Origin of the sequence: Massilia sp. AB1, from assembly GCF_018119385.1 — a bacterium.
In the GTDB taxonomy this organism is placed as follows: Bacteria; Pseudomonadota; Gammaproteobacteria; order Burkholderiales; family Burkholderiaceae_D; genus Telluria.
Map to the genome: position 1 here is coordinate 113,507 of NZ_JAGKSG010000007.1, position 49,800 is coordinate 163,306.

Consider the following 49,800-nt stretch of genomic DNA (forward strand, 5'->3'; position numbering starts at 1 on the left):
GACTGGGGCCAGGCGCGCCTGCACGGCATGATCGCCAACCGTCCGGACTGGACCCTGTCGCGTCAGCGCCAGTGGGGCGTGCCGATGGCCTTCTTCATCCACAAGGAGACCGGCGAGCTGCACCCGCGCACCCCGGAGCTGCTGGAGCAGGTCGCCCAGCTGATCGAGAAGGAAGGCATCGACGCCTGGCAGAAGCTCGACCCGGCCACCCTGCTGGGCGCGGACGCGGCCAGCTACGAGAAGAACAAGGACACCCTGGACGTGTGGTTCGACTCCGGTTCGACCCACCAGACCGTGCTGCGCGGCTCGCACAAGGAGCAGTCAAGCTTCCCGGCCGACCTTTACCTGGAAGGCTCGGACCAGCACCGCGGCTGGTTCCACTCCTCGCTGCTGACCTCCTCGATGCTCAACGGCCGCCCGCCGTACAAGGCGCTGCTGACCCACGGCTTCACCGTCGACGAGCAGGGCAAGAAGATGTCCAAGTCGCTCGGCAATACGCTGGCGCCGCAGAAGATCTCGGATACCCTGGGCGCCGACATCCTGCGCCTGTGGGTGGCCTCGACCGACTACACCGGCGAGCTGTCGATCGGCGAAGAAATCCTCAAGCGCGTGACCGAGTCCTACCGCCGCATCCGCAACACCCTGCGCTTCCTGCTGGCGAATACCTCGGACTTCAATCCGGCCAAGGACAGCGTCCCGGTCGCCGAGCTGCTGGAAATCGACCGCTATGCGATCGCCGCGATGGCCCAGCTGCAGCAGGAGGTCGCCGCCAGCTTCGAGCGCTACGAGTTCCACCCGGTGGTCGCCCGCCTGCAGAACTACTGCTCGGAAGACCTGGGCGGCTTCTACCTCGACATCCTCAAGGACCGCCTGTACACCACCGGCGTGAACTCGCACGCGCGCCGCTCGGCCCAGACCGCGCTGTGGCACATCGCGCACAGCCTGCTGCGCCTGATGGCGCCGATCCTGTCCTTCACCGCCGAGGAAGCCTGGGCCGTGTTCGCGGGCGAGAAGGCCTTCGCGGAGAGCGACGAGACCATCTTCACCCAGACCCTGTGGACCTTCCCGGCGCTGCCGGACGGCGAGGCGCTGCTGGCCAAGTACGCCCTGCTGCGCGAAGTGCGCGCCAGCGTCACCAAGCAGCTGGAAGAGGTGCGCGCTTCCGGCGCCATCGGTTCCTCGCTGCAGGCCGAGCTGGCGATCAAGGCTGCGGGCGAGAAGTACCAGGCGCTCGCGAGCCTGGACGACGACCTGAAGTTCGTGTTCATCACTTCGCAGGCGACCGTCACTGAAGCCGCCAACGAAGCCGAGGAAAGCGTGACCGTGACCCCGTCGGAAGCGGAAAAGTGCGAGCGCTGCTGGCACTACCGCCGCGACGTCGGCCACGACCACGCGCACGCCGGCCTGTGCGGCCGCTGCGTGAGCAACCTGTTCGGCAGCGGCGAAGCCCGCCGCTTCGCCTAAGCCCCTCTTGGGTACTACCGCCATGCCGGATGAGCCGGCATGGCGGCATCCGACACCTCTACCATGGCAACCAAAAAGAAAACCGCAGTGTCCGGCGTCATGAAAGCCGCTCCCCAATCCAGCAGCGGCATGCTGCCCTGGCTGGGCCTCGCCCTGATCCTGGTGCTGCTCGACCAGGTCGTCAAGATCACCGTCGAGCGCAGCTTCCACTATGGCGAGACGCTGCCCGTCACCAGCTTCTTCAACCTGATCAAGGTCTACAACCCGGGCGCGGCCTTCAGCTTCCTGGGCGACGCCGGCGGCTGGCAGCGCTACCTGTTCACCGGCATCGCGGTGGTCGCGGTCGGCTACATCCTGTATCTGCTCAAGCGCCATCCCGGCCAGCGCCTGTTCTGCTTCGCCCTGGCCCTGATCATGGGCGGCGCGATCGGCAACGTGATCGACCGCCTGGCCTATGGCCACGTGATCGACTTCCTCGACTTCTACTGGAAGGGCCTGGGCCACTTCCCGGCCTTTAACATCGCCGACATCGGCATCTCCGTGGGCGCCTTCCTGTTCATCCTGGATGAGCTGCGCCGCGTGAACAAGTCCTGATTTTAGGAGCATGAACATGGACCTGAAGGGCAAGAAGATCGTCCTCGGCCTGACCGGCGGCGTCGCCTGCTACAAATCGGCGGAACTGTGCCGCGCCCTGGTCAAGCGGGGCGCCAGCGTGCAGGTCGTGATGACCGAGGCCGCGCTGCACTTCATCGGCGCGGTGACCATGCAGGCCCTGTCCGGGCACACGGTCTACACCGACCAGTGGGACCCGCGCGTGGCCAACAACATGGCCCACATCGACCTGACCCGCGGCGCCGACGCGGTCCTGATCTCGCCCTGCTCGGCCGATTTCATCCGCAAGCTGGCGCACGGCGCCTGCGACGACCTGCTCTCGACCCTGTGCGTGGCGCGCCCGCGCCATGTGCCGCTGCTGGTGGCCCCGGCGATGAACGTCGAGATGTGGGAGAACCCGGCCACCATGCGCAACGTGGCGCAGCTGCGCGAAGACGGCATCCACATCCTGGGCCCGGCCGCCGGTTCCCAGGCCTGCGGCGAGACCGGCTACGGCCGCATGCTCGAACCCGAAGAGCTGGTGGACGAGCTGATCGCCTCCTTCCAGCACAAGGTGCTGCTTGGTCGCCGCGTCCTGATCACGGCCGGCCCTACGTTTGAACCGATCGACCCGGTGCGCGGCATCACCAATCTCTCGTCCGGGAAGATGGGCTATGCGGTGGCGCGCGCGGCGCATGAAGCGGGCGCCGAGGTGACCCTGGTGTCCGGCCCCACCTCCCTGCCCACGCCGCACGGCGTGCGCCGCATCGACGTGCTCACCGCCCAGCAGATGCACGACGCCGTCATGGCCGGCATCGAGGGCCAGCACGTCTTCGTCGGCGTGGCCGCGGTAGCCGACTGGCGCGTGGCCAATGCCAGCGACCAGAAGCTGAAAAAACAGGAAGGCGGCGGCGCGCCCCAGCTGGAATTCGTGCAGAACGCAGACATCCTGGCCTCGGTGGCCTCCACCACCAGCCTGTCCGGCTGGCCGTATTGCGTCGGCTTTGCGGCGGAATCGGAAAACCTGATGGAATTTGGCGCCGCCAAGCGCGAGCGCAAAGGCATTCCGCTTCTGGTGGGTAATATTGGCCCTCAGACCTTCGGCCAGGACGACAACACCATCATCCTGTTCGACGAGAGCGGCCACACCGTGCTGCCGCGCGCGGACAAGCTCACGCTCGCGCGCCAGCTCGTGTCCGAGATCGCCAAGCGGCTCGAACGGCGCTCCCTCCTGACCTAAGCACAAGAACACATGAAGAACATCGACCTCAAGATCCTCGACCCGCGCATGAAGGATTTCCTGCCGGCCTACGGCACGCCCGGCAGCGCGGGCCTGGACCTGCGCGCCTGCGTGGACGCCCCCCTCACCATCGAGCCGGGACAGACCGTGCTGGTGCCCACCGGCCTGGCGATCCACATCGGCGATCCGGGCTATGCGGCCATGATCCTGCCGCGTAGTGGACTCGGCCATAAGAACGGCATCGTTCTCGGCAATCTGGTAGGCTTAATCGACTCCGACTACCAGGGCCAGCTGATGGTCTCGACCTGGAACCGCAGCCAGGCCGTGTTTACGCTGCAGCCGATGGATCGTCTCGCGCAGCTCATCGTGGTGCCTGTCCTGCAGGTGGGCTTCAACGTGGTGGAGGAGTTCGCATCGAGCGAACGGGGCGCCGGAGGGTTCGGCAGCACCGGCAAACAATAACAACATGTAAGGAGGACCATGACCCGCATCCATCGCCTGCCAACGCACTTCCGTCCGCTAGCGCTGGTCGTCGCCACCGCCGCACTCCTGTCGGCCTGCTCCACGCCCGGGCCGACCGTGCCGGGCGCCCAGCCAGGCATCTTCGCCGGCCCCCAGCCGGCCAGGTCCGAGCTGAGCCCCCAGGTCGCCGCGGCGGCCGACACCCTCGACAAGATGGCCACCCTGCAGGACCGCCTGTACCGGGTCGCGGCTCCCCTCCTGATCGACAACGCGGAACTGTGCACCAAGCACGCCCGCAACCTGCTGGGCTTTACCGCCCAGAACCGCTACGACTACGCCGGCATCTATGGCGAGGCCGCCCACGTGGCCTTCGGCATGGGCGAGCGTCTCCAGGTCATCAACGTCCTGGCCGGCAGCGGCGCCGCCAAGGCCGGGCTGCGCAAGGGTGACGAACTGCTGGCCGCCGGCGGCAAGCCCTTGCCGGAAGGTCCCGAAGCGCGCGCGCAGGCCGGCGCCGTGTTCCGGCCGATCGTGACCAAGCAGGCAACCCTGCCGTTGACGATCGCCCGTGGCGGCAACACCCGCGATCTCAGCATCCCGGTCACCCGTGCCTGCGCCTTCGGCATCGAACTGGGCAACGCGGACAACGTCAACGCCTACGCGGACGGCCAGCGCGTGATGGTCACGCGCGGCATGATGAACTTCACCCAGAACGACGACGAACTGGCCTACGTGGTGGCGCGCTCCATGGCGCACAACATGCTGGGCCACGCGGCCACGCAACGCAACGCGGCGACCATCAGCAGCATCATCGACAACCTGATCCGCGTGACGCCGGATACCTCGATGCTGATCGGCAGCGCGGGCATCAAGGCCATGCCGGCCGAAAGCGATGCGGCGGCGGACCGGCTGGCCATGTACCTGCTGGCGCGGGCGGATTACCGGGTCGAAGGTGTGTCCGGGTTCTGGAAGCGGCTGGCGGGGACGTATCCGGCGACGGTGCTCAATGGCTATACGGCCAACCATCCGGGCATGGCGGCGCGGATCGCTGCGGTTGAGCGGGCGCTGGCGGAGGTCAGGTCGAAGAAGTCGGGCAATAAGCCGCTGGTGCCCTGAGGCGGTAACGCTGTTCTACTAAACTTGGGTCCCGGCCTGCGCCGGGACGACGTGCGTAAGTGCGTGTCCGAAATCGCTCTTTCTGATTTCAACGTTCACTTACCAACGTCGTCCCGGCGCAGGCCGGGACCCAAGTTCCTATGCACGCCGCATTCCTTTCCCCCGCCAACACGCCCCCCGCTTTTTTTGTATTATTCTTCATCAACCTTTTCACGCCGCACCCCGGCCGCGCGCACATGGACAGTATCGACCTCGAAGTGCTGAAGACTTCCGCCGCCTGGCTCGCCGCCGGCCGCCGCTGCCAGCTGGTCACGGTGATCAAGACCTGGGGCTCCAGTCCGCGCCCGATCGGCGCCACGCTCGGCATCTGCGAAGACGGCCAGGTGGTCGGCTCGGTCTCGGGCGGCTGCATCGAGGACGACCTGATCGCCAAGGTGCGCGGCAACGGCATCGAATTTACCCGTCCGGAAATCGTCAGCTACGGCATCAGCGCCGACGAAGCCCACCGCTTCGGCCTGCCCTGCGGCGGCACCATCGAACTCGCCATCGAGCCGCTGTCGCGCGACAGCCGCATCGACGAACTGCTCGAGCGCCTCGGCCAGGGCGAACTGGTCGAGCGCAGCATCGACCTCCAAACCGGCGCGGTCAGCCTGCGCCGCGCGGAAGCCTCCGCCATCCAGCGCGTCGAGGGCGATGTGCTGCACACCATCCACGGTCCGCGCTGGCGCCTGTACATCATCGGCGCCGGCCCGCTGTCGCGCTTCCTGGCCCAGGTGGCGGCCGGCATGGACTACCGCGTCACCGTGTGCGACCCGCGCGAGGAATACCACAGCGGCTGGAACCTGCCCGGCGTGGAACTGGTCCACGTGATGCCGGACGACCTGGTAATCGAGGCGAAGCTGGACGCGCGCAGCGCCGTGGTCGCGCTGACCCACGACCCCAAGCTGGACGACCTGGCGCTGATGGAAGCGCTCAAGTCGGAGGCCTTCTATGTCGGCGCCATCGGCTCGCGCCTGAACAACAGCAAGCGGCGCGAACGCCTCAAGCTGTTCGACGTGACCGAGGACCAGCTGGCCAGGCTGCACGGCCCGATCGGCCTCTACATCGGCAGCAAGACGCCGGCCGAGATCGCGATCTCGATCATGGCCGAACTCACCGCCGTGAAGAACGGCGTTCCCGCGGAGATGCTGGTGCCGCATGCGGCGGCCATCGAAACGGCGTCCACCGAGGTCTGCGCACGCGCCGCCTGAATTCGAAAGCAATGTAAAAGCAAAAAACGGATGGCGCGTCCCGGGCGGCGCCGCCACCATCACCTGTTCTCCCGTACTTCGAGCATCAACATCATGAACACTGCAAACATGCTGCGCCTGGTCGCGCTGGCCGCCATCTGGGGCGGCTCCTTCCTCTTCATGCGCATCGCCGCGCCGGTACTCGGTCCCGCCGTGCTGATCGAATACCGGGTCGCCTTCGCCGCCCTGTTCCTGGCGGGTGTCGCCTGGGTGCTGCGCAAGCGCGCCTCGACCGCGCCGCTCAATCTGCGTGAGCACTGGAAGCACTACCTGATCCTGGGCCTGTTCAATTCCGCCCTGCCCTTCGTGCTGTTCGCCTTCGCAGCCCGCACCCTGTCGGCATCGGTGCTGTCGGTGCTGAACGCCACCGCGCCGATGTGGGGCGCGCTGGTGGCCTTCGTGTGGGCGCGCCAGCCGGTCAGCGGACGGGCGGCGCTGGGCCTGGTGCTGGGCACCATCGGCGTGGCCCTGCTGGTCGGCTTCGACCACGTGTCCGACCTGCCCGGCGCCGGCCTGGCCGTGGGCGCGGCCCTGATCGCGGCGCTCAGCTACAGCATCGCCAGCCAGTACGCCAAGTCGGCCAAGGCCGTGCCGCCCTTCGCCAATGCCCATGGCTCGATGTGGGCGGCCGCGCTCCTGGTGCTGCCGGTGATTCCGCTCTTCCCTTCGCCCGGCGAACCGACCGTCGGCATCATGGCCGCCGTGCTCGCGCTCGGCGTGCTGTGCAGCGGCATCGCCTACATCATCTACTTCAAGCTGATCGAGGAAGTCGGCACCACCTCGGCCCTCACCGTGACCTTCCTGAACCCGGTCTTCGGCATCCTGTGGGGCGCGATCTTCCTGCATGAAGTGGTGGGCTGGCACACGCTGGCCGGTTCGGCCATCGTCCTGCTGGGCACGGCGCTGGTGACCGGCTTCACGCCCTCCTTCCTGCGCGCACCCGCAGCCGCGCAAGGGAAATGATGGGCGAATTGAACATCCCCCTGCCCGCGGGCTACCGCGTGCAGGACGTGCTGGCCTTCCACAGCCGCGATGCGGAAGGCGTGGCCGAGCAGATCACCGAACAAGGCCTGCGCAAAGGCATCCTGCTCGGCGGCGTGCCGGTGCTGATCGACATCGCCTTCCCTACGAATGCCAAGGACGCTACCAACGCGGCGAAAAAGGCCAAGACCACGAAGGCCGTGGAAGGCATGGCCCTGTGCCGCGTCGTTCCGGACGGCGAGCTCACAGCGGCCCAACAGCAGGCAGTAGAAGACGCCCTGCTCAACATGCTGGGGCTGCGCATCGACCCGGCCGCCTTCGCAGACTTCGCGCGCGCCGATCCGGTGCTCGGCCCCATCCTGGCGCGCCAGCCGGGGCTGCGCATCGTGCAGTCCGCCACCGTGTTCGAGGCCCTGACCTGGGCCATCATTGGCCAGCAGATCAACCTGAGCTTTGCCATCTCGCTGCGCCGCAGCCTGATCCAGGTCGCCGGCCGCCCGCATTCCAGCGGCCTGTGGTGCTACCCGGAAGCGTCCGACGTCGCCCGCCTGCAGCTCGACGAGCTCACCAGCCGCAAGTTTTCGCGCGCGAAAGCCGAGACCGTCCTGCGCCTGGCCCAGCTGGTGGACGAAGGCAAGCTGTCCCTGGCGCGCGACCGCGACCCCATGGAGGTCAGCCGCGAACTGCTGGCCGTCAAGGGCATCGGCCCCTGGACCGTCAACTACGCCTTGCTGCGCGGCTATGGCTACCCCGACTGCTCGCTGCACGGCGACGTGGCGGTGCGCACAGCCTTCCACCAGCTGATGGGAGGCGAAGCACGGCCGGACATCGCCGAAGCCGAACGCCTGCTGGAGCGCTACAAGCCGCACCGGACCATGGCCGCCGCCTACCTGTGGGCCAGCCTCAGCGACCAGGCCGGCTGAGCCCAGGCGGACTTAATTCCAGCGCGGCAGGCCTTCGAACTGCTGCGCTCCTTCTCCCGAAAACCGGATCAGTTCCGCCAGCGGCACGGTGGCCAGGTTGTCGCGGCCGTAGTGCCCGCCGAGCGCGCTGGGAATCTTGAGGCAGTACTTGCGCCCGTCCGGGAGCGGCCCCAGCGCCGCCTCGGCCAGGCACACGACTTCCGGCATATACCAATCGTTGAGAAAATCCTGGTTGTACGAGAGCGCGTCGAAATCGGCCCTGCTGCTGGCCACCGGTTCGCAGCACAGGTCTTGCGGGCGCAGTCGCCAGTAGTGGTCGTCCTCGTCGCGGATGATGAGGTTACCGAACGCATTGGCCCCGAGGACTTCGACGGCCTTCAGGCCGACCCAGCCCCAGGAATCGTTGATATCGTCGACATGGATCATGGTTGCCCCTTGCATGCTCGCCCCTTGCAGTACGGCCGGCATGCGCCAGCCTTTGCCGGTTGGACCAGGGGGATGCGGGAAGATTGCAGGCGAACGCGGCAGGATTGACCTGGATCGAGGAAGATACGCGCCGAAATGGAAAAAGCCGCCGATTCTTGCGAACCGGCGGCTTTTCGAATTCTGGTTGCGGGGACAGGATTTGAACCTGTGACCTTCGGGTTATGAGCCCGACGAGCTGCCAGACTGCTCCACCCCGCGTCTGATGGTTCGTATTATACGCAGCTTCTACCTTTTAGGCAAACTCAATCCAGCCGCGATGTGCGATTGCAGCAGCTTATGACTCATGCATAAGCGCCGCAGCCCGCTTTCCAGGCCCTTGCCGGACCACATGAGCACTGCAATCAGTGTAAAGTAAAGGGCAATACCAATTCGTCGATGACCTATGAAATTCTGCTCCGAGTGCGCCCATCCTGTCGCGCTGGCCATTCCTGAAGGCGACAACCGGCCGCGCTACGTCTGCACGCACTGCCACACGATCCATTATCACAATCCCAAGCTGGTCATCGGCTCCATTCCCGTCTGGGAACAGGACGGCAAGCTGCAAGTGCTGCTGTGCCGCCGCGCCATCGAGCCGCGCTACGGCTACTGGACCTTGCCGGCCGGCTTCATGGAAAACGAAGAGACCACTGAGCAGGCCGCCGTGCGCGAAACCGAAGAGGAAGCCGGCGCCAACGTCGAGCTCGGCAACCTGTTCACCCTGCTGAACGTGGCCCACGTGCACCAGGTGCACCTGTTCTACCTGGCGCGCCTGCGCGACCTCGATTTCGCGCCGGGTATCGAAAGCCTGGAAGTCAAACTGTTCACGGAAGCCGAGATCCCCTGGGACGAGCTGGCCTTCCCCACCATCCGCAGCACCCTGGAACTCTTCTTTGCCGACCGGATCAAAGTGCGCGAGGGCGGCAGCTATGGATTCCACAGCCGGGATATCGTGCGCCCCATGCTCGCGCCGCGCGGGCCCGACTGACCCGGCGAGGCCCGCATGATCCCCTGGCTCGAGAGCGATACGCCTTTTCCCGACGTGTCCGAGGCATTGACCGTGGACGCGCCCGGCCTGCTCGCGGCCGGCGCCGACCTCTCGCCCCAGCGCCTGCTGCTTGCGTACCAGAACGGGATTTTCCCCTGGTTTTCGGAAGGCCAGCCCATCCTGTGGTGGAGCACCGATCCGCGCATGGTGCTGCTCACCGAGCAGTTCAAGGTCAGCGACAGCCTGAAAAAGACCCTGCGCAAGGTCGAGCGCAGCCGCGTCGAGGGCGGGCCTTGGGACGTGCGCTTCGACACCGCCTTCGAAGAGGTGATGCGCGCCTGCGCGGCTCCGCGGCGCGACGGACCCGGAACCTGGATTTCGGAAGACATCATCGACGGCTACACTGGCCTGCACCAGATGGGCTATGCCCACTCGGCCGAGGTCTGGCTGGACGGCGAGCTGGTCGGCGGCGCGTATGGCGTGTGCATCGGCCGCATGTTCTATGGCGAATCGATGTTCGCACGCGTCTCGGATGCGTCCAAGGTGGCGCTCGCCTACCTGGTGTCCTTCCTGCGCGGGCATGGCGTGCGCATGATCGACTGCCAGCAGGAGACCGGCCACCTGGCGTCGCTGGGCGCTGCGCCGATCCCGCGCAGCCGCTTCCTCGAGCATCTGCGCGCTGCGATCCGCGAACCGGCCATCACGCAATGGAAGGTGGCGGCACCGTTGACTGGCTAACACTGTGCGCAGCGCGATTTCGCTAAAATAGGTTTCACCACGTCGTCTCGAGAGCTTTTTGCATGACGCACCTAAATGACCTGCCCTTCGCAACGCTGCAGTTCTATACCACGGCGCCCTATCCGTGCAGCTATCTCGATTCCCGCCAGGCCAGGTCGCAGGTGGCGACGCCCTCGCACCTCATCAATGCCGACGTGTATTCCGAGCTGGTGAAGAACGGTTTCCGCCGCAGCGGCATCTTCACCTACCGTCCCTATTGCGACGGCTGCCAGGCCTGCATCCCGGTGCGTGTCAAGTGCGAGGACTTCACGCCCAACCGCACCCAGCGCCGCGCGTGGAAGCGCCACGGCGAGCTGGTCGCGATGGTGGCCAACCTGGCTTTCTCGGACGAGCACTACGCGCTCTACCTGCGCTACCAGACCACGCGCCACGTCGGCGGCGGCATGGACCAGGACAGCCGCGACCAGTACGCCCAGTTCCTGCTGCAGAGCCGGGTCAACACGCGCCTGGTCGAGTTCCGCGAGCCGGACGGCACCCTGCGCATGGTCTCGATCATCGACGTGCTGTCGGACGGCCTGTCCTCGGTGTACACCTTCTTCGATCCGGACGTCGAAGGCGCCTCTTACGGCACTTACAACGTGATGTGGCAGGTGAACCAGGCGCGCGAGCTCGGCCTGGGCTATGTCTACCTGGGCTACTGGATCGAACAAAGCCCGAAGATGGCCTACAAGATCAATTTCCGCCCGCTGGAAGCGCGCGTCAACGGCGTCTGGAGCGTCTTGGAGCGCTGACAACGCCCGGCGATCCTCTACGGGTCGCCGCACGGTAGAATGGCGGGGATTATCACACTGAGCACCCCATGTCCGACAAACTCCTGTACGCCCTTGCCCGTCCCGTGCTGTTCTCGCTCGATCCCGAGGCGGCCCACAACCTGACCCTGCCGGCCCTGCGCCGCGCCGCCGAACTCGGCCTGACCAGCGTGGTCAAGAAACCCCAGCCCGACCCGCGCACCGTCATGGGCATCACCTTCCCCAACCCGGTCGGCCTGGCCGCCGGCCTGGACAAGGATGGCGCCTACATCGACGGCCTGGCCGCGCTCGGCTTCGGCTCGATCGAGATCGGCACCGTGACGCCGCGCGGCCAGATGGGCAACCCGAAGCCGCGCATGTTCCGCCTGCCGAAGGCGCGCGGCATCATCAACCGCATGGGCTTCAACAACGGCGGCGTGGACGCCTTCGTGGCCAACGTGCAGGCTTCGCGCTTCTACCAGGAGCGCCAGGGCGTGCTGGGCCTGAACATCGGCAAGAACGCCGACACCCCGATCGAGCGCGCCGCCGAGGATTACCTGCACTGCCTGCGCCGCGTCTATCCCTACGCGAGCTATGTGACGGTCAATATCTCCTCGCCCAACACCAAGAACCTGCGCCAGCTGCAGGGTGCGTCGGAACTGGACGCCCTGCTCTCCCAGCTCAAGCAGGAGCAGTCGCGCCTGGCCGACGAGTACGGCCATTACGTGCCGGTGGCGCTGAAGATCGCGCCGGACGTGGACGGCGACCAGATCCGCGACATCGCCGGCGCCCTGCTGCGCCACAAGATCGACGGCGTGATCGCCACCAACACCACGCTCAACCGCCGCGATGTGGAAGGCATGAAGCATGCGAACGAAGCCGGCGGCCTGTCGGGCGCGCCGGTGTTCGAGCAGTCGAACATCGTGATCCGCGCGCTCAAGGCCGAGCTGGGCGAGGAAGTGCCGATCATCGGCGTGGGCGGCATCATGCGCGGCCAGGATGCGCGCGCCAAGATCGCTGCCGGCGCCAAGCTGGTGCAGCTGTACAGCGGCCTGATCTACGCGGGCCCGGCGCTGGTGCGCGAGTGCGCCGACGCGCTGCGCACATAACAGGAGCGTGAACATGGAACGCAGGCAGCTGGGCCGCACGGATTTGATGGTGTCGACGGTCTGCCTCGGCACCATGACCTTCGGCGAGCAGAACAGCGAAGCGGACGCGCACGGCCAGCTCGATCTCGCACTGGAGCGCGGCGTCAACTTCATCGACACCGCCGAGATGTACCCGGTGATGCCGAACGCGGCCACGCAAGGCTCGACCGAGCGCTTCATCGGCACCTGGCTCAAGAAGAGCGGCCGGCGCCCGGACGTGGTGCTGGCCACCAAGGTGGCCGGGCCGAATCCGCACGCGCCCTGGATTCGCGGGCCGCAGCACAACCTCGGCCGGACCGACATCCGCGCGGCGGTCGAGGACAGCCTGCGGCGTTTGCAGACCGACTATATCGACCTGTACCAGCTGCACTGGCCGAGCCGGAACCTGCCGGTTTTCGGGGCGAACCAGTTCAACCCGGAGGCCGAGCGCGCGGCGGTGCCGATCGAAGAGAGCCTGATGGCGCTGGGGGAGCTGATCGACGAGGGCAAGATCCGCCACATCGGCGTGTCGAACGAGAGCGCCTGGGGCGTGTGCGAGTTCGTCAAGCTTTCGGAGATGAAGGGCCTGCCGAGGATCGCGACGATCCAGAATCTGTACAATCTGACGGCGCGGGCCTTCGAGACCAGTTTGCTGGATGAAGCGTGCTTCCGCAGCGATGTCAGTTTGCTGGCGTATAGCCCGCTGGCGTTCGGGCAGCTGACGGCCAAGTACCTGGACGATCCCAAGGCGCAGGGGCGGCTGAATATTTTTCCGAAGAGCTGGAGTCCGCGTTACCTGCGGCCGGCGGTGCTGGCGGCGTGCGCGGAGTATGCGAAGCTGGCGCGGGAGAATGGATTGAGCCCGGCTCAGATGGCGCTGGCGTGGTGTTATTCGCGGTGGTTCGTGGGGTCGACCATTATTGGGGCGACGTCGCTGGCGCAGCTGGAGGAGAACATCGGGGCGGTGGAGGTGAAGCTGTCAGCGGATGTGGTTGCAGCGATCGATGAGATTCATGCGCGGTTCACCAATCCTGGGCAGTGATCGGCGCTAACGCTGTTCACGCAAAACTTGGGTTCCGGCCTTCGCCGGAACGACGTGCTGAGGGCGGTGGTGCATTAAAAGATAACCACTAACCTAAAGACCGTCGTTCCGGCGAAGGCCGGAACCCAAGTTTCTTCGAGCAGCCACGAGCTCAACTCACTCCGCCGCCTGCAACGCCTTCTCGATATCCGCCCGCGTATACCCCTGAGCAAACCGCTCGATGAAGTGATACGCATACGCCCTCAGGTAAGACCCGCGCCGCACCGCCAGCCTGGTCACATTCTGCGCAAACAGGTGCGACGACTCGATCGCCCTCAGCCCCTTGTCGCGCCCATGGTCGAAGGCCATCGACGCGACTATCCCGACGCCCAGCCCCAGCGACACATACTGCTTGATGACGTCCGAATCCATCGCGGTAAGGACGATATCCGGCGCCAGCCCCGCTTCGACGAAGGCCGCATCGATATGGCTGCGGCCCGTGAAGCCGACGTCATAGGTAATGAGCGGATACTCCGCCAGGTCCTCGAGCCGCAGCGGGTGCGAAGTCGCGAAGATCGGATGCCCCTCCGGCGCCACCACCAGGTGGCTCCAGCGGTAGCACGGAAAGGACACCAGGTCCGGAAACGCCGACAAGCCCTCGGTCGCGATGCCGATGTCGGCCTTGCCCGACAAGACCCACTCCGCGATATGCTCCGGTGCGCTCTGCTGCAGGGCGATGCGCACGCCCGGGAAGGCCGAGCGGAAGGACTGCACCACCTGCGGCAGTGCATAGCGCGCCTGGGTGTGGGTCACGGCCACGGTCAAGGTGCCGCTGTCCTGGGCCGCATACTCGCGGCTGGCCTGCTGCAGGTTTTCCGCTTCCACCAGCAGCTTCTCGACGATACGCAGGATGCCCTTGCCCGGCGGCGTCAGGCCCGTCAAACGCTTGCCGTTGCGCTCGAAAATCTCGACGCCCAGTTCTTCTTCCAGTTCGCGGATCTGGCGCGACACGCCCGGCTGTGAAGTGAACAGCGCATTCGCCACCTCGGTCAGGTTGAAGTCGCGGCGCGCCGCTTCGCGTACGGAACGCAGCTGCTGGAAATTCATATGCCTTCCCCCTGGTCCACGAACACTTCGATGCGGCGCGGACGCACGACCAGGGTCTCGCCCTCTTTCAATCCGAGACTGGCGAAGCGCTCGTTCGGCAGCACGGCTTCGATCAGCTGCGCATTGTCGGCGCGCTCCAGGTCGAGCTGGGCCAGCGGGCCGATCGCATGGGCGCGGCGCAGCTTGGCCACCACGCCTTCGGCGCCCGGCGTATAGCGTTCCACATCCAGGTCGTGCGGACGCACGTAGCCGATACCGGCGCCGTCGCGCACGCCGGCGAACTGCGGCGCATTGAAGGTGACGTCGCCCGACGCCAGCACGCCTTCGTGCACGCGGCCGTGGAACAGGTTGACGTTGCCCAGGAAGCCGTACACGAACGGCGAAGCCGGCTTGTTATACACATCGCCAGGCGCGCCCTGCTGCTCCACGCGGCCCTTGTTCATCAGGACCACCTGGTCGGCCACTTCCAGCGCTTCTTCCTGGTCGTGGGTCACGAAGATCGAGGTCACGTGCAGGTCGTCGTGCAGGCGGCGCAGCCAGCGGCGCAGTTCCTTGCGCACCTTGGCGTCCAGCGCACCGAAGGGTTCGTCCAGCAGCAGCACGCGCGGCTCGACGGCCAGGGCGCGGGCCAGCGCGATGCGCTGGCGCTGGCCGCCGGACAGCTGCGGCGGATAGCGGTCGGCGATCCAGTCCAGCTGCACCAGCTCCAGCAGCTGTTTCACTTTTTCGCGGATCTGCTGCTCGCTCGGACGCTCCTTGCGCGGCTTGACGCGCAGGCCGAAAGCGACGTTCTCGAACACGGTCATGTGCTTGAACAGCGCGTAGTGCTGGAACACGAAGCCGACCTGGCGCTCGCGCACGTGGTGGTGCGAGGCATCCTGGCCGTCGAGCAGCACGCTGCCCGAATCCGGATGCTCGAGGCCCGCGATCACGCGCAGCAGTGTCGTCTTGCCGCAGCCGGAAGGGCCCAGGAGCGCGGTCAGTTCGCCGTCCGGGAACTTGAGCGAGACATCGTCCAGCGCGGTGAACTGGCCGAATTGCTTGTGGATGTGTTGGACTTCGATAGTCATGCTGCGTGCTCCGTATTGCGTTCGTCGGCGGCGGCCTTCTTGACCTGGTGCAGGCGCCATTCGATAAAGCTCTTCACCGCCAGGGTCACCAGCGCCAGGAGCGCCAGCAGCGATGCGATCGCGAACGCGGCCGTGAAGTTGTATTCGTTGTAGAGGATCTCGACCTGCAGGGGCATGGTGTTGGTCTCGCCGCGGATGTGGCCCGACACCACCGACACCGCGCCGAACTCGCCCATGGCACGGGCGTTACACAGGATCACGCCGTACAGCAGGCCCCATTTGATGTTCGGCAGCGTGACCTTGACGAAGGTCTGCCAGCCCGAAGCGCCCAGCACCAGCGCGGCCTCTTCTTCCTCGGTGCCCTGCTGCTGCATCAGCGGAATCAGCTCGCGCGCCACGAAGGGGAAGGTGATGAACACCGTCGCCAGCACGATGCCCGGCACCGCGAACAGGATCTTGATGTCGTGCTCGGCCAGCCAATCGCCGAACCAGCCCTGGGCGCCGAACAGCAGCACGTAGATCAGGCCCGCGATCACCGGCGACACCGAGAACGGCAGGTCGATCAGGGTCAGCAGGATGCTCTTGCCGCGGAACTCGAACTTGGCGATGGCCCAGGCCGCGGCGACGCCGAACACCAGGTTGAGCGGCACCGAGATGCCGGCCGCGATCAGGGTCAGCTTGATGGCCGACAGCGCATCCGGGTCCTTGATCGATTCGACATAGGTTTCCCAGCCGCGCTTGAGCGCTTCGGTAAACACCGCGATCAGCGGCACGAACAGGAACAGGGTTAGGAAGGCCAGCGCGACCGCGATCAGGGTGTAGCGCACCCAGTTCGGTTCGAACACATTGGTGGCCGGGCGCCTGGCCGGCACGGGCTTGGAAGGCGCGGACGCCACGTTGTCGAGGACTGCGCTCATTTCTTGCCCGCCCGTTTGCGTGTCCAGGCCTGCAGCAGATTAATCGTCAGCAGCAGGATGAAGGAGATGATCAGCATGACGACTGCAATGGCGGTAGCGCCCGCGTAGTCGTACTGCTCCAGCTTGGTGATGATGAACAGCGGCGTGATCTCGGACACCATAGGCAGGTTGCCCGCGATGAAGATCACCGAGCCGTATTCGCCGGTGGCGCGGGCGAAAGCCAGCGCGAAACCGGTCAGCAGCGCCGGCACGATGGTAGGCAGCACCACGCGGATGAAGGTCTGCAGCGGCGAAGCGCCCAGGCTGGCGGCGGCTTCCTCGAGCTCGCGCTCGGCCTCTTCCAGCACCGGCTGCACGGTGCGCACCACGAACGGCAGGCCGATGAAGGTCAGGGCCAGCACCACGCCCAGCGGCGTGAAGGCGACCTTGATGCCCAGGCTGGCCAGGTACTGGCCGATCCAGCCGTTATGCGAATACAGGGCCGTGAGCGTGATGCCGGCCACCGCGGTCGGCAGCGCGAACGGCAGGTCGACCAGGGCGTCGATGAAGCGCTTGCCGGGGAACTGGTAGCGCACCAGCACCCAGGCGACGATGCCGCCGAAGATGACGTTGATGAAGGCGGCGATCAGCGAGGCGCCAAAGCTCAGGCGGTAGGACGCCATCACACGCTCGGAGGTCACGGCGGCCCAGAACGCGTCCCAGGTCATCGTGAAGGTCTTGAGGAAGACCGCCGACAGCGGGATCAGGACGATCAGCGCCAGGTAAAAGATGGTGAAGCCGAGCGAGATGCCGAAGCCGGGGATGACCCGGCCTGGGGAGCGTCTGGCGCTCTTGCTCACACCGATGCTCGGCTGTGCTAGGAAAGTCATGGAAGCCCTTATTACAAATTCTTCTAACGGGCCACAATAATCTCACCTGAGTCTCATAAAGCAAACGAAACTTTCCTCATTTGCATAGACACTTTCCCTATTTGGCCTGGCTCAAAGGACCAGCTTCGCCGCTACGCCGGTCAAGGTGGTGGCAAGCAGCGCGCGCAGGAAACGCTCCGGTACGGCACGCGATGCCATCGCGCCGAGGGTGATGCCGGGCACCGAACCCACCAGCAGGGTCAGCAGCAGCATCCAGTCGATCGAACCCAGCCACCAGTGGCCGACGGCCGCGATGGCCGTGAGCGGGACCGCATAAGCAATGTCGGTTCCCGCCACTTCGGCAGGGGTCAGTTTTGGATACAGGAAGACCAGCAGGGTGGCGCCGATCGCGCCCGCGCCGATGGACGATACGGTGACAAGCACGCCCAGCACGGCGCCGCAGAAGATGGTGGCGGCGGCGAGCGCCTTGCCCTGCAGTTGGCGCTCCGGGTGCGCGTTGATCCAGGCCAGCAGCTTGCCGCGGAACAGCAGCGCGATCACGGTCAGCAGCACGGAACCGGCGATCGAATAGCGGATTACCAGGCCGATTTCCTTGTCCAGCGCGCCGAATTCGCGCAGCGCAAGCGTGGCCAGCACGGCCGCAGGCAGCGCGCCCAGGCAGAGGCGGCCGACGATGGGCCACTGGACGGTGCGGTTGAAACGGTGGGTGATGGTGCCGGCGCCCTTGGTGATGGACGCGAAGGCCAGGTCGGTGCCGACCGCGACCGAAGGCGAGACGCCGAACAGCAGGGTCAGGAGCGGGGTCATGAGCGAACCGCCCCCTACCCCGGTCATTCCGACCAGCAGCCCAACTGCGAAACCCGCCACTATGTAAGTCATCGACATGCTTTGCTCCCAATGTAGCACACAGGGTAAAGCTGCTCGGCAGTTAAACAAACAACAGCTTCCTTATTTGCTTATGCAGAGATATTCGTACGGATGAGCATGGCGCGTTGCCATTTTGCAACGCAAAGACGTTGAAGAACGGCCTCCCCGCCATTGGCGCCGCGAACATAAAGACGTCGTCCCCGCCAAGGGGGCCGCCGAGGCCGGGGACGACGGTCTTTCGGCTAGCTCAACGCCATCAGGCGCGTGGTCAGCCGTTAGGGAATCGCGCCGATTACTTGTTCGGCTGCGGAGTCAGGCGCAGGTAGGGACGCGGCGCCTCGAAGCCCTTCGGATACTTCTGCTTGATGACTTCCGGATCCTGCACGGTCAGCGGGATGATGACCGGGTCGCCATCCTTCCAGTTGCCCGGGGTGGCCACGGTGTAGCCGTCGGTCAGCTGCAGGGCGTCGATCACGCGCAGCACTTCGTCGAAGTTGCGGCCGGTGCTCATCGGGTAGGTGATGGTCAGGCGGATCTTCTTGTTCGGGTCGATCACGAACAGCGAACGCACGGTGGCGGTGGCCGATTGCTGCGGGTGGATCATGTCGTACAGCTCGGACACCTTCTTGTCGGCGTCGGCGACGATCGGGAAGCCCACCACGGTCTTCTGGGTCTCTTCGATGTCCTTGATCCACTCCTTGTGCTGCTCGGCCGGGTCGACCGACAGGGCGATCGCCTTGACATTGCGTTTGTCGAATTCCGGCTTGAGCTTGGCGGTCAGGCCCAGCTCGGTGGTGCAGACCGGGGTGAAGTCCGCCGGGTGCGAAAACAGCACCACCCAGGAGTCGCCCGCCCACTCGTGGAAGCGGATCTTGCCGATGCTGGAGTCCTGCTCGAAGTCCGGGGCGGTATCGCCGAGGCGTAAGGTCATATCAATCTCCTAGTTTGAACACACGGGTCAGAAAAAGCGGTTGTACAGCACGACGGCCCAGGTCGCCGTGGCCAGCAGCAGCGTCAGGGCGACCGCGGCGCTGCCCATGTCCTTGGCCACTTTCGACAGCGGATGGCGCTCGAGCGAGATGCGGTCGACCACGGCTTCGATGGCCGAGTTGATCAGTTCGACGACCAGCACCACGATCAGCACGCCGATCAGCACCAGCTTCTGGAAGCCGGACACCGGCAGCGCCAGCGCAATGGCGACGGCGATGGCGATGACCACGATCTCCTGGCGGAACGCCGCCTCGCTGCGCCAGGCCCAGGCGAAGCCATCCCAGGTGTTGCGGCAGGCGGCGAGGATGCGGCTGAGGCCGCGTTTGGTCTTGAATTCGCTGATCGGGTGTTCCATCGTTCTTGAAATTAAGTCATGCAGGAATGCCATTATGCCGCCCGGCGCGCGGAATGTGTAAAAACCGACGACACACACTAGCCCATGTGTTTGCATGTGCTTTTCACATCATGGTATAAAGAAGCTACCCATACTGCACTGCACCAACCACATCATGAAAATGGAAAGTCCAGAACCAGCCAAGACGTCGATCCAGGTCATCGAACGCATGATGGCCTTGCTCGACGCGTTGGCCAGCTATTCGGACCCGGTGAGCCTGAAGGAATTGTCCAAGGTCTCGGGCCTGCACCCATCCACAGCACACCGCATCCTGAACGACATGGTCGTGACGCGCTTCGTCGACCGCGTGGAACCGGGCACCTACCGCCTCGGCATGCGGCTGCTCGAACTGGGGAACGTGGTCAAGAGCCGCCTGTCGGTGCGCGAAGCGGCGCTCGACTCGATGCGCGCCCTGCACCGCAAGACCCAGCAGACCGTGAATCTGTCGGTGCGCCAGGGCGACGAGATCGTCTACATCGACCGCGCGTTCTCGGAACGTTCGGGCATGCAGGTGGTGCGCGCCATTGGCGGGCGCGGCCCGCTGCACCTGACCTCGACGGGCAAGCTGTTCCTGTCGGTGGACGACGTCAAGGCGATCCGCGCCTACGCCACCCGCACCGGGCTGGCTGGGCACACGAAGAATTCGATCACGGAGCTGTCGCGCCTGGAGCGCGAGCTGAGCCTGGTGCGCTCGCGCGGCTATGCGCGCGACAACGAGGAGCTCGAGATGGGGGTGCGCTGCATGGCGGCCGGCATCCACGACGACAGCGGCAAGCTGGTGGCCGGGCTGTCGATCTCTGCGCCGGCGGACCGCCTGCAGGAAGACTGGCTGGAAGACCTGGTGCAGACGGCGGCGAGCATTTCGTCCACCCTGGGGTACCGGCCGACGCCGGCAGTCTGAGGCATGTGCGGGCTTGGCGGCAGCGCCGCCAGCCCAAGGATCAATTCGGCGGCAACTCGGCCGGCGCGGCCGCCGTGGTCACCGTCGGCGCGGGGGGCGTGCCGCCCAGCCCGGCCGGCGTCACCGTCTCCAGCCAGCGCCGCATGCGTCCCGCGTCCGCGGTGCGCGACATCTTCCCTTTCGAATCCAGGAACACCATGATCACATTGCGTCCCTGGATCATGGCCTGCATCACCAGGCAGCGCCCTGCTTCGTTGATGAAGCCGGTCTTCTGGATGCCGATGTTCCAGTCCGGCAGCGCCACCAGGTAGTTGGTGTTCGCGTAGCGCATCGGCCGTCCGCTGGCCTTGACCACGGAATCCTTGGTGGTCGAATACTCGCGCAGCAGCGGTTCCTGGTGCGCGTTGGCCACCAGCTTGGCCAGGTCGCGCGCGCTCGAGACGTTGCGGCTCGACAGCCCGCTCGCATCCACGTAATGGGTGTCGTTCATGCCCAGCTCGCGCGCCTTGGCGTTCATGGCCTCGACGAAGGCCTCGATCCCGCCCGGATAATTGCGGCCCAGCGCGGACGCGGCGCGGTTCTCGGAACTCATCAGCGCAATGTGCAGCAGTTCGCGGCGCGTCATGCGCGCGCCCACCGGCAGGCGCGAGCTGCTGTACTTGTGGCGGTCGACGTCTGCGTCGGTAATGCGCAGCACTTCGTCCAGGTCCTGGTTGGCCTTGACGACGACCAGCCCGGTCATGAGCTTGGTGATTGAGGCGATCGGCAGCGCCACGTTGGCGTTCTTCTCGAACAGCACTTCCGAGCTGTTCTGGTCGAGTACGAAAGCCACGTTGGAACGCAGGGCCAGCGGATCGGGAGTGCGGCTCAGGCCGGCGATGTCGCCGAGGCTGCGCGAAGCGTAGGAGGGCGCGGCGCGGCGCACGCTCTGGTAAGTCACCACGCGCTTGCCGCGCACCATGGCGACGCGGCGCACCATGCGCTGGCGGTTGTCGGCGGCGATGGTCTTGGCCAGGTCCTGGCGCTTCTTGGAGCGCACAGCCTTGCGTGCGGCCTTCCGCTTCTGCTTTTTCTTGACGGTCTGGGTCTTCTCGGCACCGGCGCCGGCTCCAGCGCCCGCACTGGCAGCCTGCGCCGGCGGGAGGGCGAGCAGCAGGGAGACAATGGCAGCGAAAGCAATTTTATACATCTGGAAGCCCTTCGGTGCGAACGGATGAGGTACGAAGCAAAGTGTAGCCGAACAACGTGTGATCGCAAGAAGAATTCACATTCCGTGCGGCAACAATTCACAAAAACAACAAAACGCTGCGCCAACGAAGCCCTTACGTATCAATGAGATATCGAACGCAAGCTCTTTATTCCATGAAGCGGGTGAAGCCGGCGATCGGTTCCCTGTCGGTCACCAGGCTGTTTTCGATCCGTGCCGGATCGGCCCAGCCGAGCGCCATGCCGCACACCACCATTTCATTGTCCGGCAATCCGAGCTGCGCTGCAATCACCCGATGATATTGCGTAAAAGCAGCTTGCGGGCAGGTATCGAGGCCGCGGGCGCGTGCGGCGACCATGATGTTCTGGAGGAACATGCCGTAGTCCAGCCAGGAACCCTGCTCCATGATGCGGTCGATGGTGAAGATGAAGCCCACCGGCGCGTCGAAGAACGCATAGTTGCGCGCATGCTGGGCCGCCATGCCGGCCTTGTTGTCGCGCGTCAGGCCGAGCAGGCTGTACAGGTCCCAGCCGACCTTGCGGCGCCGGTCGATGTAGGGAGAGACCCATTCGCGTGGATAGTAGGCGTATTCCTCGGTGTGCTCGCGCGCCTGCTGGGGATCGGCGTTGACCGCCAGGATCGCATCGGACAGCTGTTTCCTCGCCTCCCCGGTCAGCACATAGACCTTCCACGGCTGGGTGTTGGTGCCGGACGGCGCGCGCGCCGCCACGTCCAGGATGCGCTCGATATCCTCGCGTGCGACCGGCTTGTCGAGGAAGGCGCGGATCGAACGGCGCGAGGTGATGGCGGCATCGACGGCTTCTTGGCTGGGGCTGGAAATCATGCAGTCTCCATAGGTTTGGATGTTGGTTTTTTGACGACGAAAGCGACGCCCGTGACGGCGAGCACCATGCCGGCCAGGCCGAGCAGGGTGAAGGATTCGCCGAACAGCAGCCAGGCCATCAGGGCCGTGGTGGGCGGAGTCAGGTAGAGCAAGCTGGTGACTTCGGTGGCGGCGCTGCGGCTGATCAGGGTAAACAACAGGAAGATCGCGCCGATCGACAGCGCGAACACCGACCACAGCCAGGCGACGACGAAATCGCGGGTCCAGGCGATGCTGGAGAAGGCCGGGTCGAGTCCTTCCAGCCAGACCGCCAGCGGCAGCAGTACCGCGACGGTGGCTCCGAACTGGATCACGGTGCCGGTGCGCAGGTCGAAGCGCGGACACCAGCGCCGCTGGTACATGGTCCCGGCCGTGATCGACAGCAGTGCGAACACGCACAAGGCGATGCCGGCGGCGGACAGCCCGGCCGCGCTCATCTTGGCGTAGACCACCAGCGCCACGCCGCCCAGGCCGAGCAGCAGGCCCAGCCACTGCAGCGGACGCACGCGCTCGCCGATCAGGGGCGCCGCGGCCGCGGTCAGGATCGGCTGCATGCCGACGATCAGGGCGGTCAGCCCGGCCGGCATGCCCAGCTTGATCGCCGCCCACACACCGCCCAAATAGCCGGCCTGCAGCAAGATGCCGGCCACGGCCACGTGCAGCATCTGGCCACGCGGCCATGGCGCGCGGAACAGCAGCACGACCGGCAGCAGCACGGCCAGCACGCCGAGGCAGCGCACGATGAGGAAGGTCAGCGGCGGCGCATACGGCAGGCCGAGCTTGGCGACGATGAAGCCGGTGCTCCACAGGAACACGAAAAACAGGGGAATCGGGGAAAGCCAGGAAGTGCTGGGAACGGAAGTTGCGCTGGTCTGCATGGCCTGGCTGTCGCGCCGTTGCCACGGCGGATTGAATAAAACACAAGCGCTTAGTCTAGCATGGGCGCTTTCGCCGCGTTTAGCCCCTGGAAAACGCGCGTTTTTCTGCCGATTCTTTGCGCTAAATCAAGCGTTGTTTCTTGCATTAAATGCATTCAAGAAATTTATGAATAATAGATGGTGCGTCGCATCAAAAATGCTTGACGCGTTCTTGGAAGTGGCCGACAATTCGTTCTGTTGCGGTGCACAAAAAAGAGTTTCAGCCAGTTTTCGCAGGAACCTGTCTCACCTTAGCAAGATCCCTTTCTTTAAGAAACGTATTCATTTTGGAGAGCCACATGTTTGCAATCCCTGAGCAGTTCTCGAACGCCACCAAGGCCAGCCTGGAATCGCAATTTGCCCTGTTCTCGTCGCTGACGCAGAAGACCTTCGAAGGCGTTGAGAAGCTGGTCGACCTGAACATCAACGCGGCGCGCGCCACCCTGGAAGATTCGTCGGCCGTGGCTCGCCAGCTGCTGGGCGCCAAGGACCCGCAAGAATTCTTCTCGGTGTCGGCTTCGCAGGCCCAGCCGGCTGCTGAAAAGGCGCTGTCGTACAGCCGCCAGCTGGCGTCGATCGCCGCCGGCACCGGCGCCGAGTTCTCGAAGGCCGCCGAAAGCCAGATCGTCGAAGCCAACCGCAAGGTGATCTCGCTGGTCGACGAAGTGAGCAAGAACGCTCCGGCCGGTTCGGAGAGCTTCGTTGCCGCCGTCAAGACCGCGATCAGCAACGCCAACGCCGGCTACGAGCAGATCAGCAAGACCACCAAGCAGGCAGTGGAAGCCGTGGAAGCCAACCTGAACGCGGCGGTTGCCCAGTTTTCGGCGACTGCTCGCAAGGCTACCAACGCAGCGAACGCTGCCGCAGCGGCCTAAGCTGGTTCGCGTCAAGTAAAAGAAAAGCCGGAGCGCGTGAGCGTTCCGGCTTTTTGTTTTTGGGGTCGTGCGTCGCGCACTCGTCTCATCGAAGTCGCATCCTCCACTCATCCCGCACCCTTTCCAACGTCATCCCGGCGAAGGCCGGGATGACGTTGGTAAGAGGTGCGGGGAATGCGGCTGATGTGACTTCGGGGACGCCAGCGGCGTCACTCCCCCAGATACGCCGCCTGCACCCTCGGGTCATGCAGCATATCCTGCGCATTCCCCGTCATCGTCACCGCCCCCGAATCCATCACATACCCCCGGTGCGCCGCCTGCAGCGCCAGCTTGGCGTTCTGCTCCACCAGCAAGACGGTGATACCCTGCGCCGACACATCGCGGATCACCTCGAAGATCTTCTCCACCATGATCGGCGACAGTCCCATCGACGGCTCGTCCAGCAGCAGCAGGGTCGGATGGCACATCAGCGCCCGGGCCATCGCCAGCATCTGCTGCTCGCCGCCCGACAAGGTCCCCGCCAGCTGCGCCGAGCGCTCCTTCAGGCGCGGGAAGACCTCGTACCACTTCTCGATATCCGCATTGATTCCCGCCTGGTCCTTGCGCGTGTAGGCGCCCATCAGGAGGTTTTCGTGGATCGTCATGCGCGTGAACACGCCCCGCCCTTCCGGCACCATGGCCAGCTTCTGCTGCACCAGCCGGAACGAGGACAAGCCCTTCAACGGCTGGCCCAGATACGAAATGGTCCCTTCCACCTTGCACGGCGGGAGCGTGCCGGTGATGGCCTTGAGCGTGGTGGTCTTGCCCGCGCCGTTGGCGCCGATCAGGGTCACCAGCTCGCCGCGGTTCACTTCCAGGTCCACGCCCTTGACCGCCTTGATGCCGCCGTAGGCGACTTTCAGGCCGCTGATCTTCAGAATGTTCTCGCCCATCAGTGCGCGCCTCCCAGGTAGGCCTTGATCACGGCCTCGTTCTTCTGGATCTCGGCGGGCAGGCCTTCCGCGATCTGCTTGCCGTATTCCAGCACCGTGATGCGGTCGCACAGGCCCATCATCAGCTTCACGTCGTGCTCGATCAGCAGCACGGTCTTGCCTTCGGCCTTGATTCTCAACAGCAGCTCGCGCAAGGCCAGCTTCTCGGTCGCGTTCATGCCGGCCGCCGGTTCGTCCAGCGCCAGCAGTTGCGGGTCGGTGGCCAGCGCGCGCGCGATCTCCAGGCGGCGCTGGTCGCCATAGGACAGGTACTTCGCCGTCCGGTTGGCGAAGGCGCCGATGCCGACGAAGTCGAGCAGCTCCTGCGCGCGCCGGCGGATCGCCGCTTCTTCCGCGCGCGCCGCCTTGTGGCGGAAGATGGCGCCGAACACGCCCTGGCGGGTGCGGACGTGGCGTCCCACCATCACGTTCTCGAGCGCGGTCATCTCGCCGAACAGGCGGATGTTCTGGAAGGTGCGCGCGATGCCGGCCCTGGCCACTTCATGCGGCGCCGACGGCGAATACGGCTTGCCCGCCAGCTCGAAGCTGCCGGTGTCCGGCTGGTACAGGCCGGTGATGACATTGAAGAAGGTCGTCTTGCCCGCCCCGTTCGGGCCGATCAGGCCATAGATCTGGCCCTGCATGATCCGGATGCCGACGTCGGTCAGGGCCTGCAGGCCGCCGAAGCGCTTGTTCACGCCGGAGATGTTCAGGAGTACGCGTTCGCTCATGATGGTTCTCTTCACTCCTCGCGCGCCAGGGCTGCGTTCGGACGGTCTTCCTTGTTCGGCGAGGGCCACAGGCCGGCCGGGCGCACCAGCATGATCAGGACCAGTGCCAGGCCGTAGAGCAGCTGGCGCAGCACTTCCGCCTCGATCAGCACGGTGCCGAACATGGCCTGCTGGGCCGGTTCCACCACGTGGCGCAGCACTTCCGGCAGCGCCGCCAGCAGCACGCCGCCCAGCACCACGCCGGGGATGTGGCCGATCCCACCCAGCACCACCATCGCCAGCACGGCGATCGATTCGGTCAGCGAGAAGGATTCCGGCGACACGAAGCCCTGGAAGGCGCCGAACATCGCACCCGCCACGCCGCCGAAGGAGGCGCCCATGGCGAAGGCCAGCAGCTTGACGTTGCGGGTGTTGATGCCCATCGCCTTGGCCGCGATCTCGTCCTCGCGGATCGCCACCCAGGCACGGCCCAGGCGCGAATGCTGCAGGCGGCTAGTGATGAAGATGGTCGCGATGCACAGCGCCAGGAACAGGAAGTAGTAGGCGTTCACCGAGGGCATGGCGACGCCGAACACATTGACCGTCGCGTTCGATCCCGCCTCCCCCGCCAGCGAGACGCCGAAGATGCGGATCGGATCAATCATGTTGATGCCCTGCGGCCCGTTGGTGAAGTTGATCGGGTCGTTCAGGTTGTTCATGAAGATGCGGATGATCTCGCCGAAGCCCAGGGTCACGATGGCGAGATAGTCGCCGCGCAGCTTGAGGGTCGGGGCGCCCAGCAGCGCGCCGAACAGGGCCGCGACCAGGGCCGCCAGCGGCACGATGAACCACACCGACAGGTGGATGCCGTCCTGCTGGATCCCGGGACCGAATAAAGCGATGAGGGCGTCGCCCAGCGCCGGCGAGTAGTACACCGCCGATTCCAGCAGCGCCGCGAACTGCGGCGAGGCGAACAGGCCGACCAGGTAGGCGCCGACCGCGAAGAAGGCGATATAGCCCAGGTCCAGCAGGCCGGCGAAGCCGACTACGATGTTCAGGCCCAGCGCCAGCATGATGTACAGCAGCGCGATATCGATGATGCGCACCCAGGAATTGCCGAATTGCGCCGCGAAGAAAGGGAACACGAGCAGCAGCGCCAGGCTCGCGGCCATGGTGATCGCGGCCTGGCGCGGCTTGTGCTGGAGGTCGAAGCTCAGGAATGCCATGTCGTCTTCCTCCTCAGGCGCGGTCGGCCACGCGCTCGCCCATGATGCCGGACGGGCGCAGGGTCAAGACCAGGATCAGCACCACGAAGGCGAAGATGTCCTGGTAGTGGCTGCCCAGGAAGCCGCCGGTGAGGTCGCCGATGTAGCCGGCGCCCAGCGCTTCGATGATCCCCAGCAGGATGCCGCCGATCATGGCGCCGTAGATGTTGCCGATCCCGCCCAGCACCGCGGCGCAGAAGGCTTTCATGCCCGGCAGGACGCCCATGGTGAAGGTGACCGTGGCGTAGTTGGCGCCCCACATCACGCCCGCCACGGCGGCCAGCGCCGCGCCGATGGCGAAGGTGGCGACGATGACGCGGTTCGAATCCACGCCCATCAGGCCCGCCACGCGCGGGTTCTCGGCCACGGCGCGCATCGCGCGGCCCATGCGGGTGCGCTCGACCAGCAGCACCAGGGCGGTCATGGCCACGGCGGCCAGCACCAGCAGCAGCACCTGGGTATGCGTGATCAGCGCGCCGCCGATCATGATGGGCTCGGAGGACAGCAACTGCGGGAAGGGAATCGGGCTGCGGCCCCAGATCATCATGGCGAAGGTCTGCAGCAGGATGGACACGCCGATCGCCGTGATCAGGGGCGCCAGGCGCGGCGCGTTGCGCAGGCGGCGGTAGGCGACGCGCTCGATCACGATGTTGACCAGCATGGCCACGGGAATCGCGCCCAGGATCGCGACCGCCAGCTGCAGGTAGCCGGGCAGGCCCGGGGCATAGGTGTCGAGCAGCTTCAGGATCGACAGTCCGGCCATCGCGCCGATCATCAGCACGTCGCCGTGGGCGAAGTTGATCAGGTTGAGCACGCCGTACACCATGGTGTAGCCAAGCGCGACCAAGGCGTACATGCTGCCCAGCACGAGGCCGTTGAGTAACTGTTGGACAAAAGTCTCCATCGTTCCGCTGCTTTCTCCTGATCTAACAAAAACGGCACTTCAAGTTCTTGAAGTGCCGCTCATGGTTGTCTTCCGAACGCCGCCATCATAGCTTGGCTATTGGAAAACTTGCACCGGAAAATGCCGGATTTGTCCGATTGTTTGTTGACTATGCGTGTTTACGCGCGTTCTGCGCGGACGCCGTCCAGGCCCTTCGGCAGCGGGAAAGTGACGTTCTCTTCCACGCCTTCCAGGGCGCGCACGCTGGCCGCGCCCAGTTCCTTCAGGCGGTCGATGACGGCCTGCACCAGCACTTCCGGGGCCGAGGCGCCGGCGGTTACGCCGATGCGCTTCTTGCCTTCGATCCAGGCCGGGTCGATCTTGCTGGCGTTGTCGACCATGTAGGCCGGGGTGCCCTTCTTCTCGGCCACTTCGCGCAGGCGGTTGGAATTGGAGCTGTTCGGGCTGCCGACCACGATCACCACCTCGACCTGCGGCGCCAGGAACTTGACCGCTTCCTGGCGGTTGGTGGTCGCGTAGCAGATGTCGCCCTTCTTCGGCTCGATGATGTTCGGGAAGCGCGCCTTCAGGGCTTCGATGATCTCGGCGGTGTCGTCGACCGACAGGGTGGTCTGCGACACGTAAGCCAGCTGGTCCGGGTTGCGGACCTGGAGCTTGGCCACGTCCTCGACGGTTTCCACCAGGTGCATGCCCTCTTCGGCCTGGCCCATGGTGCCCTCGACTTCCGGGTGGCCGTCGTGGCCGATCATGACGATCTCGCAGCCCTGCTTGCGCATCTTGGCCACTTCGACGTGCACCTTGGTCACCAGCGGGCAGGTCGCATCGAAGATGCTCAGGCCGCGGGCCTCGGCTTCCGCGCGCACGGCTTTCGACACGCCGTGGGCCGAGAACACCAGGGTGTTGCCGGCCGGGACATCGTCCAGCTCCTCGATGAAGATCGCCCCCTTGTTGCGCAGGTCTTCGACCACATAGGCGTTGTGCACGATCTCGTGGCGTACGTAGATCGGGGCGCCGAACTGTTTCAGGGCGCGCTCGACGATCTCGATCGCACGGTCCACACCGGCGCAGAAGCCGCGCGGCTGGGCTAGCAGGATTTCATTTTCCATATCGTTTAGAGAACCGAAATCAGTTTCACTTCGAATTGCAGGGCCTGGCCTGCGAGCGGATGGTTGAAGTCGAACACGGCCGAGGTGTCGCGCATTTCCAGCAGCACGCCGGCGAAGCGGCCGCCCTTGGGGGCGTTGAACTCCACCACTTCGCCCACGGCGTAGTCGGTACCCGGCACGGAATTCTGTTCCAGGGTCGTCTTCGACACGGCCTGGATCAATTCCGGGTTGCGGTCGCCGAAGGCCTCAGGCGCGCTCAGCTCGAAAGTCTGGTGCGTGCCTTCCGGCAGGCCGATCAGGCGCTGCTCCAGGAAAGGGGCGAGCTGGCCCTGGCCCAGCATCAGGGTAGCCGGGGTGCCATTGAAGGTGGTGACGATATCGGCGCCGCCGGCAACGGCCAGACGGTAATGCAGGGTCAGGTAGGACGATTCGTTGACGACGGGAGAAGCGTTGGACATGTTCGTTTGTTGTAGCAGGCAACCCTGTTCGGGCAAACCGCTATTGTAAGCCAGGCGCGGGGCTTACGCCGCCGCTGCCTTCTTTTTTGGCGACGAATCCTGACAAGGACGAGACATGGGAATTTGCGACTGGCCCGAACAGGAACGCCCGCGCGAGCGGCTGCTGCGTTCGGGCGCGGGGGTGCTGAGCGACACCGAACTGCTGGCGATCTTCCTGCGCGTGGGGGTGGCGGGCAAGAGCGCGGTGGCGCTGGCGCAGGACATGCTGGCGCATTTCGGCTCGCTGCACCGGCTGCTGCATGCGGATTCGAGCGAGTTCGGGCAACTGCACGGGCTGGGGCCGGCCAAGTATGCGCAGCTGCAGGCGGCCATGGAATTGTCCCGGCGGGCGGTGGCCGAGCAGTTCGAGCGCGAGGCGCTGTGTTCGCCGTCGGCCGTGCGGCATTACTTGCGCAACCGGTTCGCGCTGCAGGCGCACGAGTCCTTCGTGGTGTTGTTTTTGGATGTGAAGAATCGGCTGATTCATGGCGAGGAGATGTTTCGCGGTACCTTGACGCATACGAGCGTGTATCCACGCGAGGTGGTCAAGGCGGCGCTCAGGCGCAACGCGGCGGGGGTGATCCTGGCGCATAACCATCCGTCGGGGGTGGCGGAGCCGAGCGAGGCGGATCTGCGGCTGACCAGCGCGCTGGTGCAGGCGCTGGCGCTGGTGGATATACGGGTGCTGGATCACTTCGTGGTGGCGGGGAGCCAGGTGCATTCGTTTGCGGAGAGTGGGCAGTTGTAATGTTGGCACACCGCCTGCTTCCCACCTTACATGTGCCGCAGCCCATCGTTCCGGCGAAGGCCGGAACCCAAGTTTGCACGCACTCACTTAACGTTTGACGCAGTCGCTGAGCATGGGAATTGGGTTCCGGCCTTCGCCGGAACGACGTGCTAGGGGTAACGGCAGGAGATAAGGCCAACACTTCTCCACGTACCAAGAGCACATCCATACCCACAATTAACATCGCGTAAACAGTACGTTACATCACTCATCCGGAATTGTTAAATTCAACCAAGAGCATAAGACACAATTGTTTTTCGCAAGTGATTGATTCCGCATCGTTTTTCGCGCTATACTCTCGTTTTTCCAATCCTGGAACATATTTAAGGAGTGCACTATGGCACGTGTCTGCCAAGTTACCGGCAAGGGAGTGATGGTTGGCAACAACGTCTCCCACGCTAACAACAAAACCAAGCGTCGTTTCCTGCCGAACCTGCAGAACCGTCGCATCTTCGTGGAATCGGAAAACCGCTGGGTCTCCCTGCGTCTGTCCAACGCCGGTCTGCGCGTGATCGACAAGCTCGGCATCGACGCCGTGCTGGCCGACATGCGTGCCCGTGGCGAAAAAGTTTAATTAGGGAGCTATCATGGCAAAAACTGGCCGCGACAAAATCAAGCTGGAATCGACCGCAGGCACTGGTCACTTCTACACCACCACCAAGAACAAGCGCACGATGCCGGCGAAGATGGAAATCACCAAATTCGACCCGAAGGCACGTAAGCACGTGATCTACAAGGAAACCAAGATCAAGTAATTCGATCTTGTTCCAAGAAAGAGCCGCCCGTTCACACTGGCGGCTCTTTTGTTTTGGAGCGCCCCCCTAGCGCGCCCCATACCACCACCACCAGCTCAGAGCCAGCAGGCCGAGCCAGAGCACGACGATGGCGATCGCGCCCGCAGTGCTGGACGGCTTGGCTTTCTGGTTCGCCATCCACTCCTCGGCCTTGGCGCGGCATTCCTGGATCACATGCTCGGGCAGCATGCGCACCGCCATCCAGATCAGGGCCGGCAGCAGGATCGCATCGTCGAGATAGCCGAGCACCGGGATGAAGTCCGGGATCAGGTCAATCGGGCTCAGGGCGTAGGCCACCGTGACCACGCACAAGGCCTTGGTCAGGAAAGGCGTGTCCGGATGGCGCCGCGCAAACCACAGCATGAGCGCATCGCGCTTGATGCGCCGGGCCCAGTTCCTGATCGATTCCATCGCGCCGTCTCCATGCATGCTTGAGATAAGCCCGATCCTACACGAGTGCAGAAATAACAACGGCTCCCGAAGGAGCCGTTGTCGTTGAAGGCGTAAAGCGGATCAGGCGTAGCTGCGCAGGCGGAAGGAGAATTCCTGCAGCGCCTTGATGCCCGACGCTTCGGCGCGTGCGCACCAGTCTTGCAGCTGGTGCAGCAGCTGGTCGCGGGTCGAGTGCGAACGTTCCCAGATCGCGCCCAGTTCCACGCGCATCTGGTGCATGGTTTCCAGTGCCTTGCTGTGCTGGAACAGCTCGACCAGTTGCTGCTTCTGCGAGCTTTCCAGCTTGGCCGGCTCGCGCTGCAGCAGCTTGCGCGAGCTCTTCAGGAAGCGCGCTTCCAGCTCGGCCTTGTGCTTCAGGTGTTCCATCTCTTCACGGAAGGCCAGGCGCACCGACTTGGCGTACTTGGCCATCACGTCGTAGCGGTTGGCGATCACCGACTGCAGGGTGTCGAGGTCGGCCGCCTGCTTGTTCTTGGCGAACTTCGGCTCCGGCGCCACTTTCTTGACCTTGGCCAGGCCCAGGATTTCCAGGGTGCGGATATAGCCCCAGCCCAGGTCGATCTCGTACCACTTGCTCGACAGCTTGGCCGAGGTGGCGAAGGTGTGGTGGTTGTTGTGCAGTTCTTCGCCGCCGATCAGGATGCCGAACGGGAAGACGTTGGTGGCCGCATCGTTGCAGTCGTAGTTGCGGTAACCCCACCAGTGGCCCAGGCCATTGATGATGCCGGCCGCGGTGATCGGGATCCACAGCATCTGGACGGCCCAGATGGTCAGGCCGATCACGCCGAACAGCGCGACGTTAATGATCAGCAGCAGGGCCACGCCCATGGCGCTGTGGCCGGTGTACACGTGGCGCTCGATCCAGTCGTCCGGGGTGCCGTGGCCGTACTTCTCCAGGGTTTCCTTGTTCTTGCTCTCCGCGCGATACAGCTCGGCGCCTTCCAGCAGCACCTTGCGGATGCCGCGGGTCTGCGGGCTGTGCGGGTCTTCCTCGGTGTCGCATTTGGCGTGGTGCTTGCGGTGGATCGATGCCCACTCCTTGGTCACCTGGCCCGTGGTCAGCCACAGCCAGAAGCGGAAGAAATGGCTGGGGATCGGATGAAGGTCGAGGGCGCGGTGCGCCTGGTGGCGGTGCAGGTAGATCGTCACACTCGCGATCGTGATGTGCGTGACGACCAGCGTGTACACCACGAGCTGCCATGCGGAAAGGTCCAGCAGGCCGGTGTCCAGGAAGGCCAGCACGTTCTGCAGGATGTCGCTAAAGAAATTCATTCAGTCTCCATGTGGGTCGTGTCCGAGGCGCAATAAGCCATACGCTCACGTAACGCGCATATTTTACGCGGTTCTAGTAACACACGGCACGCTAGTCAGCTTAATTTGCGCCGGATTGAGGGGTACGCGACACTACCGATGCAATATGCGCATCGAGCAGGCGGGTATCCATGCTTGGATGGCCAAGTTTGATGGCGCCTTGTTGCACCAGGGCATAAATCTTCTTGTTGACATCCGAAATCGGCCCACCGGCGCCGTTTTCCGGATCGGCGATCCAGAAGCCGACTTCCAGCTCGTAACCGTCAGCGACAAAGGCGTTGAGCAGCACGTTCGGCGCCGGCTCCTCCAGCACCCGCGCCACGCCTCTCGGCTGGGCTTCCAGCAGGGGCATGACGCTGGAGAGGTCCGATTCGTAGGACACGACGAGTTTCGTCGTCAGGCGCTGGTTGCGGTTGGTGACCGACTGGTTCAGCACCACGCCCGTGATCAGCATTTCGTTCGGCAGCAAGGTCTGGGTGCCGTCCGTACTGCGCAGCACCGTGTAGCGCGTATTGATGCGCGCAACTTTTCCGGAATACTTGTCGAGCGTGATCGGGTCGCCGATGGTCAGGCTGCGTTCCAGCAGGATGATGAAGCCGGATACGTAGTTACTGGCAATGCGCTGCATGCCAAGACCGAGGCCGACGCCGAGCGCGCCGCCGAACACCGACAGCACGGTGAGATCGAGGCCCGCCAGCGACAGGCTGAACAGCACCGCCACCAGGATCAGCAGCGCACGGCTGACGCGCGCCATCGCCACGCGCAGCGAGCTGTGCACGCGTTCCAGGCCCATCAGGCGCTCTTCCAGCGCCGCGCCGGCCCACAAGGCCAGCATCATGAGCACCACGATCGAGACCACGCCCTGCAGCAGTTCGGCCAGGCTCACGTGGTTCTTCCCGATCGGCAGCTCGGTGCGCTCCAGGAAGCGGATCACGTCCGGCAGCACGCCGGTCAGGTGCAGCGCCACGCCGAGCCAGACGATCAGGGCGAACACGCGCTCGAAGGTCTGCAGGGCGGCGCCCAGCGGGCCGTGGCGCGCGAACACGCGCCGCAGCAGGTAGAAGAAAGTGCGGATCACCGCCATCGAGGTGAGCAGCGGCAGCGCCACGCGCAGCAGGTGCACGCTCTGGTAACGCTCCATCACCAGCTTGGCCATGCCCAGGAAGGCCAGGGCCAGCAGCGGCGGCAGCACGCGGCCGAAACTGGCCATGCCCAGGCCCAGCAAGCCGCCCTGCTCCGCCCGCTCGTGCAGCCAGGAGCGGTGGATCAGCCGCGCCAGGCCCCAGCCGGCCCCGACGCACAGGACGATGGCCAGCGCCTGCCAGACGATGGCGGGCTGGCGGATGTCGCCGAGCAGGTCGGCCAGCAAGTCCGAGAGCGGCATCCGGGCTCCTTATTCCGCGCTGTCGGCCTCGTCGGCCTTCTCGTCCTTGGCCGCAGCGGCCTTGGCCTTGCGTTCCAGCACGGCGGCGAAGAAGCCGTCGGTCTGGTGCTTGTGCGGCAGCAGCTTGAGGTAGTTGTCCATCTCGAGCGGGATCTTCTGCTCGGCCAGCACCTGGTTCATCGGCACCAGTTCGAAGTCCGGATGGGTGGCCAGGAACTGCTCGACGATCATGTCGTTTTCTTCGTTCAGCAGGCTGCAGGTGGCGTAGACCAGGCGGCCGCCGCTCTTGAGCAGGCGCGACGCGCCGTCCAGGATCGAGGCCTGCTTTTCCTGCATCTCGGCGATGGCGTCCGGCTTCTGGCGCCATTTCACGTCCGGGTTGCGGCGCAGGGTGCCCAGGCCCGAGCACGGCGCATCGACCAGCACGCGGTCGATCTTGCCGGCCAGGCGCTTGACCTTGGCGTCGCGCTCGTGCGCGATCAGCACCGGGTGCACATTCGACAGCCCGCTGCGCGCCATGCGCGGCTTGAGCTTCGAGAGGCGCTTTTCCGACACGTCGAAGGCGTACAGGCGGCCGGTGTTGCGCATGAGCGCGCCCACGGCCAGGGTCTTGCCGCCGGCGCCGGCGCAGAAATCGACCACCATCTCGCCGCGGCGCGCGCCCAGGATCTGGGCCAGCACCTGGCTGCCCTCGTCCTGCACTTCGATCGCGCCCTGCTTGAACAGCTCCAGGTTCTGCAGCGCCGGCTTCTTGTATACGCGCAGCCCAAGCGGCGCGTAAGTCATCGGCTCGGCGGCGATCGGCGCCTCGGCCAGCTTGGCGATGACTTCCTCGCGGTTGGCCTTGAGCGAATTCACGCGCAGGTCCAGGGGCGCCGGGGTGTTCAGCACGGCGGCCAGCTTGAGCGCTTCGTCCTCGCCAAACTGGGCGACCAGCTTCTCGTACAGCCATTGCGGCAGGTTGGCCTGCATCTGCTTCGGCAGCAGCGAGCGGTCGACTTCCTTGACGCGGGTCAGGAAATGGGTCTCGTCTTCCGTCAAGCCGCCGAGGGCGTCGATGCCGACGGTCTCGCTCAGGCCCAGCAGGGCCAGGCGGCGCATCGAGGGCGTATTGCCCGAGCCGGCGAAGTCCGTGTAGAAGGACTTGTTGCGCAGCACCGCGTACACGGCTTCGGCGATGACGCCGCGCTCGCGGCCGCCGAAGCGCGGGTTGTCCTTGAAGAAGCGCGACAGGGTGACGTCGGCGGGCGCGGTAAAGCGCAGAACCTCGCGCAAGATCTCTTCGGTCTTGGCGAGGATTGCTGGTGGCAATCTCATGGGTGTTCCTGAATTAACTGGTGGTCTCGGCCGCGGGTGCGCGGTCGAGCAGCCGGACGCTGTCGCCTTCGACGACCACGCGGTCTTCGACGAACAGGCGTACGGCATAAGGGTAAAGTTTGTGTTCCTCGACCAGCACGCGCGCGGCCAGGTCTTCGGGCGTATCGCCCGGCAGCACCGGCACCCGCGCCTGCGCGATCGCCGGGCCATGGTCGAGCTCGGCGGTCACGATGTGCACGGTGGCGCCATGTTCAGCGACGCCGGCGTCCAGCGCCTGCTGGTGCGTATGCAGCCCCGGGAACAGCGGCAGCAGCGACGGGTGGATGTTCAGCATGCGGCCCGCGTAGTGTTCCACGAAGGGCGCGGTCAGGATGCGCATGAAGCCGGCCAGCACGACCAGGTCGGGCGCGTAGCGGTCGATGGTTTCCTGCAGCGCAGCGTCGAACTCTGCGCGGCTGGCGAATTCCTTGCTCGGCACCACGGCGGTCGGAATGCCGCGCGACTGCGCGAATTCCAGGCCCTTGGCGTCGGCCTTGTTGCTGATCACCGCCGCGATACGGGCGGGCCACTTCTCGGCGTCGAGCGCGCGCACGACCGCTTCCATATTGCTTCCGCGGCCGGAAATGAGGATCACGATGTTTTTCATAAGCGGGCATTGTACCGTATCGCCATGGGGCAACCGGCATTCGGCGGGGGGTTTCGGAGGACGGCGATCCGCCTGGCGGACTCAGGCGGGGTTCAGGTCGAAGGAATAGAAGACACGGAACGGGACCTTTTTCTCGGCCCAGAACTCGGCGGCGTCGCGGAAGACGTCGAGCAAATTCTCGCGCGCATCCTTGTCGAATTTTTGTGCGATTGGGAGTTGTTCCAGTACAACGATAAAGCCCGGTTGCGGACCGGCTTCGCTGATCGTCTCGGTCAGGCACTTGCGCAGTGCATCGAAATTCTTGCTGCAGGGTTTGGGGAAATGGAAGTTTTCGCCGATGCGTGCACACACCTGCTGCTTGGTCAGGGTATTGGCGCAATGCGCGTACAGGAAGTGATGGCCCAGTCGCCCTGCTTCCTGCTGCAGATCGGCCACGCGGAAGGCGCGGATCGACTGCACAAGATTGGGCGGCACTCTCATCAACAAACTCATTTTTTCCTCAAGTCGACCTGGAATACTTGGTTTCGCCAAGACGTCATCCCCTTGCGACGTTTGGCACCGCCGCCGCTTCTTCCCCCGCTGTCGTTTCCACGCGCCAATAAAAATCCCTAATTTGTGTAAGGGTAACGTTTTGTGGTATTGGAAGCAACCCAAATGTGAGTACGGCAGCTCCATTTGTAAAAATCAGTATGTCTGCATGTCATCAAAATTTCGCTTTGACAAGCAGGTTTTCATTCTGTGGCCAGCTGGGACGAAAGAACGAGCTTGTTACAATTTGTTGCCATGCGGATCGGTTCGGTTTGCCGCGTTGGGATTACCATAAAGTCCTGGCGATCCGATTCCACGCGATCGCTCACCTATAACGAGGTAGAACATGAACTTCCAAGCCAAACTGATGATTTCGGCCCTGGGGATGGCCATCCTGCCGCTGGCGCAGGCGGCGGACTTCGAGGATTTCGGCCGCGTGGTGCGCGTGCAGCCGCGTGTGGAACAGATCCGCACCCCGCGCCAGGAATGCCGTACTGAATACGTGCAGGTGCCGGCGCAGCAGGAACGCGGCCAGGGCGGCTCGATCGTCGGCGGCATCGCCGGCGCCCTGCTCGGCAGCCAGGTCGGCAGCGGCAACGGCAAGGTCGCCGCGGCGGCGGCGGGCGCGATTGCCGGCGCCATGGTCGGCGACCGCGTCGAAAACAATGGCCGCAACCTGGCGCCTGGCGTGCAGGAACAGGCGGTGCGCCAGTGCCGCATGGTCGAAGCCGTCGAATCGCGCACCAACGGCTATGACGTGACCTATGAGTACCGTGGCCAGACCTACACCACGCTGATGAACCGCGATCCGGGCAACCGCGTGCGCCTGCGCGTCTCGGTCGAACCGCTGGACGCCTACAACGACCAGTACAGCCAGCGCTATTAAACCCTGGGCGGTCGTGTTGCCGCCTTCATCACAGCGGGTTCCTGAGCTTGCGCTGCGGGAACCCATCCACCGATAATAGGGCGATTCCATCAGGCTGCCCTATGCTCATCAAACGCAAATCCATCGAACAGGCCGAATCGTCGCGCCGTCCCGCGCGCAAGCCCAAGTTCGCGCCCGTCACGCTGTCCGAACAGGACGGTGTCCGCTATCTCCACTTCGGCACCGAATGGGTGCAAGGCGCCATGCGCATCCGCAAGCCGGACTGGCCCGAGCTCGAATACGCGCAGCAGATGATGGCCTGGATGCTGTTCATCGACGCCCCGCAGGCCATTGCCCAGCTGGGCCTGGGGGCGGCGACCCTTACCAAGTTCTGCTATCGCCAGTTCCCTGAAGCGAGCGTGACGGCGGTCGAGCTGAACGCGTCGGTGATCGGCATCTGTGCTTCGATGTTCAAGCTGCCGCCCGAGGACGAACGCCTGCAGGTGCTGGAGATGGATGCGCTCGACTTCGTCGAGGATTCCGCCAACCATGGCGCCTTCGACGTGCTGCAGTGCGACCTGTACGACGCCACCGCGCGCGGCCCGGTGCTCGACACGCCCGAGTTCTACCAGGCTTGCTCGGAATGCCTGGCGCCGCACGGCGTCATGACGGTCAACCTGTTCGGCGACCACCCCAGCTTCGCCAAGAACATCAAGGCCATGAAGTTCGCATTCGAGCACGTGATCTGCCTGCCGGAAGTCCACGATGGCAATGTGGTGGCGCTGTGCTTCAACACCCGCCCCGAGATCGACAAGGACGCCTTGAACGCGCGCGCCGCACAGGTCAATGCTGCTACCAAGCTGCCGGCCAAGTCCTGGGTCAAGGGCATCCTGGCCGCAAGCTGAACATCCTCCCATCATGAACGCCGCCGCCAACAAGCCGCCCAGCCTGCGCAAGCTCGACCTGCAATCGATCTTTTCCTGGATGCTGGCGGACGGCATCGTCAGCAAGGAAGAGGTGAAGGCGCGCTTCGCCCAGGCGCAGGGAATTCTCAAGAGCGCCGCAGGCTCGATGCATCCGCTGACGGCAGTCGCCCAGTGCAAACTGCTGTCGAACCAGCCGCCGCACCGCCTGCTCACGCTGGACGTGCTGACCGAATGGTGCGCGACCAAGGTCGGCCTGCCCTTCATCCGCATCGATCCACTCAAGATCGATTTCACCAAGGTGGCGGACGTGATGTCGGCCAGCTACGCGGCCCGCTTCAATATCCTGCCGGTGGAGATGACGGCGACCTCGCTGGTGGTGGCGACGGCCGACCCCGGAGCTACCGAATGGGAAGCGGAGATCGCCAAGGTCTCGCGCCGCAAGATCGAGCTGGTGCTGGCCAATCCGCTCGATATCGCGCAGTACATCTCGCAGTTCTTCAGCCTGGCCAAGTCGATCCGCGACGCCAACCGCAGCACCGGCCAGGACCTGGCCATGCGCAACAACTTCGAGCAGCTGGTCGAACTGGGCAAGTCGAACAAGCAGGTCGACGCCAATGACCAGCACATCGTCAACATCGTCGACTGGCTGTGGAGCTATGCCTTCGAGCAGCGCGCATCGGACATCCACCTGGAGCCGAAGCGCGAGTTCGCCGTGATCCGCTTCCGCATCGACGGCGTGCTGCACCAGGTCTACCAGGTGCCGGCGGTGGTGATGATCGCCATGACGGCGCGCATCAAGCTGCTGGGACGCATGGACGTCATCGAAAAACGGCGGCCGCAGGACGGGCGCATCAAGACCCGCACCAACGGCGGACAGGAAGTGGAGCTGCGCCTGTCGACCATGCCGACTGCGTTTGGCGAAAAGCTGGTGATGCGTATCTTCGATCCGGAAGTTGTGGTGAAGACCTTGCCGGAGCTGGGTTTCCCGCCCGAGGATGCGCGGCGCTGGGATGCGCTGACCGGCAAGCCGCACGGGATCATCCTCGTGACCGGGCCGACCGGGTCGGGCAAGACCACGACCTTGTACACGACCTTGAAGGCGCTGGCGACGAATGAAGTGAATGTCTGCACCGTCGAGGATCCGATCGAGATGGTGGAGGCGTCGTTCAACCAGATGCAGATCCAGCCCGGGATCGATCTGTCCTTCGCGGACGGTGTGCGTGCGCTGATGCGCCAGGATCCGGACATCATCATGGTGGGCGAGATTCGCGATCTGGAAACGGCCGAGATGGCGATCCAGGCGGCGCTGACGGGGCACCTGGTGTTTTCGACCTTGCATACCAACGATGCGCCGGCGGCCGTGGTGCGCCTGCTGGAGCTGGGGGTGCCGGACTATCTGCTGGAGGCGACCCTGATCGGCGTGATGGCGCAGCGGCTGGTGCGGACGCTCTGCCCTTCGTGCAAGTCGCCGACTGGCGAGTTGAGCGACGAGGTATGGCAAAGCATTGCGGGGAACTGGGATATCGCCAAGCCGGCGACCGTATATCGGCCGATCGGCTGTCCGGAATGCCGGCAGACCGGGTATCGGGGGCGGACAGGTATTTACGAACTCTTGAGCGTGAGCGAGGGCTTCGGCAAGCTGGTGCGGGAGTCGGGCGACATGCAGGCGCTGCGCCGGCAGAGCATCGCGGATGGCATGAAGCCGCTGCGTATCGCGGGAGCCATGAAAGTGGTCGAAGGGGTGACCACGGCGGACGAGGTGTTGAAGGTTACGTCGGCGCTGTCGTGAACGAATGCTCACTTGCCTCTAGCGCAATCCGGAATCGCCGGCTATAATGCTGCCTCTTTCGGGTCGTTAGCTCAGTTGGTAGAGCAGCGGACTTTTAATCCGTTGGTCGCTGGTTCGAGCCCAGCACGGCCTACCACGAATACACAGAAAGCCCACAACTACGGTTTGTGGGCTTTTTGCTTTCTAATCGCCTCGGCGGATTGCCGGAGCAATCCGGTGCGCCGCCTCATCGCGCTCCTGCGCGCGACGTGCCTTGCCGAACAGAAGAGATAGTGCGGGCAGTGCTACAGTTCCCGCAATGCTCGCAGCGAGGTGTCCGATGAAATACCTGCAAAAAATAGGCTCCGCCGGCTACATCCTCGTCGCCCTGCTCTTTTTTGTTTGCGGCTTTTCCCTGATCGTCCTCGCTTCCATTGAAATCTGGTCGGCCCTGTTCGGCGACAGCCACGCGTCGGTGCAGGCGCGCTTCCAGCTCATCCTGGAATGCGTGGGCCTGCTGACCATCGCGGTCGCCGCCTTCGAACTGGGCCAGACTGTCCTGGAGGAAGAGGTGCAGCGCGAAGTCCACGTCAGTTCGCCGACCCGCCTGCGCCGTTTTCTGTCGCGTTTCCTGGTCGTGGTGGTGGTGTCGCTCGGGGTCGAATGCCTGGTCGGCGTGTTCCAGTTCGCGCACACCAAACCCGAACTGCTGCCGCATGTTGCGTCGATCGGCGCCGCCGCAGCCCTCCTGCTCGCAAGCTGGGGCCTGTTCGTGCGCCTGAATGTCGAAGCGGAAAAACTAGAACCCGAAGCGATGCACCAGGCGCAGGAAGAGGACAAACACGTCGAAACCTGAGTTTTTCTCGGTCTTGCAGGAAGTTCTTGAAAATTCGCAAGGGCGCCGCTATAATCTTGGCTTCTTCGGGTCGTTAGCTCAGTTGGTAGAGCAGCGGACTTTTAATCCGTTGGTCGCTGGTTCGAGCCCAGCACGGCCTACCAAAGATTCAACAACAACGCCAGCCTTCGGGTTGGCGTTGTTGTTTCCACGTCCGCACTTCATGGCCCAGACCATCGCCAGCGCCGTTCACCACGAACTGATCATCAAGAAAAGCCGCTTCATCGCCTGCGTGCAGCCGATGGCGGACCGGGCCGGCGCCCAGCAGATCGTGGCGGCGCTGCGCGCCGAGCATCCGGGCGCCGCCCACGTGTGCTGGGCTCTGCTGGCGGGCGGCCAGTCGGCGGCGGTCGACGACGGCGAACCGAGCGGCACCGCCGGCCGGCCCATGCTCGACGTGCTGCGCCACCAGGACCTGGAAGGCGTGCTGGCCACCGTGGTGCGCTACTTCGGCGGCGTCAAACTGGGCGCCGGCGGGCTGGTGCGCGCCTACACCGACAGCGTGGCCCAGGCCCTGTTGCAGGCGCAGAAAGTCCCCATCATCAAGCTTGCCCACCTGCGCTGCACGGCGCCCTACGCCCTTGAAGGCCTGGTGCGGCGCGAACTCGACGCCGCCGGCGCCAGCCTCGACGAAGTCCTGCACGGCGACGAAGTGAGCTTCGCCTTCAGCCTGCCCGCCGGCACCGCCCCGGCACTGCGCACGCGCCTGGACGACGCCGGCCACGGCCGCATCGGCTGGCCGCGCGAAGATGCCGAATAAGCCCTCGCTATACCCGTCATCACGACTCGAAAGCGGACGCGGCCCGGGCTGGCCGGTATAGTGGCCGGTCCCACAGCCGGCGCGCATCGACCGGCCGTGTCCAACCAGCCCTCGTCAAGAAGAACAATCGTGATCAAGAAAAGTCTCATCCCGCTCGCACTGGGCGGCTTCGGCATCGGCATGACGGAATTCGTCATGATGGGCATCCTGCCCGATATCGCCACCGGCCTCGGCATCACCATTCCCCAGGCCGGCTACCTGATCACCGCCTATGCATTGGGCGTGGTGGTCGGCGCGCCTACCCTGGTCAGCCTGTTCGCCAACCGTCCGCCGCGTACCGTGCTGGTGTGGTTCATGTTGATGTTCACCGTCTTCAACGCCATGTCGGCCTTCGCGCCGAACTTTCACGTGATGATGGTGTCGCGCTTCCTCGCCGGCCTGCCGCACGGCGCCTTCTTCGGCGTGGGCGCCGTGGTGGCAAGCCGCCTGGCCGACGAGGGCAAGGTGGCGGCGGCCATGGCCACCATGTTCGCGGGGCTGACGGTGGCCAACGTGATCGGCGTGCCGATCGGCACCTGGCTCGGCCACACGGTCGACTGGCGCCTGGTGTTCCTGATCGTGGCCGCCATCGGCTGCGCCACCGTCGTCAGCCTGCGCCAGCTGGTGCCGCACATCGAGGCCAAGCAGCGCGCCGGCTTCATCCAGGACCTGCGCATCTTCCGCAGCGGCGGCCTGTGGCTGGCGCTGGGCATCACCGCGATCGGCACCGGCGGCTTCTTCGCCTGGTTCAGCTACATCACGCCCCTGCTCACCGACGTCACCCGGTTCCAGCCGGCCACCATCCCGATGATCATGACCGTGGTCGGAGTCGGCATGACGGCAGGCGTGCTGGTGGGCGGCCGCCTGGCCGACCGCTTCCATCCGCTGCCCGCGATCCTGATCCTGCTGGTGTCGATGACGGCCCTGCTGCTGTGCAATGGCTTGCTGGCGGATTCGCAGCCGACGATGCTGGTGCTGGCCTTCGCCACCGGCGCCAACGCGCTGGCGCTCGGTCCGCCGATCCAGATGCTCCTGATCGACCATTCGCGCGAAGCCGAGATGCTCGGCTCCTCGCTGGGCCAGTCGGGTTTCAATATCGGCAATGCCACCGGGGCCTTCCTGGGCGGCATTCCGCTGACCCTGGGCTATTCGTATTCCTCGCCGCAGTGGGTCGCGGCGGCGCTGGCGCTGGCCGGTGTCGGCCTGTCGCTGCTCATGCTGGGCCGGCGCCGCGCACTGCAGCCGGCCTGAATCGGCAAACGGGACTGATCAGACGAGGACGGCGTCGCCCATCGCCGACGCCATCTCGGCAGCCTCGTCCTGGATCTGGCGCAGGGTGTCTTCGTCGAGCACGAAGTCGATGGCGCTTTCGGCATGGGTCGGCAGCGGCGATGGCTTGTTGCCGAGGGGGGATTGCACCGGCGCGTACTGATTGGCCAGCAACAGGGTGTCGAGCAGGCTGCCGGGCGGCATGTTGAGCCAGCCGCCGCGCATGTCGGCGATGGCCTCGGCCACCGGGCTGGGAATGTTGAGCTTCTTCATCACTTCGGCGCTGACCACGTCTTCGCACAGCTCGCCCCAGTTCTCGACATCGTCGTCGAGCAGGCCTGGGAATTCGTCGGCGCGCGAGAGCAGGTAGAAGCCGCCCACTTCATGCACGATGCCGGCGAACATGGCGGTGTCCGGATTCACGTAGGTGACCTTGCGCGCCAGCGCATAGGCGAGCGCGGCGACATGGGCCGTGTGCTCCCACAGCTGTCCGGCCTTGGCGCGCAGGCTGCGATCCTTGATGCGGCTGCCGAACTGGCGCACCACCAGGCTCGCCACCAGGGCCTGCAGGCGGCGGTAGCCGATGCGGGTCACGGCGGCGCGCACATTGGTCACCGGCACGCCGCTGTTGCCGCCGAACGCGGCCGTGTTGGCCATGGCGACGGTGCGCGCGGCCAGCTGCGGTTCGGACAGCACGAGGCGGATCGCCTCTTCCACATGGCAATCGGGATCGTCGAGGGCGAGCTGCAGTCGCAGCACGGCATTGACGCTGGTGGGGAACGAGATCTCACCGCGTACGGCCTGCGCCGCGATGTATCCGAAGGCTTCGAGTTTATTCACGCGCCGAATTATACCTTGCTGTGTGACCAACTCTTGCGGCCGGGGCCCTGCCTTTCCCTCTCCTGCCGCCGCGCTGTGGCGAGCGATCCACAACTGTTAAAAAGACAAAGCCCGCATGCAAAGCATGCGGGCCCGGCATCGAGCGAAGGATTACTTCACCTTGAGGGTGCTCTTCACCTTGCTCACGCCATCGACGCCCTTGGCGACGCGCACGGCCTTGTCGGCCTCGGCTTTCGATTCGACGAAGCCGCTCAGCATCACCACGCCCTTCTCGGTGTCGACATTGATGTCCATGCCGCTCAGGTCCTTCTCGGCCACCAGGCTGGCCTTGACCTTGCTGGTGATGGCGGCGTCCGAGGTGGCGCGGCCGGCACGGTCTGCCGCGTTCTCGGCCTTGTCATCGGCGCGCGTGAAGGCGTCCTTGGTTTTTTCCTTGACGTTGTGCAGGGCTTCGCGGGTGCGCTCGCCGAGGGTGGCGCCGGCACCGGCGGCTGCGCCGGCGGTCATGTTGCCCTTGTTATCCATGACGCAGGCGGTCTTGTCGTCGCCGGTCATCTTTTCGCAACGCTCGATGGCCTTGGCGGCTGCGCGGTCGTCGCTGGTGGCGGTCTGGCCGGCGGCGCTGGCGCCGACAGCGCGCATGTCGCCGTCGCCCAGCTTGGCCAGGGCCTTGTCGCGCACGTCGTCGGCCTTGTCTTCGCAATCGTCCTGGGCCTCGCCCTGGAGCACTTCACATTTCTCTTCAGCCACTTCGTGCTCGGCCTGGATCACGTTGCGGCGGGCCGCGCTCATGCGGTCCTTGTCGTGCTTGGTGGCGGCGTCGAGCTCGGCGCGGGCGCGCTTGAGCTTGGCTTCTTCGCGGCAGACGTCGCGCTTGTTGCCGCTCAGGGCGTCGCATTTGTTGCTGGCGGTGCGGAAGTCGGCCTGGGCCTTGGAGGCTGCCTTGTCATAGGCCGTGGTGTCTGCGGCAAATGCCGGGGCGACGGCGAAGCTGGTCGCGATCAGGGAAGCGATGAGGGTTTTCATGAGGGGTCCCTACCATTCAGTTGTTGTGATAGCGTCATTAAACGCTCCACCATAAGTAGCATCTGTGCGACACCGAACGCTGGCCGCTGAAACACGGCGGCCAGCGTCCGATGGACGCAACGCCTGATTAGTTCACTGCCTCGGTCACTCAGTCGACCAGTGCCGACAGCGCCTTGTCGCGCACGTCGTCGGCCTTGTCTTCGCAATCGTCCTGGGCTTCGCCACGCAGCACTTCGCATTTCTCTTCGGATACTTCGTGCTCGGCATTGATCACGCCGCGGCGCGCCGCCTTCACGCGGTCGGTGTTGTGCTTGGTGGCGGCGTCGAGTTCGGCGCGGGCGCGCGCCAGCTTGGCTTCTTCGCGGCAGACATCGCGCGCGTTGTCCTTCAGGGAGCCGCATTTCTTGCTGGCGGCGCGGTAGTCGGTCTTGGCCTTGTCGACCATCTTGTCGTAGGCCGTGGTGTCGGCCGCGAAGGCCGGAGCGGCGGCGAAGCTGGCGCCGGCAAGGGCCGCGACCAGGGAAGCGATCATGGTTTTCACTGTGGGTCTCCCGAGGGTTGTTATGGAAGTGTCATTACACTCCTCCACATGGGAGAGCTCTGTGCGACAGCGAACGCTGGCCGGGAAACTCGGCGGCAGGCGCTTACTCGTCGCGCAGCAAGCCTTCGCGCCACATGAGGTTTGCCGCTTCGAAAGGCGTGGCGGAGGTGCCGAAGCGCGTCCCGTTTTCCGCCAGCTTGACCCAGACGCGGGTGTCGTGGCCGCTGCCCGGCACGGCCACATTGCCGCGCACCTTCGCCAGCCAGCCGTGCACGCGCGCATAGTCCTGCGGATGGCTGCGCTGGATCCAGGCCAGGGCCACGAGGTCGGCGAACCCTTCCTCGCGCCGGGTCTCGCGCATGGCCTTGGAGGCGGCCAGCAGCTCGGCGTCCTGGGCCGTCTCTTCGCCCACTTCGACGAAGCCGGCCGGCAGCGCATGCCAGGCCCCTTCGGCGTAGCGCCAGCAATGCGCCAGCTCGTGCGCGGCCATGGCTTCGATCAGGAGTTCCTGGTCGGCTTCGGGCACGCCGGCCAGCACGTTTTCCGCGTCCGGGTTGCCGCGCATCGACAGCACCAGCTTGCAGCGGCCGTTGGCGAAGCCCATGGCCAGCGGCACGTCGCCCGCCTTGGCCTTCGGCTGGACAATGATGTCGACGGGCAGTTTCAGCTGCTTCGAGTAGCCCAGCACCGGGGCCGCGGCGCGCAGCCAGCGCGTTTCCTGCGCCGTCAGGTCAGCGGCGTGAAGCGGGAGATGAGCGGCGAGAGTTGCCGCAAGGATGGCCACCGACGGCAGGGGCTTGAACATGATGATGCTCCCAGGATTGATGAAATGCCTATCGGCAATTCTAGCCCTGGATCAAGGCCTGCTTTAAAGAAAATATTTGGGGATGGCTAAGACGGCAATAAAACGAGGACAGGATGCAACGCCGAGGCGCAAATAGAAAGGGCTGCCGTGGCAGCCCTTGTATTCGCATCCTATGCTTCGACTTCCCCGACCGGCTCGGCCGGCGTCTGACCGGGTGAGCGGCCGACCAGCGTGCGGATGTCGCGCGCGGCCGTCGCCGAACGCCGGGCCAGGTCGCGCACGTCCGCAACCGCCATCGCGCACTCTCCGCCCTGCTCGGCCGTCTTGGCGGCCTCGACCGCGGCGTTGAGGGCCAGGATATGCGCCTGGAAAGCGATGCCGTCGATAACGCCGATCAACTCGGCGGCCTTGTCCGATATCGGCGCCGCGGGTTCGGCGGCGGGTTCCTCCGGCTGCGCAGCCGGCTTGCCGAGGCCGCGTCCCACGAACCAGGCGCTGAACGCGGCGGCGGCGATGGCGATGACGCACAGTTGCGCCAGCCAGCCGGAGAAGCCACCGGCCGTGCGGCGCGCATTCAGCGCCGCTTCTTCGTTGAGCTTGTCCTCGAGCTCGATGAAGCGCTTCACGGTCGCCAGCCAGTCCACCAGAGCCGGCGCGGCCTGCTGCGACAGCAGGAGGCTGGCCTCGGCGGCCTCGCCGGCGGCATGCAGTTCGATCACGCGATTCATCAGAGTCTTGGCGCGGTGCTCCTGCGCCCTGATCGCGGCGAGGGCTTCCTTCTCCTCGGGCAGGACGCCCTTCAATTCCTTGAACAGCGTGTCCAGCGGTTCGGCCGAACGGGCATAGCTGTCGTCGAGCAGCTTGATCTGGCTGATCGGGGCGGTGGCCGCGGCGGGGTCGGCCGCCAGGACCACGTCGCGCAGCGCGGTGGCGCGGTCGTGCACGCTGACGCGCATCTCGGCCGCATAACGCAGCTTGATCTTGTTGTCCTCGATGTGGTCGAGGTCCTTCCTGACCTCGCCCATGCGCATCATGGCCAGCGCGCTCAGGCAGATCATCAATAGGAAGACCACGCCGTAGCTGAGTCTCAGCCGGGCGCCAATGGTCGGGGTCGTGGGAATCATGGTTCGCTATGCGGCGAGATGCGGGGAGCGTTCGCCGCTTTTCCGTAAAGCAACGGAAACGAATATAGCATGGCTGTCGTTTCATTATTAGACAGCCCTTCCGCTTTTACCCACTTTAACGGCACAAGCGTTGTAATGACGCCAATCGCCCGAGCGCTTGTGGACACCGCGCCACAGCGCGACGTCCACCAGGTGCCGCGCGCTTTACTTTTTCGTCAAGCCCGCCGCTGTCACGAAGGCCGGTCGGATGTCGTTCGGCACCGACTTGAGCTTGTCGAGCGCCTTGCGCACTTCCGGACGGATCACGACGTACTTGTCCATCATCTGGCGGGCCGCGGCATAGTCGCCGGTCGCCTCGATGGTCAGGAAGTCGCGGTCCAGGTCGGCCACGGCGGCCTTAATCTTCTTGAAGTCGACCGAGAAGGTGCCGTCCGGGTGGGCGACGAAGGCGCCCTTGTCGAGCAGGTAGTTCATCTGGATCGCCATGCCGCGCGCGTGCGAGGAGGTCAGGCCGAAGTGCAGGGTGCGGAAGGCGGAGGCCAGGAAGGTGTTGTACAGCTTGCGCTCGGCCGCCTCGCCCTGCCCCAGGGTGTCTTTCAGCAGGCCCTTGTCCATCATGTAGCCCAGCGCCCACAGGCCGGTGATGTCGGCCTTGGCTTCCTCGATGGTCGAGTAGGTGTCCTTCAGGTCCTGGCGCGGGGTCGAGTCCTTGCCGTCCTTCTTCGTGTGGTGCGGTCCCAGGCCGTGCATGATCTCGTGGGCCAGGATGTGGGTGAAGAAGGATTCGAAATCCAGGTCCTTCTGGTCCTGCGCCCGCAATACCTGCTTGCTGATCGGGGTCAGGGTCGATCTGAACTTGGCCTGCTGTACGTTCTTGAGCATCACGCGCTTGGAGCCGCGCTCGCGGATCACGCGCTCGTCGTTGGGCAGGTTGTAGGCGGCGGTCTGCACGCCCATGTTGCCGTCGCCCGCGCCATAGACCTCGTTCACCACCACCATCGGCGCGATCGCGCCCACCTTCGGATTGCGGTAGCGCTTGTCGAGCGGGAGGTTGTCTTCCAGCTCCTGCAGGTGCTTGCCGAAGAAGTTCAGCTTGGCCGTTTCCTGCGGATCGCGGATGCTGACATAGGCTTCGAAGGCGGCCTTGTAGCCGAACAGCTCGTCGTTATAGGTCTCGTAGGGCCCGATGGTGACGTCGACCGGCGAATCCAGGTCCATCCAGGCGAAATCCGACGCCAGGTAGTCGTTCGACAGGAAGGCGTCGGCGCGCAAGGTCAGGAATTTCTTGAGCGAGGCGTTGTCGGTGGCGGCGGCCGCTTCGCGCAGCAGCTTGGCCAGCAGTTCCAGCTCCGGACGGTATTCGTCCGAATACTTCACGGTGCGGAAACCGCCGTCCCTGTCGCTGCGGATCACGGTGAAGAACCACTGGGCCTGCTGCTTGTCCTCGGCATTCAGTCCATTCATCCAGCTTTCGAGGGCGGCCTTGGTGGCCCCTTCCGGATAGAAGTTGGCGCCTTCCGGCTTCTTGGCCGGGATCTTGATGCCCGCGTACTCGGCCGGCATGAAGGAGCGGTTGTCGTCCAGGCCCGACCACGGGCCCTTGTTGAGCCAGAAGGCTTCCAGGCGCGCGCGGCCCAGCGGCGTCGTGTCCTTGCGCAGCGCGGCGTGCAGGGCCTCGTTGCCGGCCCAGCGCTGGCGCAGCTGGAGGGTGTCGACGATCTTGGCGGCATCGATCAGCTTGGCGATGGCGACGCGGTCGCCCTTGGACAGCTTCGATACGTCGGCGCGCAGCTCGGCCGGGGCGAAGCGCTTGCTCATGGCCTGCAGTTGTTCCGCGGTGGCCGGGCCCGTGGCCTGTTGAGCCTGGGCGTTGAAGGCGGCGCCGACGGCTGCGGCGAGCACGAGTGGTGCGAGGAGATTCTTCATGGTCTCTTATGGTTGTGTTGGCAACCGGACCATTGTAAACCGCAAGGGATAAGGAAAGATGAATTATCAGGTATGCATAAGATGGTTGAACGCGTGGGCGGGGAACCCCCCGCCGCGGTGAACCCGGCGATTGGCGAGCGGGCCGGGGCCCCCGCG

At 64.9% G+C, this 49,800-nt stretch carries 53 protein-coding genes and 3 tRNA genes (1 of these 56 running past the window's edge); 26 read left to right on the forward strand and 30 right to left on the reverse strand.

The genetic code is table 11. From position 1 onward, the window contains the following. From ileS to J8847_RS06525, 8 genes are all read left to right on the forward strand, one after another. A protein-coding gene (ileS, locus tag J8847_RS06490) for an isoleucine--tRNA ligase (RefSeq protein WP_211523874.1) crosses the window boundary here: on the forward strand, window positions 1-1,464 show its 3' portion. The gene continues 1,419 nt to the left of window position 1, outside the view; 1,464 of the gene's 2,883 nt are visible here — the last part of the coding sequence; its start codon lies off the left edge, out of view; its stop codon occupies window positions 1,462-1,464. A gap of 63 nt (window positions 1,465-1,527) precedes the next feature. Next, the gene (gene lspA, locus J8847_RS06495; protein ID WP_211523875.1) at window positions 1,528-2,058 is read left to right on the forward strand and encodes a signal peptidase II; all 531 of its coding nucleotides are present in this window, start codon (window positions 1,528-1,530) and stop codon (window positions 2,056-2,058) included. A 16-nt stretch (window positions 2,059-2,074) separates the two neighbouring features. Next, a complete protein-coding gene (gene coaBC / locus J8847_RS06500) occupies window positions 2,075-3,295 on the forward strand; it encodes a bifunctional phosphopantothenoylcysteine decarboxylase/phosphopantothenate--cysteine ligase CoaBC (protein ID WP_211523928.1) in 1,221 nt (406 codons plus the stop codon). A 12-nt stretch (window positions 3,296-3,307) separates the two neighbouring features. After that, on the forward strand, window positions 3,308-3,757 hold the full coding sequence (gene dut / locus J8847_RS06505; protein ID WP_211523876.1) for a dUTP diphosphatase: 450 nt from the start codon (window positions 3,308-3,310) through the stop codon (window positions 3,755-3,757). 18 nt (window positions 3,758-3,775) lie between these two features. After that, window positions 3,776-4,873: a M48 family metallopeptidase gene (locus J8847_RS06510; protein WP_211523877.1), complete on the forward strand. Its 1,098-nt coding sequence runs from the start codon at window positions 3,776-3,778 to the stop codon at window positions 4,871-4,873. A 236-nt stretch (window positions 4,874-5,109) separates the two neighbouring features. Continuing rightward, window positions 5,110-6,123, forward strand: coding sequence for an XdhC family protein (locus J8847_RS06515; RefSeq protein WP_211523878.1), 1,014 nt, complete (start codon window positions 5,110-5,112; stop codon window positions 6,121-6,123). Between the two features lie 93 nt (window positions 6,124-6,216). Next, complete coding sequence (locus tag J8847_RS06520; protein WP_229429910.1) at window positions 6,217-7,125, forward strand: DMT family transporter; 909 nt, start codon at window positions 6,217-6,219, stop codon at window positions 7,123-7,125. Further along, window positions 7,122-8,066, forward strand: a complete 945-nt coding sequence (locus J8847_RS06525) for a DNA-3-methyladenine glycosylase 2 (protein ID WP_211523879.1) — start codon at window positions 7,122-7,124, stop codon at window positions 8,064-8,066. The genes J8847_RS06520 and J8847_RS06525 overlap by 4 nt, the downstream gene beginning before the upstream one ends. A 12-nt stretch (window positions 8,067-8,078) precedes the next feature. On the opposite strand, the gene J8847_RS06530 is transcribed toward J8847_RS06525, so the two are convergent. Further along, entirely contained in the window at window positions 8,079-8,507 is a 429-nt protein-coding gene (locus J8847_RS06530) for a T6SS immunity protein Tdi1 domain-containing protein (protein WP_229429911.1), read from the reverse strand. Between the two features lie 166 nt (window positions 8,508-8,673). Continuing rightward, window positions 8,674-8,750: transfer RNA gene (locus J8847_RS06535), tRNA-Met, on the reverse strand. Between the two features lie 184 nt (window positions 8,751-8,934). Between J8847_RS06535 and J8847_RS06540 the strand changes: the two genes are divergently transcribed. From J8847_RS06540 to J8847_RS06560, 5 genes are all read left to right on the forward strand, one after another. Further along, the gene (locus tag J8847_RS06540; RefSeq protein WP_211523880.1) at window positions 8,935-9,516 is read left to right on the forward strand and encodes an NUDIX hydrolase; all 582 of its coding nucleotides are present in this window, start codon (window positions 8,935-8,937) and stop codon (window positions 9,514-9,516) included. Window positions 9,517-9,531: 15 nt separating this feature from the next. After that, window positions 9,532-10,254, forward strand: coding sequence for a leucyl/phenylalanyl-tRNA--protein transferase (gene aat, locus J8847_RS06545; RefSeq protein ID WP_211523881.1), 723 nt, complete (start codon window positions 9,532-9,534; stop codon window positions 10,252-10,254). Window positions 10,255-10,316: 62 nt separating this feature from the next. Continuing rightward, a complete protein-coding gene (locus J8847_RS06550; protein WP_211523882.1) occupies window positions 10,317-11,045 on the forward strand; it encodes an arginyltransferase in 729 nt (242 codons plus the stop codon). Window positions 11,046-11,113: 68 nt separating this feature from the next. Next, window positions 11,114-12,151: a quinone-dependent dihydroorotate dehydrogenase gene (locus J8847_RS06555; RefSeq protein ID WP_211523883.1), complete on the forward strand. Its 1,038-nt coding sequence runs from the start codon at window positions 11,114-11,116 to the stop codon at window positions 12,149-12,151. A 13-nt stretch (window positions 12,152-12,164) separates the two neighbouring features. Further along, window positions 12,165-13,211 carry an aldo/keto reductase gene (locus tag J8847_RS06560; protein WP_211523884.1) on the forward strand — a complete coding sequence of 349 codons (1,047 nt, stop codon included), beginning with the start codon at window positions 12,165-12,167 and terminating at the stop codon, window positions 13,209-13,211. A gap of 156 nt (window positions 13,212-13,367) precedes the next feature. On the opposite strand, the gene J8847_RS06565 is transcribed toward J8847_RS06560, so the two are convergent. The 7 genes from J8847_RS06565 to J8847_RS06595 all read right to left on the reverse strand — a co-directional run bounded on the left by J8847_RS06565 (window position 13,368) and on the right by J8847_RS06595 (window position 19,365). Further along, the gene (locus J8847_RS06565; RefSeq protein WP_211523885.1) at window positions 13,368-14,297 is read right to left on the reverse strand and encodes a CysB family HTH-type transcriptional regulator; all 930 of its coding nucleotides are present in this window, start codon (window positions 14,295-14,297) and stop codon (window positions 13,368-13,370) included. Further along, entirely contained in the window at window positions 14,294-15,367 is a 1,074-nt protein-coding gene (locus J8847_RS06570) for a sulfate/molybdate ABC transporter ATP-binding protein (protein ID WP_211523886.1), read from the reverse strand. Before J8847_RS06570 ends, J8847_RS06565 begins: the two co-directional genes overlap by 4 nt. Next, the gene (gene cysW / locus J8847_RS06575) at window positions 15,364-16,284 is read right to left on the reverse strand and encodes a sulfate ABC transporter permease subunit CysW (RefSeq protein ID WP_211523887.1); all 921 of its coding nucleotides are present in this window, start codon (window positions 16,282-16,284) and stop codon (window positions 15,364-15,366) included. Before cysW ends, J8847_RS06570 begins: the two co-directional genes overlap by 4 nt. Then, entirely contained in the window at window positions 16,281-17,153 is an 873-nt protein-coding gene (cysT, locus tag J8847_RS06580; RefSeq protein WP_211523888.1) for a sulfate ABC transporter permease subunit CysT, read from the reverse strand. Before cysT ends, cysW begins: the two co-directional genes overlap by 4 nt. Window positions 17,154-17,264: 111 nt before the next feature. After that, entirely contained in the window at window positions 17,265-18,038 is a 774-nt protein-coding gene (locus J8847_RS06585; RefSeq protein ID WP_211523889.1) for a sulfite exporter TauE/SafE family protein, read from the reverse strand. A 274-nt stretch (window positions 18,039-18,312) separates the two neighbouring features. Next, complete coding sequence (locus J8847_RS06590) at window positions 18,313-18,951, reverse strand: peroxiredoxin (protein ID WP_211523890.1); 639 nt, start codon at window positions 18,949-18,951, stop codon at window positions 18,313-18,315. Window positions 18,952-18,978: 27 nt separating this feature from the next. Continuing rightward, complete coding sequence (locus J8847_RS06595) at window positions 18,979-19,365, reverse strand: diacylglycerol kinase (RefSeq protein WP_211523891.1); 387 nt, start codon at window positions 19,363-19,365, stop codon at window positions 18,979-18,981. Window positions 19,366-19,519: 154 nt separating this feature from the next. Between J8847_RS06595 and J8847_RS06600 the strand changes: the two genes are divergently transcribed. Then, a complete protein-coding gene (locus tag J8847_RS06600) occupies window positions 19,520-20,305 on the forward strand; it encodes an IclR family transcriptional regulator (protein WP_211523892.1) in 786 nt (261 codons plus the stop codon). Window positions 20,306-20,345: 40 nt separating this feature from the next. Here J8847_RS06600 and pbpG read toward each other — a convergent pair whose 3' ends face one another. The 3 genes from pbpG to J8847_RS06615 form a co-directional block, all read right to left on the reverse strand. Next, entirely contained in the window at window positions 20,346-21,494 is a 1,149-nt protein-coding gene (pbpG, locus tag J8847_RS06605; RefSeq protein WP_211523893.1) for a D-alanyl-D-alanine endopeptidase, read from the reverse strand. Between the two features lie 166 nt (window positions 21,495-21,660). After that, on the reverse strand, window positions 21,661-22,356 hold the full coding sequence (locus tag J8847_RS06610; protein WP_211523894.1) for a nitroreductase: 696 nt from the start codon (window positions 22,354-22,356) through the stop codon (window positions 21,661-21,663). Further along, a complete protein-coding gene (locus tag J8847_RS06615; protein WP_211523895.1) occupies window positions 22,353-23,273 on the reverse strand; it encodes a DMT family transporter in 921 nt (306 codons plus the stop codon). The genes J8847_RS06610 and J8847_RS06615 overlap by 4 nt, the downstream gene beginning before the upstream one ends. Window positions 23,274-23,611: 338 nt before the next feature. On the opposite strand from J8847_RS06615, the gene phaP reads away from it, so the two are divergent. Further along, a complete protein-coding gene (gene phaP / locus J8847_RS06620) occupies window positions 23,612-24,187 on the forward strand; it encodes a TIGR01841 family phasin (protein ID WP_211523896.1) in 576 nt (191 codons plus the stop codon). Between the two features lie 209 nt (window positions 24,188-24,396). Here phaP and J8847_RS06625 read toward each other — a convergent pair whose 3' ends face one another. The 6 genes from J8847_RS06625 to J8847_RS06650 form a co-directional block, all read right to left on the reverse strand. Further along, entirely contained in the window at window positions 24,397-25,119 is a 723-nt protein-coding gene (locus J8847_RS06625) for an ABC transporter ATP-binding protein (protein WP_211523897.1), read from the reverse strand. Beyond that, complete coding sequence (locus J8847_RS06630; protein ID WP_211523898.1) at window positions 25,119-25,889, reverse strand: ABC transporter ATP-binding protein; 771 nt, start codon at window positions 25,887-25,889, stop codon at window positions 25,119-25,121. Before J8847_RS06630 ends, J8847_RS06625 begins: the two co-directional genes overlap by 1 nt. 11 nt (window positions 25,890-25,900) lie before the next feature. After that, the gene (locus J8847_RS06635) at window positions 25,901-27,094 is read right to left on the reverse strand and encodes an ABC transporter ATP-binding protein (protein WP_211523899.1); all 1,194 of its coding nucleotides are present in this window, start codon (window positions 27,092-27,094) and stop codon (window positions 25,901-25,903) included. A gap of 13 nt (window positions 27,095-27,107) precedes the next feature. Continuing rightward, window positions 27,108-28,037: a branched-chain amino acid ABC transporter permease gene (locus J8847_RS06640; protein ID WP_211523900.1), complete on the reverse strand. Its 930-nt coding sequence runs from the start codon at window positions 28,035-28,037 to the stop codon at window positions 27,108-27,110. Between the two features lie 158 nt (window positions 28,038-28,195). Continuing rightward, on the reverse strand, window positions 28,196-29,143 hold the full coding sequence (ispH, locus tag J8847_RS06645) for a 4-hydroxy-3-methylbut-2-enyl diphosphate reductase (RefSeq protein WP_211523901.1): 948 nt from the start codon (window positions 29,141-29,143) through the stop codon (window positions 28,196-28,198). A gap of 5 nt (window positions 29,144-29,148) precedes the next feature. Beyond that, window positions 29,149-29,601 (reverse strand): peptidylprolyl isomerase, encoded by a 453-nt coding sequence (locus J8847_RS06650; protein ID WP_211523902.1) that lies wholly within the window; start codon window positions 29,599-29,601, stop codon window positions 29,149-29,151. Between the two features lie 115 nt (window positions 29,602-29,716). On the opposite strand from J8847_RS06650, the gene radC reads away from it, so the two are divergent. From radC to rpmG, 3 genes are all read left to right on the forward strand, one after another. Further along, entirely contained in the window at window positions 29,717-30,388 is a 672-nt protein-coding gene (gene radC / locus J8847_RS06655; RefSeq protein WP_211523903.1) for a DNA repair protein RadC, read from the forward strand. 376 nt (window positions 30,389-30,764) lie between these two features. Further along, entirely contained in the window at window positions 30,765-31,001 is a 237-nt protein-coding gene (gene rpmB, locus J8847_RS06660; RefSeq protein ID WP_026354825.1) for a 50S ribosomal protein L28, read from the forward strand. A 13-nt stretch (window positions 31,002-31,014) separates the two neighbouring features. Then, entirely contained in the window at window positions 31,015-31,182 is a 168-nt protein-coding gene (rpmG, locus tag J8847_RS06665) for a 50S ribosomal protein L33 (protein ID WP_005665735.1), read from the forward strand. A gap of 66 nt (window positions 31,183-31,248) precedes the next feature. Here rpmG and J8847_RS06670 read toward each other — a convergent pair whose 3' ends face one another. The 6 genes from J8847_RS06670 to J8847_RS06695 form a co-directional block, all read right to left on the reverse strand. Then, on the reverse strand, window positions 31,249-31,632 hold the full coding sequence (locus J8847_RS06670; RefSeq protein WP_211523904.1) for a YkvA family protein: 384 nt from the start codon (window positions 31,630-31,632) through the stop codon (window positions 31,249-31,251). 102 nt (window positions 31,633-31,734) lie between these two features. Then, on the reverse strand, window positions 31,735-32,946 hold the full coding sequence (locus J8847_RS06675) for a fatty acid desaturase (RefSeq protein WP_211523905.1): 1,212 nt from the start codon (window positions 32,944-32,946) through the stop codon (window positions 31,735-31,737). A gap of 100 nt (window positions 32,947-33,046) precedes the next feature. After that, window positions 33,047-34,369, reverse strand: coding sequence for a mechanosensitive ion channel family protein (locus J8847_RS06680; protein ID WP_211523906.1), 1,323 nt, complete (start codon window positions 34,367-34,369; stop codon window positions 33,047-33,049). A 9-nt stretch (window positions 34,370-34,378) separates the two neighbouring features. Then, entirely contained in the window at window positions 34,379-35,686 is a 1,308-nt protein-coding gene (locus J8847_RS06685) for an RsmB/NOP family class I SAM-dependent RNA methyltransferase (protein ID WP_211523907.1), read from the reverse strand. Window positions 35,687-35,699: 13 nt separating this feature from the next. Then, window positions 35,700-36,332, reverse strand: a complete 633-nt coding sequence (gene purN, locus J8847_RS06690; protein ID WP_211523908.1) for a phosphoribosylglycinamide formyltransferase — start codon at window positions 36,330-36,332, stop codon at window positions 35,700-35,702. Window positions 36,333-36,413: 81 nt separating this feature from the next. Beyond that, a complete protein-coding gene (locus J8847_RS06695) occupies window positions 36,414-36,824 on the reverse strand; it encodes a barstar family protein (RefSeq protein ID WP_211523909.1) in 411 nt (136 codons plus the stop codon). Between the two features lie 382 nt (window positions 36,825-37,206). On the opposite strand from J8847_RS06695, the gene J8847_RS06700 reads away from it, so the two are divergent. The 8 genes from J8847_RS06700 to J8847_RS06735 all read left to right on the forward strand — a co-directional run bounded on the left by J8847_RS06700 (window position 37,207) and on the right by J8847_RS06735 (window position 43,364). Beyond that, window positions 37,207-37,746, forward strand: coding sequence for a glycine zipper 2TM domain-containing protein (locus tag J8847_RS06700; protein ID WP_211523910.1), 540 nt, complete (start codon window positions 37,207-37,209; stop codon window positions 37,744-37,746). A gap of 101 nt (window positions 37,747-37,847) precedes the next feature. Next, window positions 37,848-38,630 carry a spermidine synthase gene (locus tag J8847_RS06705; protein ID WP_211523911.1) on the forward strand — a complete coding sequence of 261 codons (783 nt, stop codon included), beginning with the start codon at window positions 37,848-37,850 and terminating at the stop codon, window positions 38,628-38,630. Window positions 38,631-38,643: 13 nt separating this feature from the next. Beyond that, window positions 38,644-40,440, forward strand: coding sequence for a GspE/PulE family protein (locus tag J8847_RS06710; protein ID WP_211523912.1), 1,797 nt, complete (start codon window positions 38,644-38,646; stop codon window positions 40,438-40,440). A 60-nt stretch (window positions 40,441-40,500) separates the two neighbouring features. Next, window positions 40,501-40,576, forward strand: a tRNA-Lys gene (locus tag J8847_RS06715). A gap of 183 nt (window positions 40,577-40,759) precedes the next feature. Next, a complete protein-coding gene (locus J8847_RS06720; RefSeq protein WP_229429912.1) occupies window positions 40,760-41,275 on the forward strand; it encodes a hypothetical protein in 516 nt (171 codons plus the stop codon). Window positions 41,276-41,342: 67 nt separating this feature from the next. After that, a tRNA-Lys gene (locus J8847_RS06725) sits at window positions 41,343-41,418 on the forward strand. A 59-nt stretch (window positions 41,419-41,477) separates the two neighbouring features. Further along, on the forward strand, window positions 41,478-42,074 hold the full coding sequence (locus J8847_RS06730) for a YigZ family protein (RefSeq protein ID WP_211523914.1): 597 nt from the start codon (window positions 41,478-41,480) through the stop codon (window positions 42,072-42,074). 129 nt (window positions 42,075-42,203) lie between these two features. Beyond that, entirely contained in the window at window positions 42,204-43,364 is a 1,161-nt protein-coding gene (locus tag J8847_RS06735) for an MFS transporter (protein WP_211523915.1), read from the forward strand. Between the two features lie 18 nt (window positions 43,365-43,382). On the opposite strand, the gene J8847_RS06740 is transcribed toward J8847_RS06735, so the two are convergent. From J8847_RS06740 to J8847_RS06765, 6 genes are all read right to left on the reverse strand, one after another. Beyond that, window positions 43,383-44,222: an HDOD domain-containing protein gene (locus J8847_RS06740; protein ID WP_211523916.1), complete on the reverse strand. Its 840-nt coding sequence runs from the start codon at window positions 44,220-44,222 to the stop codon at window positions 43,383-43,385. A 150-nt stretch (window positions 44,223-44,372) separates the two neighbouring features. Then, window positions 44,373-45,248: a BON domain-containing protein gene (locus tag J8847_RS06745; RefSeq protein WP_211523917.1), complete on the reverse strand. Its 876-nt coding sequence runs from the start codon at window positions 45,246-45,248 to the stop codon at window positions 44,373-44,375. Between the two features lie 148 nt (window positions 45,249-45,396). Beyond that, on the reverse strand, window positions 45,397-45,789 hold the full coding sequence (locus J8847_RS06750; protein ID WP_211523918.1) for a cell envelope biogenesis protein TolA: 393 nt from the start codon (window positions 45,787-45,789) through the stop codon (window positions 45,397-45,399). A gap of 103 nt (window positions 45,790-45,892) precedes the next feature. Then, on the reverse strand, window positions 45,893-46,594 hold the full coding sequence (locus tag J8847_RS06755) for an NUDIX hydrolase (protein WP_211523919.1): 702 nt from the start codon (window positions 46,592-46,594) through the stop codon (window positions 45,893-45,895). A gap of 170 nt (window positions 46,595-46,764) precedes the next feature. Next, window positions 46,765-47,718 carry a methyl-accepting chemotaxis protein gene (locus J8847_RS24405; protein WP_307727503.1) on the reverse strand — a complete coding sequence of 318 codons (954 nt, stop codon included), beginning with the start codon at window positions 47,716-47,718 and terminating at the stop codon, window positions 46,765-46,767. Between the two features lie 204 nt (window positions 47,719-47,922). Continuing rightward, window positions 47,923-49,644 carry a hypothetical protein gene (locus J8847_RS06765; RefSeq protein WP_211523920.1) on the reverse strand — a complete coding sequence of 574 codons (1,722 nt, stop codon included), beginning with the start codon at window positions 49,642-49,644 and terminating at the stop codon, window positions 47,923-47,925. Window positions 49,645-49,800 lie beyond the last annotated feature (156 nt).

What these genes read in the sequence shown, in the direction of transcription:
- lspA (WP_211523875.1), top strand. Translation starts at nt 1,528, where the DNA reads ATGGCAACCAAAAAGAAAACCGCAGTGTCCGGCGTCATGAAAGCCGCT.
- coaBC (WP_211523928.1), top strand. Translation starts at nt 2,075, where the DNA reads ATGGACCTGAAGGGCAAGAAGATCGTCCTCGGCCTGACCGGCGGCGTC.
- dut (WP_211523876.1), top strand. Translation starts at nt 3,308, where the DNA reads ATGAAGAACATCGACCTCAAGATCCTCGACCCGCGCATGAAGGATTTC.
- J8847_RS06510 (WP_211523877.1), top strand. Translation starts at nt 3,776, where the DNA reads ATGACCCGCATCCATCGCCTGCCAACGCACTTCCGTCCGCTAGCGCTG.
- J8847_RS06515 (WP_211523878.1), top strand. Translation starts at nt 5,110, where the DNA reads ATGGACAGTATCGACCTCGAAGTGCTGAAGACTTCCGCCGCCTGGCTC.
- J8847_RS06520 (WP_229429910.1), top strand. Translation starts at nt 6,217, where the DNA reads ATGAACACTGCAAACATGCTGCGCCTGGTCGCGCTGGCCGCCATCTGG.
- J8847_RS06525 (WP_211523879.1), top strand. Translation starts at nt 7,122, where the DNA reads ATGATGGGCGAATTGAACATCCCCCTGCCCGCGGGCTACCGCGTGCAG.
- J8847_RS06530 (WP_229429911.1), bottom strand. Translation starts at nt 8,507, where the DNA reads ATGCAAGGGGCAACCATGATCCATGTCGACGATATCAACGATTCCTGG.
- J8847_RS06540 (WP_211523880.1), top strand. Translation starts at nt 8,935, where the DNA reads ATGAAATTCTGCTCCGAGTGCGCCCATCCTGTCGCGCTGGCCATTCCT.
- aat (WP_211523881.1), top strand. Translation starts at nt 9,532, where the DNA reads ATGATCCCCTGGCTCGAGAGCGATACGCCTTTTCCCGACGTGTCCGAG.
- J8847_RS06550 (WP_211523882.1), top strand. Translation starts at nt 10,317, where the DNA reads ATGACGCACCTAAATGACCTGCCCTTCGCAACGCTGCAGTTCTATACC.
- J8847_RS06555 (WP_211523883.1), top strand. Translation starts at nt 11,114, where the DNA reads ATGTCCGACAAACTCCTGTACGCCCTTGCCCGTCCCGTGCTGTTCTCG.
- J8847_RS06560 (WP_211523884.1), top strand. Translation starts at nt 12,165, where the DNA reads ATGGAACGCAGGCAGCTGGGCCGCACGGATTTGATGGTGTCGACGGTC.
- J8847_RS06565 (WP_211523885.1), bottom strand. Translation starts at nt 14,297, where the DNA reads ATGAATTTCCAGCAGCTGCGTTCCGTACGCGAAGCGGCGCGCCGCGAC.
- J8847_RS06570 (WP_211523886.1), bottom strand. Translation starts at nt 15,367, where the DNA reads ATGACTATCGAAGTCCAACACATCCACAAGCAATTCGGCCAGTTCACC.
- cysW (WP_211523887.1), bottom strand. Translation starts at nt 16,284, where the DNA reads ATGAGCGCAGTCCTCGACAACGTGGCGTCCGCGCCTTCCAAGCCCGTG.
- cysT (WP_211523888.1), bottom strand. Translation starts at nt 17,153, where the DNA reads ATGACTTTCCTAGCACAGCCGAGCATCGGTGTGAGCAAGAGCGCCAGA.
- J8847_RS06585 (WP_211523889.1), bottom strand. Translation starts at nt 18,038, where the DNA reads ATGTCGATGACTTACATAGTGGCGGGTTTCGCAGTTGGGCTGCTGGTC.
- J8847_RS06590 (WP_211523890.1), bottom strand. Translation starts at nt 18,951, where the DNA reads ATGACCTTACGCCTCGGCGATACCGCCCCGGACTTCGAGCAGGACTCC.
- J8847_RS06595 (WP_211523891.1), bottom strand. Translation starts at nt 19,365, where the DNA reads ATGGAACACCCGATCAGCGAATTCAAGACCAAACGCGGCCTCAGCCGC.
- J8847_RS06600 (WP_211523892.1), top strand. Translation starts at nt 19,520, where the DNA reads ATGAAAATGGAAAGTCCAGAACCAGCCAAGACGTCGATCCAGGTCATC.
- pbpG (WP_211523893.1), bottom strand. Translation starts at nt 21,494, where the DNA reads ATGTATAAAATTGCTTTCGCTGCCATTGTCTCCCTGCTGCTCGCCCTC.
- J8847_RS06610 (WP_211523894.1), bottom strand. Translation starts at nt 22,356, where the DNA reads ATGATTTCCAGCCCCAGCCAAGAAGCCGTCGATGCCGCCATCACCTCG.
- J8847_RS06615 (WP_211523895.1), bottom strand. Translation starts at nt 23,273, where the DNA reads ATGCAGACCAGCGCAACTTCCGTTCCCAGCACTTCCTGGCTTTCCCCG.
- phaP (WP_211523896.1), top strand. Translation starts at nt 23,612, where the DNA reads ATGTTTGCAATCCCTGAGCAGTTCTCGAACGCCACCAAGGCCAGCCTG.
- J8847_RS06625 (WP_211523897.1), bottom strand. Translation starts at nt 25,119, where the DNA reads ATGGGCGAGAACATTCTGAAGATCAGCGGCCTGAAAGTCGCCTACGGC.
- J8847_RS06630 (WP_211523898.1), bottom strand. Translation starts at nt 25,889, where the DNA reads ATGAGCGAACGCGTACTCCTGAACATCTCCGGCGTGAACAAGCGCTTC.
- J8847_RS06635 (WP_211523899.1), bottom strand. Translation starts at nt 27,094, where the DNA reads ATGGCATTCCTGAGCTTCGACCTCCAGCACAAGCCGCGCCAGGCCGCG.
- J8847_RS06640 (WP_211523900.1), bottom strand. Translation starts at nt 28,037, where the DNA reads ATGGAGACTTTTGTCCAACAGTTACTCAACGGCCTCGTGCTGGGCAGC.
- ispH (WP_211523901.1), bottom strand. Translation starts at nt 29,143, where the DNA reads ATGGAAAATGAAATCCTGCTAGCCCAGCCGCGCGGCTTCTGCGCCGGT.
- J8847_RS06650 (WP_211523902.1), bottom strand. Translation starts at nt 29,601, where the DNA reads ATGTCCAACGCTTCTCCCGTCGTCAACGAATCGTCCTACCTGACCCTG.
- radC (WP_211523903.1), top strand. Translation starts at nt 29,717, where the DNA reads ATGGGAATTTGCGACTGGCCCGAACAGGAACGCCCGCGCGAGCGGCTG.
- rpmB (WP_026354825.1), top strand. Translation starts at nt 30,765, where the DNA reads ATGGCACGTGTCTGCCAAGTTACCGGCAAGGGAGTGATGGTTGGCAAC.
- rpmG (WP_005665735.1), top strand. Translation starts at nt 31,015, where the DNA reads ATGGCAAAAACTGGCCGCGACAAAATCAAGCTGGAATCGACCGCAGGC.
- J8847_RS06670 (WP_211523904.1), bottom strand. Translation starts at nt 31,632, where the DNA reads ATGGAATCGATCAGGAACTGGGCCCGGCGCATCAAGCGCGATGCGCTC.
- J8847_RS06675 (WP_211523905.1), bottom strand. Translation starts at nt 32,946, where the DNA reads ATGAATTTCTTTAGCGACATCCTGCAGAACGTGCTGGCCTTCCTGGAC.
- J8847_RS06680 (WP_211523906.1), bottom strand. Translation starts at nt 34,369, where the DNA reads ATGCCGCTCTCGGACTTGCTGGCCGACCTGCTCGGCGACATCCGCCAG.
- J8847_RS06685 (WP_211523907.1), bottom strand. Translation starts at nt 35,686, where the DNA reads ATGAGATTGCCACCAGCAATCCTCGCCAAGACCGAAGAGATCTTGCGC.
- purN (WP_211523908.1), bottom strand. Translation starts at nt 36,332, where the DNA reads ATGAAAAACATCGTGATCCTCATTTCCGGCCGCGGAAGCAATATGGAA.
- J8847_RS06695 (WP_211523909.1), bottom strand. Translation starts at nt 36,824, where the DNA reads ATGAGTTTGTTGATGAGAGTGCCGCCCAATCTTGTGCAGTCGATCCGC.
- J8847_RS06700 (WP_211523910.1), top strand. Translation starts at nt 37,207, where the DNA reads ATGAACTTCCAAGCCAAACTGATGATTTCGGCCCTGGGGATGGCCATC.
- J8847_RS06705 (WP_211523911.1), top strand. Translation starts at nt 37,848, where the DNA reads ATGCTCATCAAACGCAAATCCATCGAACAGGCCGAATCGTCGCGCCGT.
- J8847_RS06710 (WP_211523912.1), top strand. Translation starts at nt 38,644, where the DNA reads ATGAACGCCGCCGCCAACAAGCCGCCCAGCCTGCGCAAGCTCGACCTG.
- J8847_RS06720 (WP_229429912.1), top strand. Translation starts at nt 40,760, where the DNA reads ATGAAATACCTGCAAAAAATAGGCTCCGCCGGCTACATCCTCGTCGCC.
- J8847_RS06730 (WP_211523914.1), top strand. Translation starts at nt 41,478, where the DNA reads ATGGCCCAGACCATCGCCAGCGCCGTTCACCACGAACTGATCATCAAG.
- J8847_RS06745 (WP_211523917.1), bottom strand. Translation starts at nt 45,248, where the DNA reads ATGAAAACCCTCATCGCTTCCCTGATCGCGACCAGCTTCGCCGTCGCC.
- J8847_RS06755 (WP_211523919.1), bottom strand. Translation starts at nt 46,594, where the DNA reads ATGTTCAAGCCCCTGCCGTCGGTGGCCATCCTTGCGGCAACTCTCGCC.
- J8847_RS24405 (WP_307727503.1), bottom strand. Translation starts at nt 47,718, where the DNA reads ATGATTCCCACGACCCCGACCATTGGCGCCCGGCTGAGACTCAGCTAC.
- J8847_RS06765 (WP_211523920.1), bottom strand. Translation starts at nt 49,644, where the DNA reads ATGAAGAATCTCCTCGCACCACTCGTGCTCGCCGCAGCCGTCGGCGCC.